The following is a 57,671-nucleotide window of genomic DNA, read 5'->3' as shown; positions in this document are numbered from 1 at the left end:
CAGACCGCGGTCCGATGCGAGAGTGACGATCGAGCGCTCGACGAAGCTGCGGTCGCCGAACCACTTCTGTGAGATCTCGCGGTCCAGGCCGTCGGCGCGCTCGGACCCCAGGATGAACAGCCGGACCATCTTCGGGGACAGCCGCCAGGAGAACGGCTTGGGGCTGTCGTCGATCGACTCCAGCCAGTCGAGCTCCTCCGCGTACTTGGTCTCGGCGGGGGCGCGCAACACGTCGGACATCAGAAGGCCTTTCTGAACGGGCGGGAGAGGGTGGGAGGACAAGCGGGAGAGGCGGCGGGCGGGAGATCGGCACCGCCCCGCAGGGCCTCAGGTCAGGAACGTCTTCAGCTCGTGCACGAGCTTGTTCACATGCCCGGAGACCACGGGCGTGCCCAAAGCCTTGAACCGCTCCCGGAACCAGGGATTGACCTCCTGCCGTCCGGAGCTGGTCACCGAGCCGACGGGGATGAACCTCACCCCGGAACGGTGGACGGCCTCGATGCCCTCGAACAGCGGCTGGGAGCGGTCGAACTCGTAGAAGTCCGAGATCCAGACCATGACGGTGTTCTTCGGCTCGGCTATCTTCGGGCGGGCCATCGCCATCGCGACGGGGCCGTCGTTCCCACCGCCGAGATTCGTGCGCAGCAGTACGTCGAACGGGTCGTGCACCCACGGCGTGAGGTCGATCGAGCGGGTGTCGTAGGCGATGAGGTGGACGTCCACCTTCGGCAGCCCGGCGAAGATGGAGGCGAGGACGGTGCAGTTCACCATCGAGTCGACCATGGAGCCGGACTGGTCCACCACGACGATCAGCCGCTGCGGCGTCGTCCTGCGGACGGTGTGCCGGTAGTAGAGGCGATCGACGTAGAGCCGCTCCTCCTCCGGGCTCCAGTTGGTTAGGTTCTTCCAGATCGTGCGGTCCAGGTCGAGATTGCGGAAGACACGCTTGGGCGGCACCGAACGGTCCAGCTCGCCGACGGAAGCCTTCTCCACCTGCGTACGCAGCACCTCGGCCACCTCGTCGACGTAACGGCGGATCAGGGACTTGGCGTTGGCGAGGGCCACACCCGAAAGATTGCCCTTGTCCCGCAGCAGCTGTTCGATCAGCGACATGCTGGGCGTCAGCCGCGCGGCCAGCGCGGGGTCGGCCAGCACCTCCCGCAGCCGCATGCGCCCCACGAGATCCGCCTCGATCGCCGCCAGCTCGGGCCCGAGGCCGCCGGCGTCCAGGCCCGCGCCCGCCGCCCGCCCGCCGCGAAGCCCACCGGGCGGGCTGCCCAGCGCACGCTCCAGCCAGCCCGCGTCGGACTGCCAGCGCGTCAGCTGCTCAGCGGTCACCGTGCTCGAACCGGTCGCGAAGACATTGAGCAGCACCTTCGAAACCAGTGCGGCACGCCGTACCTCCGCCGCCCGGTCGCGGTCGCCGGCCGCGTCGTCGTCCGGTGTCATCAGACCGTCGAACTCGGCGGCCAGCTCCGGATGGCGTTGTACGACGGAGTCGAGCGACGCCCCGGGATCCAGCAGCGCGGACGGCAGCCCGATGTCCTCGACCACTCCCAGGCTCGCCGACTCCAGGGCGGGCTGCTCCTCCCCGTCGAAAAGCCGGGCCAGGAGTCGCCAGTACAGCACCTGACGGCGGTTGTCGTGCGGGTCGGGACCGGCGGGGGACGGGTCGGGCGTGGCGGCGGCGGGCGGCTGCCCGGTGGGCTCCTCGGTCATTTCCGCAACAGCCTTCCCGCGCGCTCGCGCAGCACGGCGACGGCGTCGGTGGCGGCCTTCTCCGCCCGGACACCGGCCTTGTCGGTGGTACCGCCCGCCCACGCCCCGGCGTGGACGGCGACGGTCTTCTTCCGCACGGTCGCCTCGACCGCGAGCGGCTGGAGGAGGAACTCCCCGGCATCCCAGCGCAGCAGCCCGACACAGGAGTGGGAGGCCGCGACCGCCTCGGGTGTCAGTGGACCGGCGGCGGGCGCCCGGTCGGTGTCGACGGCCAGAGGCCACCCCGCCAGATCGAACACGAGCCGGTCCTCCTCGCTCCGGGCGGCGTACCCCTCCAGCAGCACCGGTACGGCGATCCGGACAGGATGCCGGTCCAGCGGGTCGACGCGGGCGGCGATCGCGGTGGACAGCACCACGCGCGCGGTGGCGAAGGCGTCGGCGGGCTCACCCGGGCGGGCGCGCTCGTCGTCCCAGAGCAGATCCCCCTCGGGGGTCACCGGCATGGCGTCCAGCTCCACCGAGCGGCCCTCGCTCACGGCGCCGAGCAAGGACATGCGGGGGCGCAACAGCTGCCACAGACCCGCCCCGACGACCGTGTCGGGCTTGGGCGCCGACACTCCGGCGCGCACCAGACGGGGCGCGCCTCCGTCCGCCGGTTCGAACACGGCGTGGACCTGGGCCTGTACGGCCGTCGCGTGCTCCTGCACATCGACACCGAGCGGCAACAGGCGACCGGACACCGGCGTGACAGAACGCTCCCCGGCGGAGCCGGGCACCGTCAACAGCAGGGCGCGTGACCACAGGTCGGCCCAGCGGCGCACCGGCACGCGCTCCAGGGTCGCCCCCGGGCAGGACGCCGCGAGCTCGGCGGCGAACCCGTCGAGCAGCGTCGCCCGACGACGCAGGCCCGGATCGGGCAGCATCGCGGAGACCACCGGCGCGACCCCGGCGACCAGCTCGTGGTCGATGCCCCGCCAGCCGCCGCGCGCGAGGTCGCACAGCCAACTACGGGCCGCCGCGAGGAGGTTCGTCCCGGTGTCCGCCGCGGCGGCCACCGGCCCGGATCCCTCCGCGCCGTCCTCGGCGCTGGGCCGGTCGACGGCCTCGTCGATCCGCTGCGTCAGGGCGTCGTGCACGGAGCCGAGCAGCGCGCAGCGGGCGGCGGCGAGCGCCACGAAGTGATCTTCGGCGGCCCCGGCCGCCGCCCGGCCGGCCGCCTCCGCGACCCGCGCGGCCAGCGGGGTCCCGGCGACGGCGTCGGCGAGCCCGGCAACCGCCGCGGCCTGGGCGGGGCCCGGCCGCAGCAGACCTGCCACCAGCGCCTCGTCGAAGGCGTCCACGGCGGCGAGCGCCTCGTCGAGCCCCTCGACCGGATCGGACAACAGGTCGCCACGCATCAGGCCACCGCCCGCGTCGGCGGGAACCACTGCATCTCGGGCAACGGCGCGGTGACCGCGTCCAGTTCGAGATAGGCCAGCTGTCGCAGGAACCGGCTGAACACCTGGGCGGCTGACGAGGAGTCGCCCTGCACCGGCCGGGCCGCGGTCATGGCGGCGGTGAGGGACCGCGCGTCGGGCTCCCCGTCCGGGGTCTCCACCGCGAGGTAGCGGGCGACGCGCTCCGCACCGTACTGCAGCACCGCCTCGCCGACGAGCGCCTGGATGTGCTTGCAGAACATGCCGCGCGCCCCGCCGCAGGGCCGGTTGTTGTTGGTGCTGCAGGCGAACGCGTACGTCCGGGCCGCCACGGACGACACGTACACCCGACCGATGTCCGACCCGCTGGAGACGACTCCCTGCAACCGCCCGTCGGCCAGTTCGACGAACGGCACCTTGGCCAGCTTCCGTGGGCGCGCGGGCGGCATCACCCGCGCCGTACTCGACTTCTCCCAGAGCGACAACGCGCCAACTCCCATGCATGCGAAAGGGGACGTCCACACCACCGCGGCGGGACATGAACGAACTTAATCCCGACCACTGACAACGCGTCCGACGGGCCGCGACGTCCTGCGTCCGACACCCGGCACGGGGAAAGGGTCATGAACTCCAAGGGCGTCGCGTGAACATCTCCGGGTCGACGGTGCGGGTGAGCAGGTGGAGGGGCGCGGCGTGGATGCCGGTCGCCTCCGCCGCTTCCCAGTAGGCCAGTCCGGTGGCCGCGTCGACCGGACCGTGGACGAGCGGCACGTCGGCACCCGAGGCGTGGAGCAGGGACTCCAGTCGGCAGGACGCGATGGTGTCCGGCACCATCGGCCGCGCGAGGTATCCGGCCACCGCGGCGGCCGGGAGGCCCTCGGCCACCTGCCGTTCCGCGGGGCCGGCGCTCAGCAGCCCGCCGCCCACGACCAGGACGTCCTTCGCCCGTTCCATGCGGCCGATGGCCCGGGACGTGTCGAAGCAGTGCGGGAACGAGTCGTCGACCACCGTCGTGCCCGGCGCCAGACGGTCGATGTCCAGGAGTGCGCCGCCCCCGCTGACCGCCGCGACGATCAGGCGGGCGTCGTACACGGCGTTGGGCAGACCGGCATCCGACTCGACCGCCTCGACGCACTCGACGAGACGGCGTTGAAGGAGGTTCTCGGCCAGCTCCTTCAGCCGTGGCCCGCTGCCCGGTACGTCACAGAGCAGCAGCCGGGCGGGCGGCTGCTGGGCCCGGGTGAGCAGCAACTCCAGCGAGGAGGAGCCGATCGAGCCGAGCCCCACGAACGCGACGGTGAGAGAGCCCAGTCGCTGCCCCGTCGCGTCGAGAGCCGCGTGCACGGTCCTGACGACGGACACGACGGTCGCCGCGTGACCGGTGGTGACGGCGGGGCCGGCGGCGTTGGTGGTGACGGCTCCGGTCGTGCCGACGGCCCTCAGCACGTCGAAGCCGTAACCCGTGAGCGAGGGGATCATGCCCGCCAGGGACACCGCCCGCGCACCGAGCGACGAGGCGAGCTCCACCCCTCGCCTGGTGTGCCCGAGCAGATCGTCGCCGGGGGCGAGTTCGTCGGCGAACAGCGGGACGCACACGAAGCCCGAACGGCCCAGCGGCGTCCTCAGCGTCTCCAGAAGCCGTGGCAGCCCGTCCGGAAACAGCAGGGCCCGCAGCTGCTCGCGCGCCAGCGCCGCCTGTGGCAGTCCCGCCAGTCGGGCGAGGCCGGCAGGGGACGGCAGATAGCCGATGAGCGCGGCATCCATCCGCGGGTCCCGGCCGGGGCCGCCCGGGGTGCCGAGGCGGCCGGCATCGCGCACGGTCGAGGCCGTCGCATGCGCCAGACCGTCGCGCACCGCGTCCGTGAACGCGGCCAGCGTCTCCGGGGTGAACGCCGTCGCCGCCGCCCGGACGGTGATCCGCAGCCGCCCCCCTTCCGGACCGGCCGCCAGGAACACGTCCGTACCGGCCGGCGGCGGTGTGAACACGCTGTCGCCGCCCTCCCGGGCGACCGTCAGCGTCCTGCCGCTCTCCGGACCCAGGGCGGAGAAGTCCAGATAGGTGAAGAAGAACTGCGAGGCCATGGGCAGGCCGTTGGACAGCGGCGGCACGGCCCCCTCGTATGCTCGCGCCTCGGCGGCCTCGGTGGCGACGCGCCGGAGATCGTCCTCGAAACCCGCGCTGTCGGACCGCCCCGACGCCGGACCCGCCGGTCGCAGGGGAACCGCCGTGGCGAAGGGACCGAACACCCGGTGTGCGTCGGGCAGGGAGCGGTCCCGGCCGCTCACCGCCATACCGAGCACCAGATCCGCCCGGCCCGTGACGGAGACGAGGGCCCGGTAGTAGGCGGTGAGCACCGGGGCGTGGAGGGTGGACCCGCTGCGCGCGGCGAGCCCGCGCAGCGCCTCCACCCGGCCGGCGTCGACCGTGAAGCCGCGGGTGTGGAAGAGCGGGCCGGCGGCGTTGCCCGCAGGCGTGCCGGTGGTGGTCGCACCGGCCGCGAGCAGAGGCGGCCGGTAGGGCGCGCTCAGCCGCTCCCACCGGTCCTCGCCGGTCGGGGCGTCCGGCCGAAGCGACGCGGCCCGGGTGGCGGAGTCTCTGTCGACGGTGGTATCGGGGGCCGTTGCCGGGGGTGTTGCTGGGGCGGCGTCCGTGCGCGCCGCGAGCTGGAGCGCGTGGTCGCGGAAGGTGCTGCGCGGCGGGGCCGGGGCCGCTTCTTCGCCGCTGGACAGTGCGTCGTACACGGCCGTCAGCTCCCGTACCAGGAGTGCGGCGCTGTAGCCGTCGCCGATGATGTGGTGGGCGTGGGCGACCAGGACGTGCTCGTCGGGAGCGAGCGTGAGCACCCGCAGGCGCAGCAGGGGCCAGGCCCAGGGTTCGAAACGGCGCGCCCGTTCGGCGGTGACCCGCTCCTCCACCTGATCCGGGTCGGTGAGGACCTCGAAGTCGACCGGCAGACGCAGTGAGGACGGAAGCTCCTGCTGGACGGCCGGGCGCGCCCCGGCGGGGAAGACGGTACGGAGCATGTGGTGGCGCCCGACGAGCGTGTCCACCGCGGCCTGGAAGCGAGCGGTGTCGAGGCGGCCGTGCAGACGCAGCCGTGTGAGCCAGGCCGATGTGGTGCCCGGGGCGAGGGCTTCGGCCAGCAGGAAGCCCCGCTGGGTGGGTGTCAGCGGGAAGGGCGGGGGAACGACGGCCGGATCGAGCGTCCCCGGACGGTCGCCCCGTGGATGGTGTTCCCGGACCGACGGGTCCGCCGAGGTGCCGACGGCCTCGACGGCCGGGTCGGTGGCGTCGGCAGGGACGCTCCCGGAGCCCGCCGCGGTATCGACGGTGAGGCCGATGGCGGGGTCCGCCGCGGCGTCCACTCCCGGCGCGACGGAGGTGTCCCGTGCGGCGTCCACCGCGGCGGCGAGGGACGCGAGTGTGCGGTTGCGGTAGATGACGGTCGGCCGGGGGAGCGGGCCGCCCTGCTTCTCCAGTCGGGCGAACACTTCCAGCACAAGCAGGGAGTCGCCGCCCAGGACGAAGAAGTCGTCCTCGCGGGACACGTTCTCGGCCTGGAGCAGAGCGGTCCAGACGGCGGCCAGCCGGACTTCGGTGGGAGTGCGGGGCGGCGTACGGACGTCGCCCGTACGCGCGCCGATGCCGGTGTCCGTGACCGCCCCGGGCGGTTCGGTCGCTTCTTTGAGTGCCGGAAGCCCACGCCGGTCGATCTTGCCCGTGCTGGTGAGCGGCATCCTGCCGACGCGGGTGATCCGGGACGGAAGCATGTACGCGGGCAGTGACTCCGCGAGATGGAGCCGCAGCGCCACGGCGTCCGCTCCGGCAGATCCGGGCCCCGGTGTCACGAAGGCGGTGAGGCGTCCGTCCTCGGCGAGGACGACGGCGTGGGTGACGTCCGGGTGGGTCTGGAGCATCGCCTCGATCTCGCCCGGCTCGACCCGGTTGCCACGGATCTTCACCTGGTCGTCCAGCCGCCCCAGAAATTCCAGGACGCCCTCCTCGGTCCACCGCACCCGGTCGCCACTGCGGTACCAGCGGCGACCGTGCCGGACCGTGAACGCGGCCTCGGTGAGGGCCGGTTCGCCGAGGTAGCCCGGGGTGAGGCCGACTCCGGAGATGAGGAGCTCACCGGCCTCGCCGCGCCGCGCGGGCTCCCCGTCCGGGCCGACGACCTCCACCTCCGTGCCCGAGACGGGGCGGCCGATGGGCAGCCGCCGCACCTGGTCGCCGGGCCGGGCCCGGATGATGTGGCAGCTCGTGTTGATCGTGGCCTCGGTCGGGCCGTACAGGTTGGCGATGCGCTGGCCGTCGCCGAAGAGGTCGAACCAGCGGCGTACATGGGCGGGTGACAGGGCCTCGCCGCCGACATGGATCCACCGGAGCGCGGACAGGTCCGGCGGCGGCGCGCCGTTGCGTACGCGTTCCTCGGCAGCGCTCAGGAGCTGTTCCCAGAGCGTGGGAACGGAGCTCCACACGGTGATGCGACCGCGTACGACGTGGGACAGCAGCCGGTCGGGATCGCGCAGCAGGTCCCAGGCCACCGTGACCACGGTGGCGCCGACGAGCAGTGGGGCGAGGAGCTGGCGGACGGACGCGTCGAAGCAGGGCGACGCGGTCTGGGCGAGCCGGTCGTGCTCGTCGTACCCGAAAGTGCCGATCGCCCAGTCGAGGTAGTTCTCCATCGACCGGTGGGTGATGGGCACGGCCTTGGGCTGGCCGGTGGATCCGGAAGTGAAGATCACGTAGGCGATGTCGTCGGCGTCGACCGGTCCGTCGGGGGTGGGGAGTCCGTCCGGGGACAGGAGGGGGTCTGCGGCGGGTCCGGGGACCGCCGAGCCCCGGTACGGCTGCGCCGAAGCGTCGACGTGCACCAGGGCGACGTCGCCGAGCGCTTCCCCCACCGCCCGGGTGGCGGCGTGGCAGAGCACCGTACGGGCGCCCGAGCGCGTGAGCTGGTCCGTCAGCCGCGCGGTCGGGTGGCCGGCGTCCAGCGGAACCCAGCCCGCCCCGGCGCGCAGGGCCGCGACGACCGAGACGACGGTGTCGGCGCCGGGTTCGGTGAGGAGCCCGACGAGGCTTCCGGGGGTGACGCCGCGGGCCAGGAGAGAGGCCGCGAGTGCGTGGGAGTCACGGTCGAGTTCGGCGTACGTCAGGGTGGCGGCGCCGGTGTCGACGGCGACCGCGTCCGGGGCGGCCCGGAACCGCTCGACCAGCCGACGCACGAGCGTGGCGGATCCGGATCCGGATCCGGTGCTCATGCCGGTGCCGGTGCCGTGGACCGGCATGGGCTCCGTGACCGCCGGGCGGCCGGGCCGAGGCTCGACGAGCGCGGCCAACTCGTCGTGGAAGTCCCGGTCCAGGCGTGCCACCGTCGCCGGGTCGAAGAGCCGGACGGGGAAGTTCCACGAGAAGCGCAGGACCGCCTCGTCCTGCCAGCACAGCAGGCTCAGGCGGGTCGCGGCGGTGGCGGTGCCGGCCGCCGTCGGCCGCACGCTCACCGGGCAACGCCCGTCGAGAGCGGCGGGGAAGCGCGAGAAACTGAAGCCGGCCGGGCTCACCGTCCGGGGGCCGGCCCCCGACGGGTCCGCCGGCAGCAGCCGTGCCAGGTCCAGGCCGGTGAGGCTCGCGTGCTGCTCGCTCTCCAGCCAGATCCCCGCCAGCCGCTCGGCCAGGGCCCCCACCGACTCGTCCGGGTCCGTCACGCACAGCAGGGGCAGGGTGTCGGCGAGAGGTCCCACGAGCCGGTCCAGGCCCGTCACGCGGTCGTCCCGCCGGGCGCGGGCGACGTTCACCGCGATCTCCCGCTGCCCGCTCCACCGGGCCAGACAGCGCGCGTGCACGGCGAGCAGCAGATGGAAGAGGCTCACCCCATGATCGGCTGCCCGCTGCTCCAACGCGGCGGTCGGCACCGGGGCGAGGGCGCTCTGGTGCGTGGTCATCGGCGCCGCCGGCAGGGCGCACGGATCACCGTCGTAGGGCAGTCGCAGGGGTTCGCCCCGGGAGGCAAGCCGCCCCGACCAGTACAGCCGGTCGGCGGTGAGGGCCCTCATGCCGTCCGTGGAGGACCGCCCATCGGCGGTGGCGGCCGCGTACCGCGCGAAGTCGGTGCCGAGCGGGGGCAGCGTCGGTGCGCGCCCGTCGGCGAGGGCGGTGTAGAGCGACCAGAGTTCTCCGGCGAGGACGTTGAGGCTGTACCCGTCGCCGGCCGCGTGGTGGATCACCAGCACCAGATGGGAGAGCTCAGAGCTTTCCCGGGCGAGGAGCGCACGCACGGGAGGCTCGGCCGAGAGGTCGAACGGCCGGTTGCACAACGCCGTTTCGAGATCCTCGATTCGGCCGGTCAGCTCGCGGACCTCGTACCAGGCGGACAGCGCGGCGGCCGGCGCGACGTACTGCCCCGGTGTCGTCGAGCCGATCCCGCCTCCGATCCCGTGATCGATGTTTTGGGTGCTTCCGGTGCTTCCGGTGCCTCCGGTGCTTTCGATCCGGATCCGGAGCATGGTGTGCCGGTCGGCGAGCGCGGCGAGTGCCCGGCCCAGGAGCCGGGTGTTCAGGGGCCCTCGGACGGTCTGGCGGACGTAACCGTGAGCCGGGACGTCCGGGTAAAGCCGACTGCTGGTGTGCAGGGCCAGTTGGACGGGAGTGAGCGGGAAGGTGACCCCGTCCGGCACGGGAGCAGGGGTGGACGAGGGGGAGAAGGCGCGGGAGGAGCCGGTCGGCGGTTCGGGGGAGGGCGCGGTGTCGAGGTGGGCGGCCAGTTCGGCGACCGTGCGGTACTCGAAGAAGAGCGTGGCGGGCAGCGGCCTGCCCAGCTCCCGTTCGAGCTGCCTGACGAGGTCGACGGCGGCGAGCGAGTCGAGGCCGAGGGCGAGGAACGGCTCGTCGTCAGGGACCCCGGCGGCAGGCAGACGCAGCGCCGAGGCAAGCAGCCGCCGGAGCAACGCCGCGGTATCGCTGCGGGTATCGGTAAGGGGCCTGGTTCCCGCCCGCGTACCGCTGTTCACACGGGTGCGGGGTGGCCGGGCCGAGGTGGGCGGTTCCGCCACGGATTCCGTGGAGGGGCCGGTTCCCGTGGCTGACGCCGAAGCGGTCGGGTCCACCCTGACCGCGGGTCCCGGGGACGGCGTCAGGTCGGCGAGCAGCAGCTGCGCCGCGTCGACGCCGCACGCCGTGCGGAGTGCCGCCAGCGCGGGCTGGAGGGCGAGGGGGCCGCCCCCGGCGCTCGGTACGGCGGCGGCCCCACCTCCTGCCCCGGTTCCGAGGGCCGCCGCCATGCCCGTACCGGCGAGTGCAGCGAGGTTCACCGACTGCCAGGGTCTGCCCGCGTGCCGTTCCGACGCGGCGAACGCGTCGAGGAAGGCGTTGGCGGCGGCGTAGTCGCCCAGCGCTCCCGCCAGTCCGGGCAGCACGGCGCTGACGGAGGAGAACGCGACACGGACCGCCGGGTCCAGCCCGTGCCGGCGCAGGGCCAGCGAGAGCAGCAGGCTGCCCCGGGTCTTGGCGGCCAGGGCCTCCGCCGTCTCTCCCGCACGCCGGTCACGCAGGGTGCCGGGTCGCACGGTCCCGGCGGCGTGGAAGAGCCCGTCGAGATGGGGGAGTCCGGCGAGGAGCGCGTCGACGTCCTGCTCCACCGAGACGTCCGCCACGCGGTAATGCACGGTGGCGCCCAGCGAGCGCAGTTCCTCGGCCAGCCCCACGGGCGGGCGGGGAGAGCGCCCGGCGAGCACGAGGGTGGGGCGACCCCGGCCGGCGAGGTCCCGGGCGAGCGCGGCGCCGATCCCGCCGCCGCCCCCGGTGATGAGGTAGGTGCCGTCGGGCGGCAGCGGTGACCGCGTCACCCCCGCGGGTGCGGCGGCGCCGCTCGGCAGCGGTGCCCAACCGCGGGTGAGCCTGCGCCCGGCGCGCCAGGCGACGGTGGCGACCCTGCCCGGGCGGCTGCCGTCCGCCGACGTCAGTTCGGCGAGTTCGGCCAGCACGGCGGCCAGCCGCTGGGACGGGGTGTCCAGCGAGCAGAGGTCGAGGGCGGTGGCCGAAGCGCCCGGAGTCTCCTGCGGCAGCGCCAGCAGCAGCCCGCCGAGGACGGCATGGGCAGGCCGCGGCCTTTCCCGTACGGCCCCCGTGGCGTGGACGTCCTCGGTCAGCACGAGCAGGCGGTCCGCGCCTGCCTCGTCGAACCGCGCGAGGGCCTCACCGAAGGCGGCCAGCGCGGTGTCCTGGGCCCGGCCGAGCGCGTCCGCGGTGTCCTGGCCGGGAGCGGGACCCGTCGCCAGGACCACGGCATCCGGCGGCCCGTCGCCCCTTTCGTGCATCCGGACGCCCTGGGCGGAGAGCTGCGAGGCGAGCCCGGCGACGTACGCGGAGTCGGGGCCTGTCAGCAGCACCGAACGCACGGCTGCCGCCGCCTGCCCGGGCAGCGCGGCGTCCTCCCACAGGACCCGGTGCAGCAGCGGGTTCGCGGGCGGACCGGCCCAGTACCGGCGGCGCTGGAAGGGATAGGTGGGCAGCGGAATTCCTCGGTGTTCCGCGTCGAGCGCCGTGCGGTCCAGCGGCACGCCGTGCGACCACAGGCGGCCGATGGTTCCCAGCAGGGCCCCGCGCCCGCCGTGCCGGTCATCGGCGAGCCGTTCCGCATCCGTGCCGCGGCCGTCGGAACGTCCCGGCAGGGCGCACATCACCGTCGTCGTACCACCGGAGGCGCCGGGGGCGTCACTGGTTTCGGATGTTCCGGATGATTCGAATGTTCCGAACGCTCCGGATGTTCCGGAAGCTTCGGGCCCTCCCGCGCCTGCCGCCCGGGCGTCGGCCGCGTACACCTCCGTCGCCGCGCGGACCGCGCCCGAAAGCGTCGCGCCGTGGCCGACCTCCAGGAACGTGTCGTACCCCTCCCGGGCCAGGCGTTCCACGGCCGCCCCGAACAGCACGGGACGCTCCGCGTGCTCACGCAGGTACCCGGGGTCCAGGACCGGCTGCCACTCGACGGTGACGGTGCTCATGAGGGGGACGGACGGGAGCTGCGGGGCCAACGCGCGGGCCGCGTCGGCGATCCGGTCCGCCACCGGCCGCATCAGCGGCGAGTGGAAGGCGCGGGAGACCCGCAGGCGACGGGTGGGGACACCCAGGGCTTCGAGGCCGGCGGCGGCGCGCTCCACCGCACGGACGCCCCCGGAGAGGACCTGGAGCCCGGGACCGTTGTACGCGGCCACGGCGAGCGCCCCGTCGGACTCCGCCACCGCCGCGGCGACGGCCTCCTCACCCCCGCGGACGGCGATCATGACCCCGGGATCGGTGAACGCGCCCATGAGACGGCCGCGTTCGGCCGCGAACCGCACCGCCTCCCGGAGGGTCAGCATCCCGCTGACGCAGGCGGCGGTGATCTCCCCGACACTGTGTCCGGCGACCGCGTCGGGCTCCACGCCCCAGGCCCGCAACTGGCGGGCGAGCGCCACCCCGGAGGCGACGAGGAGTGGCTGCGCCCGCTCCGTCGCGGCCTGGGCGGCGGGGTCCGTCTCCGGATCGAGCGCCCAGTCCAGCAGGGACCGCCCGCTCACGGGCCCGAGGAGAGCGGACGCCTCGTCGAACGTCTCCCGGAACACCTGCGCCGTCCGGTACAGCGCCCGGTCCTGGCCGGGGAACCGCGAGCCCTGCCCGGGGAACAGGAAGACCACACGCGGCCGGGAACGGACGAGGCTCCCGACCCGCCCGCCTGCTGGTCCCGTCGCGGCGGCGGCGATGGCGGCGAGCCGCTCCCGCAGATCACCGTCGGCGACGACGGCGAGCCGGTGGGGTCCCTCGTCCCGGGACGTGCTCGCGGTGCGGCAGACATCGCCCTCGCGTAGCCGCGGACGGCTTTCCAGATGGGTGGCGAGCCGGGTCACCGCGTCCCGCAGCGCGCCCGGACTGCGGGCCGACAGGGTCAGCAAGTGAGGCCCGTCGACCGCGACTTCCCGCGCGACACGAGGAAGAGGCGAGCCCGGGGCAGCCGGGGGCGGCGGGGGCGGGGCCTGCTCGAGAACGGCATGGGCGTTGGTGCCGCCGAAACCGAACGCGTTGATCCCCGCGACGAGGGGCCCGACGGACGACGTCCAGTCCCGGGCCTCGGTCACCACGGAGAAGCCCGCGGGGGCGAGGCCCGGCGAGGCCGGGGCATGGTGCAGCGACGGCGGCAGCCTACGGTGGCCCAGGGCCAGTACGACCTTCACCAGCGCGGGAAGTGCGGCGGCGTTCAGCAGATGCCCGATGTTGGTCTTCACCGAGCCGACCAACCGCGGTTCGCCGTCGGCGCGTTCGGGAAACGCGTGGGCCAGCGAACGCAGCTCGATCGGATCCCCCACGGCCGTGCCGGTGCCGTGGGCCTCCACGTAGGTCACCGAGGCGGGCTCGACCCCCGCCGCCTCGTACGCCCGGGTGATGACCTCGCGCTGCCGCAGCGGGTTGGGCGCCATGAGGCTCATCGACCGGCCGTCGTTGTTGACGGCCGTGCCCCGGACCACCGCGAGCACTTGATCGTCCGCGAGGCGGGCGGCGTCGAGCCGCGTCAGGACGATGGCCGCGCCTCCCTCGCCGGGCACGAAACCGTCGGCGTCGGTGCTGAAGGCGCGGCCGCGCCCGGTGGGGGACAGGGCCCCCGCTTCTTCCAGCAGCCTGTGCGGGGTCGAGGTCAGGTGGAGGTTGACCCCGCCGACGACGGCAAGGTCGCACTCGCCGTCCAGGAGGCTGCGCCGGGCCAGGTGCAGAGCCACCAGCCCCGACGAGCAGGCGGTGTCCACGGCGAGAGCGGGACCGTCGAGGTCGAGGCTCTGCGAGACCCGGGCGGCGACGAGGGCGGGCAGGTTCCCGGTGAGCGCGGCGGGCAGCGGGGAGCCGCCGGCCGTGGCCCGCTCCAGGACCTCCCGGTAGCCGCTGTCCCCGACCGCCGCGAACACACCGATCCTGCGACCGTTCCGTCGGGGCCCCGCGTAGCCGGCGCGTTCGAGTGCCTCGTGCGCGAGTTCCAGGAAGAGCCGGGCCTGCGGGTCGAGTGCGCGTGCCTCGTCCTCGCCGATGCCGAAGTAGCTGGCGTCGAACCCGGCCGGGTCCTCCAGCAGCGCGGCCCATCGCTTCCGGGGAGCTGCCGGAGCTGCCGAACCTGCCGGAGCCGCCGACGTCGTCGGCCGGCCCCCCGAGGGGTCCTCCCGGCCGTCGTCCCATCGTCCACGCGGTACGGGAGCGACGGCGTCGTGCCCGTCGACCAGCAGGTCCCAGAAGGCCTCGGGGGTGTCGGCGCCGGGGAACCGGCACGCCATCCCGATGACGGCCGCAGCGGTGGCGGCGGCGTCGGTGGCGTCGGTGAGGAGGGGGAGTGCCGGGGCCGGCCCGGCGGCTGATCCTCCGGTCCGCTGTGCGGCGCGCTCCGCGGCGTCCGCGGCGTCCGCACCGTCCGCGTCGGACGCGTCGGACGGCCCCGGACCGGGCGCCACCGTCAGAAGGTGACCGGCCAGCGCGTCCACCGTGCCGTGGTCGCGGATGACCACCGGCGGCAGCGTCACACCAAAGGCGTCCTCCAGCGCCACCAGCACCTCCATGGCCTTGAGCGACGTCCCTCCGAGGCTCCCGAACGGCTCGTGCGCCCCGATCGAATCGGCGGGCCGGCCCAGCACCCGGCCCCACGCCTGCCGCACGACCTGGACGGTCTCCGCGCGGGCGCGGGGCGCCTTCGCGTGGGGTGCGGCCGCAGGCCGGGGCTCTCCGGGCAGAACGCCACCAGCGCCGTCACCGGTCCCGAACGCGCCCTCCTCGAAACGCTCCCGCAGCCGCCGACGTTGCAGCTTGCCGCTCGTCGTCCGGGGGAACGCGCCCGGCGGCAGGGCCAGCACCCGCACATCGTCATGGAGCAGGGCCTCGCGCACCCGGGCCGCGACGCGTTCGAGTACGTCCGCCGCCTCGCGCGCGGGCCGTGCCCAGGGGACGAACACCACGACGCGCTCCGCACCGGTGACCGGGTCGGTCGACCCGACCACCGCCGGGGCGCCGGGAGGCAGCCCGGGAGTCGTGGCCGCGACCTCCTCCATGTCCGTGGCGTGGAACGTGCGGCCGTTGAGGAACAGCACGTCCTTGTGCCGGCCCGTGACGCACAGCCGGCCGTCCCGCAGGAACCCGAGATCACCGGTGCGGAGCCACCCCCCGGCGAACACCTCCGCGCTCGCGTCGGGAAGACCGTGGTAGCCACGGGCGAGCTGGGGACCGCTCACCATGATGTGCCCGGTCCGCCGGTCCCCGAGGACGGTGCCCGCGTCGTCGACGACGCGCACGGCGCAGCCCGACACCGGCAGCCCGACGTCCATCAACTCGACGGCCCCTTCGCCCGGTTCGGCGTCCACCGCCACTCCACGGCTCAACGACGCCCGGTCCAGGACCAGGGGCACGGCCACCTCCCCCGGCGGCGGGAAGGTCACCGCCAGCGTCGCCTCCGCCAGGCCGTAGACCGGCTGGGCCGCCGCCGGGTCCAGCCCCGACGGCCGGGTCCTGTCGGCGAAGGCACGCCACACCGCGGGCGCGATCGGCTCCGCCCCGACCAGGATCAGCCGCACGGCCGAGAGGTCCAGCCGGGCCAGGACCTCCTCGGGAACACGGCGTACGGCCAGCGCCAGGGCGAAGTTGGCGGCGGACAGCACCGTGGCCCGGTGCCGGGCCGCCACCTCGAACCACAGGCGGGGGCGTTTGGCGAACGACAGCGGACCGATCTTGACCTGGCGGGCCCGGGCGGCCAGCGGAGCGAGGTGGGTGCCGATGAGCCCCATGTCGTGGAAGTACGGCATCCAGCTGACCACCACGTCGTCGGGGCCCAGCGCCGAGGCGGCCCGTATCTGCTCCAGGTTGGCCAGCACCGCGCCATGTGTCACCTCGACCCCCTTGGGGGCGCCGGTGCTTCCCGAGGAGAACTGCACGAAAGCGACGTCGTCGAGCCCGGCGGTGGAGATCTCCCGCAGTACCGGTCCTTGCCGCAGGACATCGAGGGTCAGGGTGCGAACGGTGTCGGGGAGTTCACCGGACAGCGACGCGGTCGAGGCGTCCACGACGACGGGCGGCCGCCCCAGGTGCTCCCAGACCGGGAGCACCCGACGGGCGTCCGGCGCCAGCGGAACCGGAACGAGGCCGGCCGCCACCGCACCCCAGAACATCGGCTGGAAGTCCTCGCTGCGGTCGGCAAGCAACGGCACACAGGTCCCTGGCGCCACCCCCGCCTCCCGGAAGCCCCCCGCCACACGGAGGGATGCGTCCAGGAGTTCGCGCAGGCTGACCGTCAGCTCGCCACCGTCGCCGCGCACATGCACGACGACCTGCCCGGGAGCCTCGCGGACCGCGTCCAGTAGTACATCCAGCAGTGTCATGTCGTGTTCCACCGGTCCGTCGGTCCGTTCCTCGGAGAATGATCTTAAAAACGCTCAGGTCGCGGGGAATCAGCCGCCGGGAGGAGAGCGCATGCACCCTGGGAGTGACGTGACGGGAAGGGTCCGCTTCAGGACCCGGCAGCGGCTAGCGTGTCCACCGTGAACGTGGGGACCGAGGAGACCCGGCTGATCGTCCTGCGCGGCAACAGCGCCTCGGGGAAGTCGAGTGTGGCGGCCGGCCTCCGCGACAGCTTCGGCCGCGGACTGGCCCTGGTCGGCCAGGACAACCTCCGCCGTACCGTGCTGCGCGAGCGCGACCGGCCCGGGGCGGCGAACATCGGTCTGATCGACCTGACCGCCCGCTACGCCCTGGACGCCGGCTACCACGTGGTGGTCGAGGGCATCCTCTACGCCGACCACTACGGCGACATGCTCGCCCGGCTGCGCGCCGACCACCGGGGCCCGACCCACGGGTACTACCTGGACGTCCCCTTCGCCGAGACCGTGGCCCGGCACGCCACCAAGCCGATCGCCGACGACGTCGACGAGAACCGACTGCGGGACTGGTACCGCCCCCGCGACGTGCTGCCCGAGGGCGTCGAGACCGTGATCGGCCCCGACAGCGTCCTGGCCGGGACCGTCCACCGCATCATGCGTGACACCGGTTTGGCCCGGCTGCCGGCGGTCGACCGCTGACCTGCCCGGACCCGGCAAGAGGCAGAGACCTGCCCGGCCGGCCACGTGGGCCGGACCGGGCGCGGGTCACACAGCTGCGCCCGCTCGGCTACGCGCCGGTCGGGGAGGCCTGCTGCACGACCTCGAAGGACCACACCGTGGACCCGCTGGCCGCCGGCTTGGGGCGCTCGGCGCCGCCGGCATCGCCGCCCTGATGGGCCGCCTTCATCGGCCCCTCCATCCACGCCTGGAAGGCGGCCTCGTCACGCCAGCGGGTGTAGACGAGGTAGTCGTCCGTGCCCTCGACGGGCCGGAGCAGCTCGAACCACTCGAATCCGTCGGAGCCCTCCACGGCATGGGCCCGGGAAGCGAAGCGCTTCTCCAGCGTCTCGCGTTGTTCCTGGGGGACGGTCAGCACATTGATCTTGACTACGCTCATGGCTCCATCCTGCCGTACGCCGTCCGGACCCCGTCGCCGGGCGGGGCCGTCGCGGGGAGTTCCACCGTGATGCGCAGCCCGCCGTCCGGGCGCGGGGCAAGGGTGAGCGTTCCGTCGTGCGCGCGGGTGATGGTCTTGACGATGGCCAGGCCGAGCCCGATACCCGCGTGGTGGGTGCGCAACCGTTCGGCTCCGCGCCGGAAGGGTTCGGTGAGCGTCGCGGCCAGCCGCGGGGTGACCTTGGCACCGGTGTTCTCGACCGTGAGCACCACGGTCCCGCGGCGGACGCCGGTAGTGACCCGGACAGTGCCCCGGTCGGGCAGATTGTGGACGATCGCGTTGTGCACGAGGTTCGTCATCAGCTGCAGCAGGAGCGCCGGTGATCCGGTCGTGGGGGCGATCTCGCCGCGTGTCTCGACGGTGACGCCATGCTCTTCCGCGAGGGGGAGGAGGGTCTCGGTGGCCTCCTCCGCCAGCAGCGACAGGTCGACGGGTTCCCGGGGGAAGGAACGCCGGTCGGCGCGGCTGAGCACGAGCAGCGCCTCGGTGAGGTCGATCGCCCTGCCGTTGACGGCGTACAGGCGGTCGATGATCTCGTCGGTGTCGCGGTTCGGATCGGTGCGGGCCACCTCGAGAAGCGTCTTCGAGATCGCCAGCGGGGTGCGCAGCTCATGGGAGGCGTTGGCCGCGAACCTCTCCTGCTCGGCGACGTGTGCTTCGAGCCGGGCGAGCATCGTGTCGAACGCGTCGGCGAGTTCCCGGAACTCGTCCCTGCGGCCCGGCAGCCGGATCCGGTGGAGAGCGCCCCGTGCGTGGCCGCGCGGGTGGCTTCGGTGATCCGGGTCAGAGGGGCGAGCATACGGCCGGCGAGGATCCATCCTCCCAGGAGGCCGAAGACGAGGAGGACCGCCAGTACGGTGGCCGCCGCCGGGGCGAACGTGTATGCGAGGAGCTGGCGGTTGGGATTCTCGTGAAGCATCCGCTTGTCCCAGTCGTCGGGAACGTACTCCAGGAGGAACACCCACACCGCTGTGAGCAGCAGGACGCCGGCGACCATGAGGAATCCGGCGTAGCTGAGGGTGAGCTTGAGGCGGACGCTCAACCCGGGCCGCCTAGCCATGGTCCTCTCCCGCGCCGCGACCCGTGCCGGACGCCGTGCCGATGCGGTAGCCGACGCCCGGCACGGTGGCGATGATCCACGGTTCGCCGAGGCGCTTGCGCAGGGCCGAGACGGTGATGCGTACGGCGTTGGTGAACGGGTCGGCGTTCTCGTCCCACGCGCGTTCCAGGAGCTCTTCGGCGCTGACGACACCGCCGTCGGCGGCGACGAGGACGTCGAGTACCGCGAACTGCTTCCTGGTCAGTGCGACGTAGCGGCCGTCCCGGTAGACCTCCCTGCGGAAGGTGTCCAGCCGCAGACCCGCGATCTCCCGCACGGGCGGTCTGCTGTGGGCGCGTCTGCGGTCGAGCGCTCTGAGCCTGAGCACGAGCTCCCGCAGATCGAAGGGTTTCGTGAGGTAGTCGTCGGCGCCGAGCCCGAACCCGGAAGCCTTGTCGTCGAGTCGGTCGGCCGCCGTGAGCATGAGGATCGGCATGCCACTGCCGGAGGCGACGATGTGTTCGGCGATCTCGTCGCCGGACGGCCCGGGAACGTCGCGGTCCAGGACGGCGATGTCGTAGGTGTTGACGCTCAGCAGCTCCAGAGCGGTGTCCCCGTCCCCCGCGATGTCCGCCGCGATCGCTGCGAGACGCAGGCCGTCGCGGACGGCCTCCGCCAGATAGGGTTCGTCCTCGACGATCAGCACGCGCATGGGCCGATGCTACGAGCCGGCACTTATCGTCGGCGTATCGAGAACCGCATACGTGTCGGCAACACCGCGCTGCCTTGACTCCGTGTATGACTCGACCACCGCCGTCAGTGCGAACAACGCCCCGCCGGACACGCGGGCCCCTGGTCGTCGGCGCGGTAGCCGTCGTAGCAGCGATCGCGGCAGCCCTCGGCCACTTCCTGCTGAACCCGACGCACGCCCCGTCGACCTCGGCCTCACCGCGCTCCCCGTCCGTCGCCCCTTCCTCGGAGCCGGCACCCTCGCTTCCTCCCCTTCACCGTGGGCTCCGTGGAGCGCTGGGAGCGGCCGACGGGGCCGTCCCCGACGGCGTGACGGTCCTCGACGACGAGATCCCGGCCGTCGCCAACCTCGACGCGGATCTGCTCGCGGCCCTCCGCCGGGCGGCACGGGAGGCGGCACGGGACGGCGTCGAGTTCGCCGTCAACAGCGGCTGGCGATCACCGGAGTACCAGGATCAGCTGCTCCGCGAGGCGATCGCGCGGTACGGGTCCGAGGCCGAGGCCGCCCGATGGGTGGCCACCGCGAAGACGTCACCGCACGTGTCGGGGGACGCGGTCGACATCGGGCCGGCCGACGCGACGGAGTGGCTGACCGAGCACGGTGCCGCGTACGGACTGTGCCAGACCTACCGGAACGAACCCTGGCACTACGAGCTGCGCACGGAAGCGATCGACCGGAGTTGCCCGCGCATGTACGCCGACCCCACCCAGGACCCCAGGATGCGACAGTGACCGACGGCGAGCGAGGACAGACGATGACGCAGGTGGACACGGCCGGCACCGCACAGGGCGACGTGGACACGGCCGGCACCGCACGGGGCGACGTGGACACGGCCGGGACGGCGCAGGGCGGCGTGGGCACGGCCGGTTCCGGGCGGGGCGACGCCGACCTCGGGGGCGTCGGCCCCGGGGGCACCCGCCCCCGGCACACCGGCGCGAGGACCGGCCTCTGGAAGCGGGGCCGGGTGCTCGCGGCGGCGGCGCTGCTGCTGGGCCTGTTCCTGCTGCTGCACGCCAGCATCCCGAACCGGATCGGGAACCTCGGTAGCCTGGTGGAGACCTTCCTCCCGTGGTTCGGCCTGTTCATCCCGGTGCTGCTTGCCGGGGCGCTGCTGCGCCGCTCCGTCCCCGCACTCGTCGCGCTGCTGCTGCCGGCCGTCGTGTGGCTGAACCTCTTCGGCGGGCTGCTCACCGACAAGTCCCACCCGGGCGGCGGCCTCACGGTGGTCAGCCACAACGTCGGCGCCGACAACCCCGACGCGGCGGGCACCGCACGCGCCCTGGCAGCCTCCGGTGCGGACGTGCTGGCACTGGAGGAGCTGGACCCGGCGGCCCTGAGGACGTACGAGAAGGGGTTGGCGACGACGTACCCCCACCACACGGTGCTGGGCACGGTCGGCGTGTGGAGCAGACTGCCGCTGTCGGACACCCGCCCGGTCGACGTCGAGATGGACGCGGGACCGCTGGGGGACGCGAAGCCCGCCGACGTCAAGCTGGAGTACAACCGGGGGCTGCGCACCACGGTGGCCACGGACCACGGCCCCCTGGCGGTGTACGTGGCGCACCTCGGATCCGTACGGGTCAATCCCCGGGCGGGCCTCTCCTCGGGCCAACGGGACGCCGGTGCGCAGTCGCTCGGCCGGGCCGTCGCCGCCGAGCGGAACGAGCGGGTGGTGCTGCTCGGCGATCTGAACGGAACCCTGGACGACCGCGCGTACGCGGGCATCACCTCGCGGATGCGATCGGCGCAGGAGGCGGCGGGCGACGGGTTCGGCTTCAGCTGGCCCGCCGCCTTCCCGGTGGTGCGGATCGACCAGATCCTGGTCCGGGGCGTGGAGCCGGAGAGCTCGTGGCTGCTGCCCGCGACCGGCAGCGACCACCTCCCGGTGGCGGCCCGCATCAGCTGGTGAAACCTGTGGAGGCATCCGGACGTACCCGGGCCTCCCCGCCACCTCGGGGCGGGCGACAGAACCTTCCGCGTGCCGCGCGCCGTTCACCCTCCGCCGGGGGAGGGGGACCGCACGCGCTAGGCTGCGTTCCGCCACGGGGGAAGTCCGGTCGAAATCCGGCGCTGACCCGCAACGGTAGACGGAGCCCCCGGGTTCCGTGAGCCCGATCACCCGTGGCCGAGAAGGCTCCTGACGATTCGCCGTGGACTGCGAATGGGCGCTGCGCGGGGCGGCCGCCGTCCGGGGCCGCTCCTCATCGCGCGACGCACGGCCCGAGGCGAAAGCGACCGGCCTGTGGCCACGTCACTCGACCGCATACCCTCCAAGCCGTCGCGCCCCGCGCACATCGGCACCGGACCGGCTCCACCCCGGCGCGTACCCCTGCCGTTCCTCCTGGCCGGCCTGGGCGCGGCCCTGCCCCTCTCCCTCTTCTGCGGGGCGGCGATCGGGGCGTCGGGGCTCTCCTGGGCGGAGGTGACGCGCTACCTGTGGGCAGGGCTGACCGGCGGGGCCATCGGCCCCGACGAGGTCCCGGCCTACACCATCGTCTGGGAACTACGGCTGCCACGAGCCGTGCTGGCGGCCGTCGTCGGGGCCGGCCTGTCCGCCATCGGCGTCGCCGTCCAGGCCATGGTGCGCAACGCGCTGGCCGACCCGTTCGTCCTCGGTATCTCCTCGGGCGCGGCGGTCGGCGCCAACGCCGTACTCATCTTCGGGGCCTTGGGGGCGCTGGGCATCTGGGCGCTGTCCACGGCGGCGTTCCTCTCCGCACTCCTCGCCATGCTCCTCGTGTACGCCGTCGCCCGTACCGAACGCGGACTGACCCCGCTCCGGCTCGTCCTGACGGGGACCGCGATGTACTACGGGTTCTCCGCCGTCACCACGTTCATGGTGTTCGCGGCCGAGCGCGGGGAAGCGGCCCGTTCCGCGATGATGTGGCTGCTCGGCAGCCTGAGCGGGGCCAACTGGGCCGCCGTGCCGATCGCCGTCGGCGCGGTGCTCGCCGGTCTCGCGCACCTCGGCTGGTCGGCACGGCGCCTGAACGCCCTCGCCATGGGGGACGAGACCTCCGCCGCACTCGGGGTCGACCCCGCCAGACTGCGCAAGGAGCTCTTCCTCGTCTCCGCGGCCGTCACCGGGGCGGTCGTCGCGGTGAGCGGAGCGATCGGCTTCGTCGGCCTGATGGTCCCGCACGCCGCACGGATGCTGGTCGGCGCCGACCACCGCCGGCTCCTGGCCGTCGCCCCCCTGGCGGGAGCCGTCCTGCTGATCTGGGTGGACATCCTCTCGCGCGTGGTGCTGGCGCCGGCCGAGCTGCCGGTGGGCGTCCTCACCGCGGTCATCGGCGTTCCCTGCTTCATTCTCCTCATGCGTCGGCGCTCCTACTCCTTCGGAGGCATCTGATGCGGATCGACATCGACGCACTGACCGTCGAGATCGCCGGTGCACGGCTGGTGGACCAGGTCACCCTGGGCGCGGCCGACGGGCAGCTCGTCGGCCTGGTCGGTCCCAACGGCAGCGGGAAGTCGACCCTGTTGCGCTGTGCCTACCGGGCCCTGCGCCCCTCGGCCGGCGCCGTCAGGATCGGCGGTGAGGACCTTCACGCCCTGAGCACGCGGGAAGGCGCCCGACGGCTGGCCGCCCTTCCGCAGGACGCGGTCGCCGAATTCGACTTCACCGTCGCCGAGATCGTCGCCATGGGGCGGCTGCCGCACCAGGGGCCGGTGGCACGGGTATCCGAGGAGGACCGCCGACTCTGCGACGAGGCGCTGGCGGGGGTCGGCGCGGGACACCTGGCCGAACGCGGCTTCCTCACCCTCTCCGGCGGTGAGCGGCAGCGCGTCCTGATCGCCCGCGCCCTCGCCCAGCAGCCCCGGGTCCTGGTGCTCGACGAACCCACCAACCACCTCGACATCGCGCACCAGTTGGAGGTCCTCGCCCTGGTCCGCGGCAGCGGCCTGACCGTGCTCGCCGCCCTGCACGACCTGAATCTCGCCGCCCTGCACTGCGACCTGGTCCACGTCATCGACAGCGGCCGGATCGTCGCCTCCGGGGCCCCGTACGCGGTCCTGACCACCGAGCTGCTGGCCGACGTCTTCGGCGTACGGGCGCACCGGGTCGCGCATCCGGAGACCGGCGCGCTCCAACTGCTCTTCGACCTCCCCCCTGCCCGCCCCACCTCCTGAAGGAGTCTCGACCACCATGCCCAACCCCCTGCGTCCCGCGGCGCTCGTGCTCGCGACCGCCCTGGTCCTCACCGGCTGTGGAGCGGACGTCACCTCACAGGCCGACGGGAAGGACCGCGCGTCCGATGCCGACCGCCACTACCCGGTGACCGTCGAGAACTGCGGGGAGAAGAAGACGTACGACAAGGCCCCGCAACGCGTCGTCACCAACGACACCGGCATCACCGAGATCATGTTCGCCCTCGGGCTGGAGGACCACATGGCCGGGTACGTGATGCCCGACGACAAGGGCGACATGACGTCCGTCCCCTGGAAGGACGGCTACCGGAAGACCAAGTGGCTCTCCAAGGAGCGGATCAACAAGGAACTGGTCCTCGACGCACGCGCCGACCTGGTCTTCGCCGGCTGGAACTACGGATTCAACGAGGGTGAGGGCTTCACCCCCGCCGAACTGGAACGCGTGGGCATCGACTCGTACCTGCTCAGCGAGTCGTGCCGCAACGGGCAGGGCAAGGCCCGCGGAGTCATGCCCCCGCTCGAAGCCCTCTACACCGACCTGCGCAACCTCGGAAAGATCTTCGACGTCGAGGACCGGGCGGACACCCTCATCACGTCGTTCCGCGAGGAGGTCGCCGAAGCGCGGGCGAAGGCGGCCGAGGGCGGCGACCGCCTCCGGGTCTTCCTGTACGACGACGGGAAGGACAAGCCGTTGACCTCGGGCGCGTACGCAGGACCGCACGACATCATCACCAAGGCCGGCGGCGACCACATCATGAAGGACCTCAAGGACAGCTGGACGACGGTGGGCTGGGAGACCGTGGTCGACCGCGATCCCGAGGTCATCGTCATCAACGACTACGGCGACACCGGAGCGGACGAGAAGCGGAGGTTCCTGAAGTCCTACAAGCCGCTCGCCGGTGTATCCGCGATTCGGAACGACCGGATCGTCGTGCTCGACTACGTCGACCTGGTCGAGAGCCCGCGCAATCCCGCGGCGATCACCTCGCTGGCGGAGGACCTGAGGGAGTTCGCCCGGTAGGTACGCCCGCCGGGTGAGGCGGGGCGGGCCCGGCCCGGGGCACCTCCCGGGCCGAGCCCCGCTCGGTCGGCTCAGCCGTTGAACGTGTCCGGATTGGGCCCGGTGCGCTCGCCCCGGTCGAGGGCGGCGATCTCGCCGATGTCCCCCTCGGTGAGCTCGAAGTCGAAGAGCGCGAAGTTGTCCTGGATGCGCTTCAGCGTCACGGACTTGGGGAACACGATGTCCCCACGCTGCAGGTGCCAGCGCAGCACCACCTGTGCGGGGGTCCTGCCCAGCCGCTCGGCGATGCGCGTGACCGTCGGGTCCGCGAGCACCTTGCCCTGGGCGATGGGCGACCACGCCTCCGTGGCGATGCCGTGTTCCGCCCCGAAGGCGCGCAGAGCATCCTGCGTGAGGTACGGGTGCACCTCGATCTGGTTGACGGCGGGCACCACCGTGCTGTTGTCCAGCAGCCGCCGCAGATGGTTCTCCTGGAAGTTGGAGACCCCGATCGCCTTGACGCGTCCGGACCGGTAGATCTCCTCCAGGGCCTTCCACGTCTCCACGAAGTCCCCCGAACCCCCCGGCAGGGGCCAGTGGATGAGGAACAGGTCCAGGTGGCCGAGGTCCAGTTCCTCCATGGACCGGTCGAACGCCCGGAGCGCCTCGTCGGGGGCGTGCGCGCCGTTGTTCAGCTTGCTCGTCACGAAGACGTCGGCCCGGTCGAGTCCCGATGCGCGGACCGCCTGGCCGACCTCCTTCTCGTTGCCGTACATCTGCGCCGTGTCGATGTGCCGGTAGCCGGTCTCCAGGGCGGCCAGCGTGGTCTCACAGGTCTCGTCCGGCGGGATCTGGAAGGTCCCGAAGCCGAGTTGGGGGATCGTCACACCGTTGTTGAGCGTGATGGAGGGTACTGGGGGCACGGTTGCTCCTTGCTGTGTCGACGCCTCGGAAGGCGGTGTGAGAGGTACGGGGGCGGGGCCGCCGCTCAGCCGGCGATGCCGCGGAGTTCGGCGTCGGGCGGCAACACCCGGACGAGCTTGCGGTTGACGAACTCCCGCATACCGAGCTGCGACAGCTCCCGGCCGTAGCCGGACCTCTTGATCCCTCCGAACGGCAGATCGGGCTGGGTCGAGGTGGGGTGGTTGATCCAGATCATGCCGGTCTCCACCCGCTCGGCCACCCGACGGCCCCGCTCCACATCGGCGCAGAAGACGGACCCGCCCAGGCCGTACTGGCTGTCGTTGGCGAGCGCGACGGCTTCGTCCTCGTCCTCCACCCGGTAGATCACCGCGGCCGGGCCGAACAGTTCTTCCGCGTACGCGCGCATTCCCGGCTTGACGCCGGTGACGATCGTCGGCCGGACGAAGGCTCCGGGACGGTCGATCCGGTCGCCGCCGGTCAGTAGCTCGGCTCCCTGTTCCACTGTTTCGCGGATCTGCTCGACCAGGTCGGTGGCGGCCCGTTCGGACGAGAGTGGCCCCAGCGTCGTCGCCTCGTCGGCCGGGTCGCCGGGCTCCAGTGCCTCGAAGGCGCGTCGCATGCGCTCCACGAAGTCGTCGTAGACGTCCGCCAGCACGATGAAGCGCTTCGATGCCACGCAGCTCTGCCCGGTGTTGGCCATCCGGCCGGCTACCGCGGCGCCGACCGTACGCTCCAGCCCCTCACCGTCGAGGACGATGAAGACATCACTGCCACCCAGCTCCAGCAGGCTGGGCTTCATGTTCCGCCCGGCCCGCTCGGCGACCTGGGCCCCCGCCCGTTCGCTGCCGGTCAGCGACGCGCCCCTCACCACCGGACTGTCGATGATGCGGGAGACCTCCTCGTGGCTCACGAACAGGTTGGTGTAGACGCCCTCGGGCGCTCCCGCGTCACGGAAGAGCACCTCCAGGGCCAGGGCGGACTGCGGGCAGATCCCGGCGTGCTTGACCAGGACGGTGTTGCCCAGCACCAGGTTGGGTCCCGCGAAGCGCACCACCTGATAGAGCGGGAAGTTCCACGGCATGACGCCCAGCAGGACTCCGAGCGGCTCGTTGACGAGGTACGCCTCTCCTTCCTCGACGTCGAGGGGTTCGCGGGCCGCGAAACCGGGCCCGTGCTCCGCGTAGTACGCGAGGATGGAGGCGGCGAGATCCACTTCTCCCCGTGCCTCGGAGATGAGCTTTCCCATCTCCAGGGTGATGAGTTGCGCCAAGGTCTCCTTGCGCTCCCTCATCAGCCCGGCGACACGGCCGACCAGCGCGGCACGCTCCTCGACGGGCCGCTTCCGCCACGCCTCGAAGGCCCCGTCGGCGGTTTCCAGCACCGCGTCGACTTCCCGACCCTCGATGGCCGGGAACTCCGCGAGCGTTTTCCCGGTGTACGGATTGACGGTGGCGAACGAACTCTTGCGCTGCTCTGACATGGAATCTCCAGAACGACGATTTTGGTGCAGGGGGCGGAACGATGCGCTCCGCCTTACTGCGAGGTACCCGACTGGGCAGGCAGGAAACTGCCTATAAGCACCTATATCGGTAATGGCGCGCCTACGCAGAGTCGTGGAGCCGCAGGCTCGCGCTCGCCTGCCCCGCCCGGCCCCGCTCCAAGGTCTTACGGGAGGTCGACGGGGACGCCCAGTCGACCGGCCGCGGTGGTGAGGGCGTCGCCCAGCGGGAGAGCGATACGGGTCAGGGCGTGCCGGTCGCCCCGGGTCGGGTCCCTGTTGACGATCAGCACCGGAACCTCCGCCCGTTCGGCCTGGCGGACGAACCGGAGCCCGGACATCACCGTCAGCGAGGAGCCCAGGACCAGCAGGGCGCTCGCCCCGCGGACCAGCGCGCGGCAGTGCTCCACCCGCTGCGGGGGCACGGACTCGCCGAAGAACACCACGTCCGGTTTGAGAACGCCGCCGCAGACCGCGCAGGGCACCACGCGGAAGTCCCCGACCTGCTCGTCGGTGAGGTCGGCGTCGCCGTCCGGGTTCATCGAGGCGGCCACCGGCGCGAAGCCCTCGTTGGCCTCCTCCAGCCGCCGCGCCAGCTCGGGGCGTGGGCTGAAGGCGCCGCAGGACAGACAGACGACCCGGTCCAGACGGCCATGGAGGTCCACGACGTCCGCGCTGCCGGCGGCCTGGTGCAGGCCGTCGACGTTCTGGGTGATGACCCCCGACAGCAGCCCCTGCCGCCCGAACGCGGCCACGGCCCGGTGCCCGGCGTTGGGCCGGGCGCGGCCGAACGTACGCCAGCCGAGATGGCTGCGCGCCCAGTACCGGCGACGGGCCCCGGCGTCGGCGGTGAAGTCCTGGTAGGTCATCGGGGTGTGGCGGCTCAGGCTCCCGCTCTCGCCCCGGTAGTCGGGGATGCCCGACTCCGTGGAGATGCCCGCACCGCTCAGGATCAGCACACCGCCACCGCCCAACGCCTCGACGACCGGCTCCAGGTCCGTGGTGCCCGGCAGCGGTTCCTCGGTGGAGGTCCAGCTCAGGGTGGGTCGCATGCGCATGTCCTCAGGGTACGGAACATGACCCCGCTGGCGGTGATGCCGGGCGACGGGGCCGCGGGGGCGACCCGATGGGACGAAGGGGCCGGACCGAAGATGCCGGCAGGGTCCGTTTCCGGCCTCATTTCGTGTCAGGTGCATGATCAAGCTGCGATCGCGGCATAGGTTCTGCGGCCCCGGGAGGAACGGCAACCGGCCCTTGTGTCCCTACGGTTCGCGGTGACCGTCCTCCCCCTCCCTCGGCTCCGCGCGGAGCCGAGCCCCCCATGAGAGTGAAGGGACAGCAATGCTGGAATCCAGATGGCTCAAGGCCGTCGGTGTCACCGCGGCGATCACCCTGGCCACGGCTACGGCGGCGCAGGCCGCTCCCGCGCCGGACCCGGCGGCGGACGGCACGTCGGCGGTGGTGACGCTCCGGTACGACGACAGCCGGGCAGGCGGCTGGGAGGCGGCGATCGCGGCAGGGGTCGCCTCGTGGAACTCCAACGTCGACAACGTCAAGCTGGTCGAGGCCGCACCCGGCACGCGTGCCGAGATACAGATCGTGGCCACCAGCGGCTGGCCGCAGGCCACACTCGGCCCGGTCCGGCCCGGCGGCCAGGCCAGGGTGGAGCTGGGCAGCCAGGCGGTCGCCCAGGGCCACGACAAGACCCGTATCGCCGCTCACGAGATCGGCCACAGCCTGGGGCTGCCGGACACCAAGCCCGGCCCCTGCTCCCAGCTGATGTCGGGATCCAGCGCCGGCATCAGCTGCAAGAACGCCCTGCCGAACGCGGCCGAGCAGTCCCGCGTCGAGTCCGCCTACGCGGGCGGCCTCGCCCCGCGCGTGCCGGCCGACGGACGGGTCCTGGTGGACGCCTCGTAACCGGTCGTACGAGGACACGCGCGGCGCCGGCCCCGTCCTGAACCGGCGGCGGGCCGCCCCGTTCCCGGCCGGCCCGCCGCCGGAACCCGGGAACGGGGTGACACGCCGGATCCGCCCCGGTGTCAGCGGTTCTTCGGGGCGAACGGACCGTCGTGTCCGAAGGCGAGGCGGGCGAAGCGTTCGGCGATGCGCCGATGGGCGGCCGGGTCCGGGTGCAGGTCGTCGGGGAGCGGAAGCTCGGCGTGGTCGCTCTCGCCGTAGAGGTGGAGGCCGTCGAGGTAGTGCAGATGGGGATCGGTGGTGGCGCGGTCCGCGACGATCCGGGCGAGCTCGTCGCGGATGACCGTGAGGGTCAGCTTCCCGGTGGCGCTCTCCGCGGGGTCGCCCATGGCCACGAACCGGAGCCGCCCCTCGCCCGTCGCGCTGTAGTCCGGGGCGCAGGGGCCCGGAGTGATCTCGTGTATGGGGCAGCAGATCGGCGAGACCACCAGCAGCGGTGCGGTGGGGTGGCCCTCACGGATGGTGTCGAGGAAGCCGTGGACCGCCGGGCCGAACGCGCGCAACCGCATCAGGTCGGCGTTGACGAGGTTGATGCCGATCTTGACGCTGATCAGGTCGGCGGGGGTGTCGCGCATGGCGCGGGCGGTGAACGGGTCGAGCAGGGCGCTGCCGCTGAACCCCAGGTTGATCAGCTCGGCCCCGCCGAGGCTCGCGGCCAGAGCGGGCCAGGTGCCGGTCGGGGTGGTGGCGTTGGACCCGTGGCTGATGGAACTGCCGTGGTGCAGCCAGACCGGCCGGCCGCTCGGCCCGGGGCTCCGGAGCGGCGCGTCGGTGCGCAGGGCGACCAGGAGCGTGGTCTCGTCGTGGGGCAGCCAGATCTCGACGTCCTTCTCCTCGTCCGGCAGCCCGGTGAACCGGAGCGTTTCCATGGGACCCGGCCGGGTCCGCGAGGTCATCGATGCCAGGTCCACGGTGAGCGTGTCGCCGTCGAGGGCACTGGCCCGGGCGACGGGGCGGCCGTCCACGAGGAGCTCGTACACCCCGTCGGGGCGTGGCGGCGCACCGGGATAGATGCGCTTGGTGGCCACCACGTCCAGTTCGACGGCGGTGGCCCGGGTGCGGAACGCCAGCCGGACCCCGGAGGGCTGTGATTCGGCCATGGCCAGCTGGCCGTCGGAAATCTGCCGCCGTGCCCGCTCGGGCAGCCGGTGCGGCATCATGCCGCGTCCGGTCCGCTCCAGGTCGAGCGCGCCCCGCAGGATCTCGGTGCTGATGGGGGTCGTCGTCCAGTCGTGCCGGGGGGTCATGTTCTCGGTCTTCTCGTTCGTCGAGGGGGGGCGGGAAGCGGGGTCACGAGGGGGTGGGATCAGGAGGGGGTGGGATCAGGAGGGGGCGGGCCAGCTGCGCAGCAGGGAGTCGAGCGCGTCGAGAATCGCCGTCCAGCTCTCCTGGGAGTCGGGGGAGCTGTGGCGGAAACCGCCGGCCGTCTCCAGTCCCACGTAGCCGCTGAAGAAGCTGCCCAGGAGGCGCACCGCGTGGGTCTGCTGGAGCTCGGTCAGGTCGTAGTCGCGCAGGATCGCCCGCATCATCCGGGAGTGCCGGACGCCGGCGCTCGCGGCCGCCGCGTCCGCTTCGAGCCGGAACCCGGCCGCGGCGAAGCGCCCCGGGTGCTGGAGGGCGTAGTCGCGGTAGGCGTTGGCGAAGGCTCCGAGCGCGTCCCGGCCCGCCCGCCCCGCGAGTGCCGCCGACGCCTCGTCGGCGAGTTCCTCCAGGGCCAGCAGAGCGATCCTCGTCCTGAGGTCATGGGCGTTCCTGACGTGCGAGTACAGGCTCGCGGTCCTGATGCCCAGCTTCCTGGCGAGCTCCGACGGGGTCACCTGCTCGAAGCCGATCTCGTCCGCCAGTTCGGCCCCCGCCCGTACGACGCGTTCCGCGGCCAGTCCTGCTCGTGCCATGCGACCCTCCGAACGCTCACCTGCGATTGCCTAAGAAAATATATGTTTGCCTAATGAGATTAGGCAAATTAGCGTGAGTCCCATGAAGCCCCTGACCGAACAAGAGATCCGTACCGCCTTCGTGAACTGCACCAAGGGCGAGGCCAAGCGCCTGTCCATTCCCCGCGACCTCGCCGACCGGCCCTGGGGTGACCTGGACTTCCTGGGCTGGCGCGACCCGCAGGCCCCCGACCGGGCCTATCTGGTGCTCGCCTCGGGCGAGGGCCCCGTCGGCGTCCAGCTGCGCTCCTCCGACGCCGGGTCCTGGCAGACCCGCCGCAGCATGTGTTCGCTGTGCGTGACCGTCCACACCGGAGGCGTCTCCCTGCTGGTGGCCCCCAGGGCCGGGAAGGCGGGCCAGCAGGGCAATTCGGTCGGCGCCTACATGTGCAGCGATCTCGCCTGCTCGCTCTACGTACGCGGGAAGAAGGACGCGGGCGTCGGGTCGCGGCTCCGCGAGTCCCTCACCCTGGAGCAGCAGATCGAGCGAACCGTGGCGAACGTCCGGGCGTTCATCGCCAGAGTGACGGCGTGACCCGACCCGTCCGGCCGCGGTGTCGCCGGGCGGTACGGGAAGCACGCGTGCGCCTCCGCCGATCGTGGACGACATGGCCGACGGCAAGGTTCCGGACGCCGCGGTGAACGGTTCCGGCCGCGGAAGGGACGGTGCCCGCTCCGATGCCGCTCCGCCGCACCCGCTGGACCTGAGCGGATGCGAAACCGTTCGACCGTGTGCGAAAGACACCGGCCAGATCCGCGATCCCGCGATGTGGCCGGTCCGGACGTCGACCCAATAGGTGCCTGGGGCATCCAATTGCGGTGAGGGGCGGAGCGACCCGCTCCGCACCTATCACCGAGCACTGCGAGGCGACCGCTCCCATGACGGAATCCACGACGGAACCGGCCCGCCAGGACCCCGCTCTCACCGGCCCTTCGATCCAACCGGTCTCCGCGACACCGTTCCCGCAGGACCGCGAGTGCCCCTACCACCCGCCCACCGGGTACGAACCGCTGCGCGCGGACCGGCCGTTGAGCCGGGTCACCCTCTTCGACGGGCGTCCGGTCTGGGCGGTCACCGGCCATGCCCTGGCACGCCGGCTGCTCGCGGATCCGCGACTGTCCACCGATCGCTCCCATCCCGACTTCCCCGTTCCGGCCGAGCGGTTCGTGAACGTGCAGGGGCGGCGCGTGGTTCTGCTCGGCGTCGACGACCCCGAGCACAACGCCCAGCGCAGGATGCTCATCCCGAGCTTCTCCGTGAAGCGGATCGCCGCGCTGCGCCCCCGCATCCAGGAAACGGTGGACGGACTGCTGGACGCGATGGAGCGGCAGGGGCCGCCCTCCGAGCTGGTCGCCGACTTCGCGCTGCCGGTGCCGTCGATGGTGATCTGCGCGCTCCTCGGTGTGCCCTACGCCGACCACGAGTTCTTCGAGGGCTGCTCGCGGCGGCTCCTGCGGGGTCCGGGCGCGGCCGACGTGGTCAGGGCCCGGACGGAGCTGGAGGACTATCTGGGCGCGCTGATCGACCGCAAGCGGGCGGAGCCGGGGGAGGGGCTCCTGGACGAGCTGATCCACCGGGACCATCCCGACGGGCCCGTCGACCGCGACGACCTCGTCTCGTTCGCGGTGATCCTGCTCGTCGCGGGGCACGAGACGACGGCGAACATGATCTCGCTCGGCACGTTCACGCTGCTGAGGCACCCGGGGCAACTGGCGGCGCTGCGGTCCGGAGAGACGACGACGGCCGCGGTGGTCGAGGAGCTGCTGCGGTTCCTGTCCATCGCCGACGGTCTGCAGCGGCTCGCCACCGAGGACATCGAGGTGGCCGGGACGACGATCCGCGAGGGAGAGGGCGTGCTCTTCTCGACCTCGCTCATCAACCGCGACACCGAAGTGTACGAGAACCCGGAGACGCTCGACTGGGACCGCACATCCCGCCACCACCTCGCCTTCGGCTTCGGCGTCCACCAGTGCCTGGGCCAGAACCTGGCCCGTACCGAGCTCGAGATCGCGCTGCGTACGCTCTTCGAGAGGCTGCCGGCGCTCAGGCTCGCCGTGCCCGCGCACGAGATCCAGCACAAACCCGGGGACACGGTCCAGGGTCTCCTGGAACTGCCCGTGGCCTGGTGAGCGGCATGGGCGTCCAGGTCGACAAGGAACGCTGTGTGGGGGCCGGCATGTGCGCGCTGACCGCGCCGGACGTGTTCACGCAGGACGACGACGGATTCGGCGAGATGATTCCCGGCCGCACGGCGGATGCCCATCCGCTGGTGCGGGAGGCCGTACGGGCCTGTCCGGTCGGGGCGGTGTCCCTGACCGGCGACTGACGGGCCGGGCCCGGCGGGACGCGACACGGTCGCGCCCGCCGGGTTCCCGCCGCTACGGAAAGCGCGCCGGCCGGATCAGACGCACCGGCCGGACCAGACGCACCGTCGGGATCGGACGCATCGGCCGGATCAGAGGCCGAACTCCTGCGGGGACACCCCGAGCGCCATGCACGCTTCCCGCAGAACCTGCGCCTCCGCCGGGGCGATGTACCCGTCCGCACCGGCGATCACGAAACCGGTCTGGACGACCGCCTTGGCCTCCACCGGCTTCTTCGCCGCCTTGGCGATCTCCTGCATGGCCTCGGTCTTGCCCTGCTGGAAGTTGAACATCATCTGATCGACGTGCTTGTTGAACCTCTGCCGCAACTGCTCGGGAGGAAAGTTCTGCAGGACGTCGTTCTGCAGGATCAACGTCTCCACGTGGTGCCGCTCGGCGGGGTCGACAGAGCCGTCGGCGGCCGCGACCAGAGCGCACATCGCCATGCTGGCGTCCCGGTACGCCCCGCTCTTGAGCTCCGTCTTGAGCGAGCCGAGCTGCGACTTGAGCAGCCCCACCAACTTCTCCTTCGAGCCGCCCGCCGCTCCCGTACCCGCCTGCCGCTGGCCGGCGGGGCCCCTCGTGCCCTGCGACTGCTGCTGCTGCAGACCCTTGGCCTGGTCCTTGATGCGGTCCCACATAGCCATGCGTGCCACCTTGTCGATCGGATCGACGGTCCGCGCAGTGTGCGCGGCCGCTTGCAACCATTCTCCCTGGTCCGCCCGTTGGCGGCCCTCGCCCGGTGACCGGTGAGCCTCCCGGAGCAGGCCGCTCCGGGAGGCTCGGCGAACCGGTCACGCGCGGTGCTTCTGCCGATCACCTCGACGGGAACGCAGCCTGCGACCGACCGCCACGGCCAGCGCCACGACCACCACTACCAGAACAACCTTCGAGAGCACCCCGACGTAACTCTCCACGAGCTCCCACTGATCACCCAGCAGATATCCGGCCATGACGAGGATGAAGTTCCATATGAAGCTGCCCAGCGCGGTGAGGAGGACGAAGATCGGCAGAGGCATCCGCTCAACGCCGGCCGGGACGCTGATCAGGCTGCGGAAGATCGGAATCATCCGACCGAAGAAGATGGCCTTCATGCCGTGCTTGACGAACCACTCCTCGGTCTTCTTGAGGTCGGAGACCTTCACCAGCGGAAGCCGATCCCACAGGGCGTACATGCGGTCCCGGCCGAAGAGAGCGCCGATCTGATAGAGGGCGACAGCCCCCACCACGGACCCCAGCGTCGTCCAGAACAGAGCGGAGAACAGGCTGATCACTCCCTGTCCCGCGGCGAAACCCGTCAGCGGCAGAATGATTTCGCTCGGCAACGGCGGAAAGAGATTCTCCAAGGCGATCGCCAGCCCGGCCCCGGGGCCGCCCATGGTTTCGACAAGGCTGGTCGCCCACCCTGCGATGCCGCTCGCCGGTTCCGAGGCGAGGGGGAAATACTGCATGTGCGTCTGCTCCAGGACTGAGTAGGGGCCGAGGCCGGAGTGCCGGCCAACTCGGCGTCACATCTTTTCGGGGTCGGAAATCCCGCAGGGGCCGGTCGGATACCGAGAGAGGAATCCGAGGCCCATCACGAGTGGATCGCGGCGGAATTCCGTATGACGCGGGACGTGATGGCACGTATCCACGATCGGGAGATCAAGGCCTGGGGTCGGGGCCACCGGGGGCCTGCTCACAGCAGAGGTCGAGCATGGCGCGGTTCACCGGGCGAACGGCGAGCCGCCGCAGGGCCCCGGGCTGTGCGGGACCCGAGGGCTGCCGCACGACGATCGGAGGCTCCGCTCAGCAGAGAAGGATCTGGACACGGGCAGGGCTTCGCGATCCTGGGTGCGAAGCATGCTGCCGGACGACATCCGTCGCGCAGTCGTGGAGATGCGGCGAGGAGGAGGGAATACCTGCCTGCACGGGCGGTGGGGCCGTCGTGCTTCCCGCCTTGTGGTGGCGGTGCTGGAGCGTCACGTCACCGTCGACGCCCTCCAGCGGAGCGCTCGGCCCTGACCCGTCGAATACGGACACGGAGTGAGAATGAGCTGCCGTGTCGACGGTCTGCAGGGTCTGGGCGGAGGAGCCGAGAGCGAACGCGGAAATCATCAGGAGCACGGCGATACCGGCGCAGAAGGCCAGCATCTTCCTGCAGCGCATTCCTACGCTCCCTGTCCCGGTCGATTCGGCCCGTAGGGCGAAGTGTCAAAGCCGCTCGGCGAATTGCCGCCGCAGGACTGCACTCTAACAGCCCGAACTGAAGCGAACCTGAAGCGCATTTCTCCGTACGGCCCCCGCACTGCCGCGGTCGTACGTCCGCCGGCCCGGCCGGGCGGCGGGGGCGCGTCGGCCGCGGCGGCAGGCGGGTACGGGCGCACGCCTCCTCCGGCTTCCCGCCGAAGGGGCCCTGGAGCGGTCAGGCCGTGCCGGGGACGAGGCCCAGGAAATCGAGGATGAGTGCGGCGACCGCGTCACCGGCGCTTTCCAGCAGAAAGTGTCCGCCGTCCAGGAGGTGGATCTCGGCGTCCGGAACGTGCTCGGCGAAGGCGCGGGCGCCGTCGGGGCCGAAGACCGGGTCGTTCCTGCCCCATACCGCGAGGACCGGCGGTCGGTGCGCGCGAAGATGCGTGTGGGAAGCCGTGCAGCAGCACGACAGCGGGTGCATCGGCGTCGCCGGCCTCCCGGTAGAAGATCCGCTGTCCCTGTACGTCCCATGGAAGCTTGAAGGGTTAGGGGTGGAGAGTTCGCGAGGATGTGGGAACCCGTCCCTCCGCCAGGGGCGATGGCTAGGGTCTGAGGAATGGAGACCATGGGGAATCGACGGGCGAGACGTGTGACGGCGGCATTGGTCGGAGCCGCTGCCGCGGTGGTGTTCGGAGTCGGCGGTGCGCTGGCCGTGGGTACGTCGGACGAGGGGCCGACCGGCCCGGATCCGGTGCCCGTGGAGAGCGTGCCCCCGGGATCGAGCGGGGGCGGTGACGTCTCGGGCGGCTCTGACGGCGGCACGAGCGTGGGTGGCTCCGGCGGCGCCGACGGGGGGTCGGACGGTGGCGGGAGCGTCAGTGGTTCCGGAGGGTCGGACGGTGGCGGGAGCGTCAGTGGTTCCGGGTGGTCGGGGGGCGGCGACGCCGGATCCACCGGGGGGCCCGGGCCCAGCGCCCACCCGAGCGGTCCGGATCCCACGGGCGGACCCAGCCCCTCGCCGACGGCTCCGGTCGATCTCGCGGAGGTCGCCCAGCGGATCGACGACCTGGAGAAGAAGGTCGACGAGCTGCCCACGAAGAAGGATCTGGCCGATGCGCTGCGCGCGTTCGCGGACTCCTTGGAGCAGCAGGGCTGAGTCGTCGTCCGTCGCCGCCCGATCGTACGGAGGGCCTGTCCGGGGCCCGTACGCCTGAGCGCGACGAGTGCGCCGCGCTGCCGGCCGGCCTGCTCACGGTCTAGGAGCAGAAGCCTGGGGAACCCACGGGCCGCCGGCCGGAACTCATGCGGGCGCGCCGTGGTCGAGCGCCCGAAAGGATGAATCGACCGCCGAACCCGGCGTGCCCCGAGGACGGAGGCCGCACTCTGCCGAGAGGGACGGCCGGTGCCGCACCCACCGTGGGGTGCGCGGCGGCGGGCGAGGGGGAGTGGGCAGTGCAATCAGCCAAGGGCCGGCCGCGGGTGCCGTTGCGGGACTGGGCGCGCTATCGGTTCGACCGCACGCTGGCCCGTTCCACCGGCACCCTGATGGGCTGGCTGGTGATCACCTGCCTGGCCGTCGTCGTCCCGGTCAGCCTGCTGCTGGTGTGGACGGATCCCGGATCGCCCACGTCCCTCTCGGAGCGGCTGATCGCGACATGGCGGATCAGCGCCGAGACGCTGCGCCTGGGTGCGGCCACCGGCACGCCACTGCGCCTGGTGCTCTCCGCGGTGCTCGGGCTGGTCGCGCTGCTCTGCGTGTCGACCCTCGTCGGGGTGATCACGACCGGACTGGCCGAGCGGATGGCGGAGTTGAGCAGGGGGCGGTCCACGGTCCTGGAGCAGGGGCACGTTCTGGTGCTCGGCTGGTCCGACCAGGTGACCACCGTGGTGGGCGAGCTGGTCGCCGCCCGGGCCCCGCGGCGGCCGCGCGCCATCGTGCTGCTCGCCGACCGCGACAAGGCCGAGATGGAGGAGGTGCTGGCCGCGCGGGCTGCCCCGGCTTCCCGCGCCCGGATCATCTGCCGCAGTGGTCCCGCCAGTGATCCGGACGTTCTCGCACTTGTCAGCCCGCGGTCGGCGAGCACGGTGGTGGTGCTGCCGTCGGCGGAACCGACGGCCGACGCCGAGGTGCTGCGCATCCTGCTGGCCCTGCGGGCGGTCCTCGGCGAGGACACGGACGGGCCGCCGGTACTCGCCGCGGTCCGGGACGACCGGTACCGTGCCCCGGCCCGGCTGGCCGCGGGTCCCCGCGGCACGGTCCTGGAGACCGACACGGTCACGGCCCGGCTGATCGCGCAGTGCGTCGGACGCCCAGGCCTCTCCCTCGTACTGCGCGACCTCCTCGACTTCGCGGGCGACGAGTTCCATCTCGCCGACGCCACCGCGTTCCACCACGGCCCCTTCGGACCGACCCTGCTGAGCCACCCGGACTCCTGCGTGGTGGGGCTGCTCACACCCGAGGGCCGTACGCTGCTGAACCCGCCCGCCGACACCGTCGTCCGCCCCGGAAGCCGCCTGATCGTGCTCGCCCGCGATGACGACAGCACCCGCGTCGAGGACTGCCGGCACCTCGTCGACGCCTCGGCGATCGCCGCGGCGCGGGCCGAGCCGGCCGGCCCCTCCCGGCTGCTGCTGCTCGGCTGGAACCGCCGGGCCCCCCTGGTACTGGACCAGTTACGGCGCACGGCCCGCCCGGGCTCCGTCGTGGACGTGGTCGCCGACAGCGCCGTACCCGGGCCGAGAGAGCCGGAGGGCGGGGAGCCGACCGGGCCGGACGTGCGCTTCCGGTCGGCTCCGCTGTCGCGGCCCGAGACCGTGCTCGGCCTCGACCTCGATCCGTACGAGGCGGTGGTCGTCCTGGGCCCGGACCGGGGCGACGGCCCCGACCACCCGGACGACTGGACCCTGGTCACGCTGCTGGCCGTGCGACTGTTGGAGCAGCGAACCGGACGCGAGACGCGTGTCGTCACCGAGCTCGTCGATGACCGGAACCGCCCCCTGGCGCCCGTGAACAGCGGCTCCGACGTCATCGTCAGCGGGATGCTGATCGGACTTCTCATGGCTCAGATCGCCCAGAACCGGCATCTGGCCCCCGTCTTCGAGGAGTTGTTCTCCGCAGAGGGCAACAACGTCTGTCTGCGGCCGGCCGGCGCCTACATCCACCCGGGCGCCGAGGCCACCTTCGCCGGCGTCGTCGCCGCCGCGCGGGACCGGGGCGAATGCGCGATCGGCTACCGTCGGCACGACGTCGCCCGCACCGGACCCGGGGACCACGGCATCAGACTCAACCCGCCGAAGGGCGAGCGGCGCGTCTGGCACGCCGAGGACCAGGTGGTGGTCGTCGCGACGGACCGTCATCACCTGCCGACGGTCGCCGCCGGGGATTGCGGGACAGCCCTCAGCCCCAGGTGAGCGGGTCGAGATGGAGGTAGAAGCGCAGGCGCTCCTGATCCGGGGCGATGCCGTACCGCTCGGCGAACGCCGCGTCCGCGACCTGTGCCCGCTCCTCGTCCCCCCATGTCTCGCGCGCGTTGGCGAGCAGCAGCGCCAGGTCGGCGTGACGGTCGGCCGCTCCGAGACGACCCAGGTCGATGAAGCCCGACACCTCCAGGGTCTCCGGATCGAGGATGATGTTGGGCAGACACAGATCGCCGTGGCAGACGACCGAGTCGGCGGCCTCCTGATCCCGTCGCCGAGGGATCTCCCCGGTGAGGCGGGCCAGCAGCTCCGCGGGGGGCACGAGTTGCTGTTCGACCGGGAGGAACTCCGGATGCACGGCGCCCCGGGCCACGACGTCACGTGCGACGGCGAACACGGAGTCCAGCCCCCGGCGGAACGGACACGAGGCCACGGCCACCTCGTGCAGCCCACGGACCGCGTCCGCGATGTGCCCCCAGGAAGCGCGAAGATCCTCGGCGCTCACCTGATCAGCGGGTACGCCCGGGACGGCACGGGTGACCAGGCAGGCGCCCGCGTCACCGGCGTACCAGTCGAGCACCCGGGGGCCCGGTACGCCCTGACCGCTCAGCCAGGCGATCCGGTCGCGTTCCGCCTCAAGCCCGGCCGCATCCTTGGCGGGCACGCACTTGGCGTACCGGGTGGCGTCCACGGAGCGGAAGACGGAGGCACTCGATTCGCCGGCGGCGACAGGCAGCCAGTCGCCCCCCACGCCGAACAGCACCGGCGAGACGGCCCCGGGATCGCAGTGATCGCTCATGGCGGAGACTCTAGCCAGCCCGGCGTACCGGGCCGGCCCGGAGCCACCCGAACCTGACTCCGGGTGACAGGCTCGTTTATGCTCCCGCTGGGGGCTGACCGGAAGGCAAGCTGAACATGACTGGGCAACGCGACCGTTGGGCGGAACTGACCGGTGGACAGGCGGGGGAGGAGTACGCCCGGCGGTTCGCACGGCTCGCCGAGTCGGGGCACGACATCCACGGCGAGGCATCCTTCTGCGCCGCGTTGCTGAAACCGGCCGCCCGTGTGCTCGACGCGGGCTGCGGCACCGGCCGGATCGCGATCCGCCTCGCCGAACTGGGCCACCACTGCACCGGCGTGGACGTCGACGCCTCGATGCTCGCCGTCGCGCGCCGCGAAGCACCCGCACAGGACTGGCTCCTCGGCGATCTGGCCCATCTGGACGCCCTCGGCCTGGATCCCGACTTCGACCTGGTGCTCGCCGCCGGAAACGTCATCCCGTTGCTGGCCCCCGGCACCGGAGCGACCGTCGTCGGGCACCTGGCCGCCGCCCTGCGCCCCGGCGGTCTGCTGGTCACCGGCATGGGACTGGACGCGGCACACCTGCCGCTGGACGAAGCTCCGGTGACCATCACCGAGTTCGACCGGTGGTGTGCCCGGGCCGGACTGACCCTGCGGCAGCGGTACGCGACCTGGAGCGGCGACCCGTACGACGGTGGCGGCTACGCGGTCAGCGTGCACACCCGACCCGCCACGTGAACCCGCGGCCTCCCGGGGAGTCCGCTCCCCGCCGCGCGCTCACCGAAACCCCCCTTTCGCGATCCTTCCTGTCCCAGGACCTGGAGATACCGGCATGCCACGCGTCGTCCTCGTCGAAGATGATCCGTCCGTACGCGACGGCGTCGAGATGGGGCTGCGCCGCCGCGGGCACGAGGTCCTCGCCACCGCGACCGGTGAGGCCGGCCTGGAGGCGCTGGACGTCTTCCGCCCCGACCTCCTGCTGCTCGATCTGATGCTGCCCCTGATGGACGGTGTCGAGGTGTGCCGCCGCGTACGCGCGAAAAGCCAGCTGCCGATCATCATGCTCACCGCGCGCGGCGATGACGTGGACATCATCGTCGGTCTGGAGGCCGGTGCGGACGACTACGTCGTCAAGCCCGCCCGTACCGAGGTCATCGAAGCCCGCATCCGTGCTGTGCTGCGCCGCATCGACGCCCCGCCCGGCGCCCGGCCCGCCGTCGAACACCACGGCGACCTGGACATCGACCGGGCCGGTCACACCGTCCTGAAGTCGGGCCGACCGGTCCCGCTCGCACCTTCCGAGCTGAAGCTGTTGCTGTTCCTGTCCGCGGCTTCGGGAAGGGTCTTCAGCCGGCAGCGGCTTCTGGAAGAGGTCTGGGACCACAGCTACCACAGCGATGTGCGCCTGGTGGACGCCTGCGTGCGCCGACTCCGCATCAAGATCGAAGACCTGTCCGACAGCCCTCGGTACATTCAGACCGTGCGGGGATTCGGCTACCGCTTCGGCCCGCTGTGAAGATACCCGGAGCGGCCGCCGCCTTCGGGGTGCGCACCCGGCTGGTGCTCGCGTTCCTTCTGGTGGCCGCGGTCAGCGCGGCCACGACGGCCGCGTTGACCTACCGGGAGGCGCGCAGTGCGGTCCTCGAACGCGCACAGGACACGGCGGTCGCCTCCTTCCGCGAGGAGGTCGAGCGTTTCGTCCCCGGCCTGCCCCTGGACCCGGAATCGGTCCGGTGGGACCTGTACGACATCGCGGCCCGCTCCAAACCCCATCCGTGGATCGTGTTCGCCGAGTACGGCTCGGTGCACGTCTCCTCGGGAGACCGGCCCGTCTCCGGTGTGCTGACCGGGGAGCTGCGCCGTGCCGCGCGGACCGCGCCCCAGGGCAGCTTCCAGCGGGTCGTCAAGGACGGGAACGCCTATCTGACGATCGGGATGCCGGTGATGACACGGGTCGTCGCGGGCGGCGGTGCGGTGCCCAGCGGTCTGGTCCTCTTCGCCGTGATGCCCATGACGAACGAGGAGACGGACGTCGACGCACTGGTGACCGCCGCCCGCGACGGTGCGCTGCCGGGCCTGGTCGTGGCCCTGGTGCCCGCCCTGTTCGCGGCGCGCAGCGTGCTGCGCCCCGTCCGTGAACTGCGCCGTGCCGCGGACTCCATGGGCGGCGGGCAGCTCGACGCGCGGATCACCGTGCGCGGAAGGGACGAAATGGCGGACCTCGCCCGGACGTTCAACAGCTCGGCGGCCCGCCTCGAACACTCCGTACAGGAACTCCGGGACGCCGGGGCGCGGGCCCGGCGTTTCGCCTCGGACGTCTCGCACGAACTGCGCACCCCCCTCGCGGGGATGCTCGCCGTCACGGACGTGCTGGACGAGGAGGCCGGGACGCTCGACCCGGACACCGCCCGGGCGGTGCGCCTGATCAGCGCCGAGACCGGCAAACTGGCCGTGCTGGTGGAGGACCTGATGGAGATGTCCCGCTTCGACGCCCGCGCGGCCGGACTCAGCACCGACGAGGTGGACGCGGCGGAGGCCGTACGGAGAACCCTGTCCGGCAGGCAGTGGCAGGACCGGGTCCGTGCGGAGCTGCCCGAGGGCGTCCGCATCCGCCTCGACCCGCGACGCTTCGACGTCATCGTGGCCAACCTCGTCGGCAACGCCCTGCACCACGGGGCCGAACCCGTCACCGTCCGGCTGTCGGCCCGCGCGGGCGCGCTGATCACCGAGGTACGCGACAGCGGCCCCGGAATCGCCCCCGAAGCGCTGCCGAACGTCTTCGACCGCTTCTACAAGGCGGACGCCGCACGTTCCCGCTCGTCGGGCAGTGGCCTCGGACTCGCGATCACCCAGGAGAACGTGCGCCTCCACGGCGGAACGATCCGCGCTTCGAGCCCGCCCGGCGGCGGCGCGCTGTTCACCGTGGAACTGCCCTTCGACGGGCCCGTCGCCTCGGGCCACGGCGTGCCGGACGGTCGGGCTGCCGCACACGGCGAAGGGCCGGGGACCGGCTCCGACAACACGGAGGCGCACGCGTGAGGCAGCGGGCGTTCCGCGCGGTCGGGCTGACCACGCTGCTGGTGCTCGCCGGGGCGCCGCTCTCCGGCTGCGGTATCCAGGAGACGGGCGTGGTCGGGGCCGGGAGGCCGCCGGTCGGCGACCTGTTGCCCCCGCGTGACTCACGGGTGCTGTTGTTCTTCTTCTCTCCCGACGGCGAACTGCTGCCCGTGCCACGGATCGTCGACGTCCCCTGGCAGGGCCGCCCGGGGATCTCGGCCTCGGAGCGCGAGGAGGCGAGCAAGGCCCTGTCGCCCCTGACGGCCGTCACCGCCCTGCTCGACGGGCCGAACAAGGCCGAACGGCGGGCCGGGCTCCGCAACGCCCCTGCACTGCCCCGTGAGGCGTCCGCCGTGGACCGGGTCGTGACGGGTGACTCCACCGTCGAGGTCAGGCTGGACCTGCGGGTGAGGCGGCTGTCCGCCCCCGCCCGCGACCAACTCGTCTGCACGGCAGCCTTCGCCGCCCGGACGCAGGGGGCACTGCCCGTCACCCTGGTCGGCCGGGACGGTCGCCTCGCTCCGGCCGACTGCTCCCACCGTCCGGTCCCGGCCCCGGCACGCTGAGCGCCCGATCGGGGGTGCCGGAACGGGCGGAGGGAGCGGACCACCCCACCGCCGGCATGACAGCGGCCCGCCGGAACTTCCGTTCCGGCGGGCCGCTTCGCCCGGGATCACCCCGGGCGGTGTTCCGCCCGGGGGCGTCTCACCTGCCGAAGAAGGCGTTGTGGATCGTCACGGTCGACGTGTTGCCGCTCTTGTCGGTGACGACGGCCTTCAACGAGATCGCCTTGCCCTTCGCCGGGGCGCTCACGGTGACCTTGCCCGCGGTGACCTGGGCGGGCAGCCACTTCTCGTTGTCGTACGACACCGTCACCCGCAGCGACTTCAGGCCGGCTCCGGCCGCCGCGCCCTGCACCACGACGGGGAACGTCTGCTGGGAGCCTGCCGGAACGGTGGAGTCCAGCGCGAGCTGAGGCTGGAAGCGGACCGTGGAGACCGGCAGCGTCGCCGGAGCCTCGGTGCGAGCCGAGGTGAAGGTCCACGAGGCGTCGATCCGGTTCCCGGCGCGGTACACCGCCGGGTTCCGGTTGACGGTGGTCGCCACCTTGTACGTGGCGGACTCCGCAGGCAGCGCGAAGAACCGCTCGTCGATGGCCGCGTCCTCCTTCGCGTACAGCACGCCGTCACGGTGGATGGTGGTGGTCGCACCGGCGTACCGGGCGAACCCGGGATGGCCCGGCCCGTCACTGACCAGTGCCAGCGAGCCGTAGAGGTTGTCGCCGTCCCGCACGAGGCCGTCGCCGGCCTTGATCTGCGGCCCCATCACACCGGCGTGGAAGGTCTCGGTGTGCGTCGTCCCCGGCTCGAAGCGTCGTGACTGCGGGAAGGAGTAGGCCCCTTCGACCTGCCGGTTGCCGGCCGCGTCCTTCTCGCCCAGCACACCGGCCGCGATGTTCCAGAGGGCGTCGTCGTCCGTGGACAGGTACACCTTCCGGGTCCCCGGCAGGGGGTGCGCCGAGTAGAGCGGGGCGATCCCCCCGTTGGCCAGTTCACCGTCCGCCCTGACGATGCCGTCGAGGCCCGGCACGGACGATCCGATCCGCACCTTCACCAGGGCCATGTTCTTGGTCGTGTACGTCTTGCTGTAGCCGGTGGCCAGCTCCGGGACCAGACTGCCGGCGAGCGCGTTGTACTCGGTCGCCCCCTGCTTCCAGTGGGCGGACCACTGCTGGTAGAGGGAGGAGTCGCCGGTCACCGGGGAACCCTGGTACGCGGTGCGGACGTTGTCGAAACTCGTGAAGTCGCTCCACAGGGTGATGCCCGTCTCGGGCGTGCTGAGGGAGTACATCATCCCCGCGCGCGTCGGAGTGGCCGTCGCGTCCGGCACCTTGAACGTCACCGGCTGGGTGGTCCGGGCGTCGAGGTCGACCGTGGTCGGGCCGGTCACCGAGAACCGGGGGTTGTTGATCAGGTCGGCGCCCTTGCCCGGAGCCGCGGGGTCGACCAGCATGTCGGCCGACAGGTTGTAGGTGCCGCGCGGCAGCCGCACGGTGGCCGAACCGGACGACAGGTCAGGGAAGAACCGCAGGCCCGAGGCATGACCGACGTACCCCTTCAGGTCCGCCTGCCAGCCCGTGCTGGGCGCGCCGTCCCGTCCCCTGGCGTTGAAGGTGACCTCGTACGACTCGGCCTCACGCTCCACCGCTGCCGCCGTGCGCACGCTCTGCCCGCCCCCGGACGCCACGACCGTGGCGGAGTAGGAGCCGTCGACCGTACCGCCGAGGCGGGTGTCGGCCGTCAGGTCCACGGCGGCGGTCCCGCCCGCCGGGACCGTGACCCGCTGGGCTCCGAGGGTGAAGAAGCCGGCCGGGGCGGGCTTTCCGTCCCCGCCGGTCGGCGCGGACAGCGACAGGTCCAGCGTCACGTCGGCGCTGCCGCTGTTGCGGTACGTCACCCGCTCCGTGACGGGGGCGTCGTCGCTGTGGGGCCACGTCTGGGTGCCCAGGTTCACGGAGACCGGCTCGGCGACGACCGTCTGGTCGATCGCCCTGTCGACGGTGAGCCGGCCCGCGCCCTGCTGGAAGACCGAGTGGGCGCCGTCCTTGGCCGAGCCCGTCAGGGCGGCCTTGAGCTGGGCGCCGGTCCAGGCGGGGTTCTTCTGCTTGAGGATCGCCGCGGCCCCCGCGACGTGCGGAGTCGCCATGGACGTGCCGTTCAGGCTGCGGTAGCCGGGCGGGTTCTGCCCCGCCACGCCCTCCGCGGCGGCCGCCGTGATCGAGACGCCCGGTGCGGTGATGTCGGGCTTGACGGCCTTGTCACCGGTACGGGGACCGACGCTGGAGAAGTCGGCCATCAGGTCGTTGTCGTCGACGGCGCCGACGGTCAGGGCCGCGTCGGCGCTGCCCGGCGACGCGACCGTGCCCTGGTCCGGCCCGTTGTTGCCCGCGGCTATCGCGAACAGGACGCCCTTCTCCGCGGAGACCTTGTTGACCTGGGCTTCCAGCGGGTCGATTCCGGGGGTGTCGAGGCCGCCCAGGCTCATGTTGACGACGTCGGCGCCCTGGGCGACGGCCCAGTCGACCCCCGCGATGATGCTGGAGTCGTCACCGAAGCCCCGGTCGTCCAGCACCTTCGCGTTGATCAGCCTCGCTCCGGGGGCCACACCCTTGAACCGGGCGTCCTTCGCCCCGGTGCCGGCCGCCGTGGAGGCCACGTGTGTGCCGTGCCCGTCACGGTCCCGGGCGTCCGGGGAGCCGCTGAAGTTGCGCTCCGCGGCCACCCGGCCCGCCAGGTCCGGATGGGTGGCGTCGATGCCCGTGTCCACGACGGCGATCTTCACACCGGTGCCGTCGAACGACCGGGCCCAGGCCGCCGGGGCACCGATCTGACCGGTGCTGCGGTCGAGCGAGGTCTTGCGCACACCGTCGAGCCAGATCCGCGCGATGCCGGACGCGGTGGCCGCCGAACCGTCCTCCCGCTGACGCGTCAGGGCGTCCCACAGGGCGCCCTCGCTGTCGGTGGCCGCGGCGCTGGTGACGGCGTCGGCGTCGAGAGCCGACAGGGTCCGGCGGACGGTGGTGCCTTCCGCGGACCGCACCTCGGCACGGGCGGACCCGGCCGCCGCTCCCCGGTAGCCGACGATCACCTTGAGCCCGTCCCGGTGGGCCTTGAGGCTCTCCGGCTCGGCCAGTGCGGTGATGTCGAACAGCCGCCGGTCCAGTCTGCCGTCGGCGATCAGCTGCCGGGCGTCACGCGGCACGACGTGGGTGCGGCCGTCGTGGATCTCGGTGAAGAAGGGGATGTCCTCGCGGCCCTTGGCCCGCTCGATGCCCCCGACCCGGCCCTTGGCGTCCACGAGGACCCGGTCGCCGGTGATCAGGGTGACGGTGCCGACGGTCCGGCCGTCTGCCTTTAAGGCCTGGGCGGTGGATGGGTTTGCCGGTGCCGGGCCGCCGGTCTTCCCCGACGCCGGGCCGGTCATGCCCGCGGTGAGGGCGACCGAGGCCGCGGCGACGAGCGCGTACGCCCTCGTTGATCTTTTTCGCAAGATTGCCCCTGCTCAGGAGTGGTTCGGGCGGGCGAAGGCCCGGCCGCACGGGGCGCGTTGGGATAAGCGTTCGGCCCCGGATTCCTGAAGTATGCAGAGGCCGTTCGGGCGCACTCAATGATCGTTGTGTAACAGCGGAGCGCCGTGATCCGCCCTGCCCGCGAGGGCGTGCGGCACCTTGATCAACCGGACGGAGTGACCGGACTCCACACGCCGAACCACTGCTCGGCGCCGTACTCCTCGAACCGCGCCACCTCGGTGAACCCCAGCTTCCGCGCGAGGCGCATCGAGCGGGTGTTGGCGATCTGTGTGCACAGGACGACCGGTTCGCCCGGCCGCGCGGCGGCGAACCAGCCGAGTGCTGCGGCGCACGCCTCGGCGGCGTATCCGGACCCCCACGCCCGGGGCAGGAACATGTACCCGAGCTCGGCGCGGTCGCCGTCCGGACCGAGGCCGCCCGGACGCTCGGCGGCCCGGCGTTCGAGCGTGACCGTGCCGACCATCGCTCCGCCCAGGTCCACGACGAAGAGACCCCGGCGCTGTCCCGGCACCTCGGGAACGGCCTGTTCGAGTTCATCACGCGGACGGGGGCCGCCGAGGTGGACGCCCACTTCCGGCGATGCGAACAGCTCGATGAACGCCCCACGGTCCCGGGCCGCGGACTCACGGAGCACGAGCCGCGCCGTGTCGATCGGGGCAGGTGGCCAGGCGACGCATCCGAGTTCCGTCATGGCGGGCAAACTACCGCGCCCGCCCGCAGCAGCGCATCAGGCGCCCTGCGCGATGAGTCGGCGCACGGACGTCAGCGGGCGCGCCGTATCCGGATCCGGATCGGGCCCCGGGCCTCGTCCGGTGCGACGGGGCGGCCTCCCTGGGTGATCTCGACCCGACCGGCTCCGACCAGCCGCCGGGCCGCCTGGCGGGCGGGCTCCATCAGGGAACGCCAGCCGTCGTCGTCGCCTCGGTACACGGCGCGCGCGGCGTCGGAGGGGCAGATGGTGGCGTTCGGGCCACGCCGCTTCAGCAGGTCGATGATCGCCTGCTCCAGGCGTCTGCCGTTCCGTTGCTCGTCCTCGGGCACCTCTCCATGGTGTCACCGGTACGCCGGCGGCGCGCGGAGCCGCGGAATCGCCTCGGCGGGTCCGGCAGGCGACCACGGTGTGCACGGGGTGGCGCGGCCGACCCGGTGTTCACGGGGACGACGAATCCGTACCGGTCCTACGATCCTCACGCGAGCGTGGGGTTCGCGCCGGGGACGTCATGGTGGGCGACGGAGCTGCCGAGCGCGTACAGAAGGGTGTCGTAGGCGAGTTCACCGGCGCCGTCCTCGCCGGCCACGGCGACGGTCCTGTGCTCGGGGTCGATACCGGTGACACGCGCCAGACGCAGCCGCACCCCGGTGCCCGCGAACACGTCGGCGAGCCTGCGGGACGCGAGCTCCTGGCCACTGGCGAGCTGGCGGAGGCGCATCCGCTCGACGAAGTCGGGCGCGGCGTTGACGACGGTGATCTCGGTGTCGGCGGGGGAGAGCCTGCAGGCCAGGTTGCCGGCGGCGAAAGCCCCGGCGTAGCCGGCGCCGAGTACGACGATGCGGTGCTTCATGTCATGGCTCCTGTCTCGTTCGCGTACCCCTTGAACGGGACAGCGCTCCGATTGCTGACAGGGGCCAGGTGTGAGGCGGGTCACCCGACGGACCCATACCTTCGGTGCCCGGCTCCGAATCACTGGTGAGGGCGGGCCCGGAGTTCTTCCGAAGGAGCAGGTGGGATCGATGACCACCACACGATCACTTCTCACCCCTGATCTTCCGCCCCGTTTCGAGACGCCGGACCTCCCGGGGGCGCGAACCGGGGACGCCGTTCGGTCACCTTCGCGTCCCACCCGACACCAGGGCGGACCTGGCGAGGCACCGCCAACGGAACCTTCCGGCCGGCCCGCTCCCGCGTGCTCACCCGGGTAGTCACCCGACCGAATTTTGTACGTTTTGCCCGTATGTAGTGGGTCGTAACCACAAAAAGGGACTTTTTGCCGTGCGTAGGAATTTGCCACGCCGCGAAGAGAAGAGCTATAAGAGGCATGTGGTTCAGGCGCCGCCGGGAATTCCGGGGAGGCCGCCATGGAGGTTTCCCATGTTTCTGACTCCGTCCGACACGGAGAAATTGCTACTGAGTGTTGCCGGAATGATCGCCCGCGACCGGCGTGCCCGCGGCGTCCGCCTCAACTACCCGGAGACCGTCGCCCTGCTCGCGTGCTGGGCGATGGAGCGGGCCCGTGAGGGAGCCCCCGTCAGCGAGCTGATGACCGCGGGAAGGGCCGTGCTCACCCGCGCTGAAGTGCTGGAAGGCGTCCCCGAGATGCTGCACGACGTCCAGGTCGAGGCGACCTTCCCGGACGGGCGCAAGCTCGTCACGATCACCTCGCCGATCCCGTGATCCCGGGCGAGATCCGGACCGGCTCCGGAGTGCTGCACATCAATGCCGAAAGCACGGTATTGCCTATCACCGTGGTGAACGACGGCGACCGGCCCATTCAGGTCGGATCCCATCTGCATTTCTCCGACGCGAATCCCGCACTTTCTTTTGACCGGGCCGCCGCCCGGGGATTTCGGCTCGATATTCCGTCGGGCACGTCGCTGCGCTTCGAGCCGGGGGTAGGCGTCGACGTCAGCCTCGTCGAACTCCGCGGCCGCCGCCGCGTTCCCGGCATCGTGCTGCCCGAGGCCCGGACACCCGCCCCCGCCCCCTCACCTCGAACGGAGGACCTTGTGACATGGCCCAGCTGACCCGCGCCGCCTACGCCTCGCTCTACGGCCCCACCACCGGGGACCGGATCCGCCTCGCCGACACCGATCTGTGGATCGAGGTCGAGGAGGACCGGTGCTTCGGCGGCGACGAGGCCGTCTTCGGGGGCGGCAAGTCCATCCGCGAGTCGATGGCCCAGGCCACCGCGTCCCGGGCCGAGGGCGCACCCGATCTGGTCATCACCAACGCGGTCGTCCTGGACCACTGGGGCGTCGTCAAGACCGACATCGGCGTCCGCGACGGGCGGATCGTCGCCCTCGGCCGCTCCGGCAACCCCGACATCAGCGACGGCGTCCATCCGGATCTGGTGATCGGCCCGGGCACCGACGTGATCTCCGGCGAGGGCCGCATCCTCACGGCCGGAGCCGTCGACACCCATGTCCACTTCCTGATGCCGGAAACCCTCCACGAGGCGCTCGCCACCGGCACCACCACCGTCATCGGGGGCGGCACCGGCGCCACCGAGGGCTCCAAGGCCACCACCGTCACCCCCGGCGCCTGGAACCTCGCCATGATGCACCGGTCCCTGGACCGCGTCCCGCTCAACGTCATGCTGTTCGGCAAGGGCTCCACCGTCGGCGAGGAGGCCCTGCGCGAGGCGGCCCTCAGCGGCGCCGGCGGCTACAAGGTCCACGAGGACTGGGGCGCCACCCCGGCCGCGATCGACGCCGCGCTGCGGGCGGCCGACGCGTACGGACTCCAGGTGGCGCTGCACGCGGACAGCCTCAACGAGGTCGGCTACGTCGAAGGCACCCTCGACGCCATCGCCGGACGCGGTATCCACGTCTTCCACGCGGAGGGCGCGGGCGGCGGCCACGCTCCCGACATCATCACCGTGGCCTCCCACCCGAACATCCTCCCGGCATCCACCAACCCGACGCTCCCGCACACCGTCAACACCGTCGCCGAGCATCTCGACATGCTGATGGTGTGCCACCACCTCAACCCCCGGGTGCCCGAGGACCTCGCCTTCGCCGAGTCCCGGATCCGGGCCACCACCATCGCCGCCGAGGACGTGCTGCACGACATCGGCGCACTCTCCATCACCTCCTCCGACGCCCAGGCGATGGGCCGCATCGGCGAGGTCGTCTGCCGCACCTGGCAGGTCGCCCACGTCATGAAGCAGCGCTTCGGCGACCGCGGCAGCGAACTGCCCGCCGACAACGAGCGAGCGCGCCGCTACGTCGCCAAGTACACGATCTGCCCGGCCGTCGCCCACGGCATCGACCACGTCGTCGGCTCCGTGGAGCCCGGGAAACTCGCCGACCTGGTGCTCTGGGACCCCGCCTTCTTCGGGATCCGGCCCGCCGCCGTCATCAAGGGCGGCATGGCCGTGTACGCGCCGCTCGGCGACGCGGGCGCGGCGATCCCCACCACCCAGCCGGTCCTCCTGCGCGCCACCGCCGCCGCCGAGGCCGCGCCGCACCTGTCCGTCAGCTTCGTCTCCCCGTTGGCACTGGCCGACGGGCTGGCCGAACGTCTCGGTCTGGTCCGGGAGTTGGTCGCCGTACGGCCCACCCGCCACCTCACCAAGGCGGACCTGCCGAACAACACGGCGCTCCCGGCCATCGACGTGGACCCGGAGACCTTCGCCATCCGCATCGACGGGGAACTCGTCGAGCCCGCCCCCGCCGCCGAACTGCCGCTGGCCCAGCGGTACAGCATGTTCTGATGGCGCTCCTCGCCCCCTACCTCCTCGCCGACGGGCGGCTCCCGGTCGGCGCCCACACCTACAGCGCGGGCCTCGAACCCGCCGTCGCGGCGGGCCTCACCCGCGCGCAGATCCCCGCCCTGCTGAGGGCCCGCCTGCACACCACCGTCGTCACCGAGGCCGCCGCCGCCGTACTCGCCCTGCGGGCGGCCCAGCGCGATCCGGTCGACTACACGCCCGTGCAGGAGGCGCTCGCCGCCCGGACGCCGACGGCACCGCTGCGCGAGGCCTCCGCCGCACTGGGCCGAGGCGTGCACCGCCTCGCCCGCCGGCTGGCCCCCGACCATCCCGCGGTCACCGCGCTGACCCGGCTCCTCCCGCGCCCCCTGCGACCGGTCACCCTCGGGGCGCTCGGGGCCGCCCTGGGGGTGGGGGAGGAGGCGCTGGCCCACGGCGTCGTCTACGACGAACTGCAGACCATCGCCTCCGCCGCGCTCAAGCTGCTGCCCGGCGACCCCCTCGACTCGGTCGCGTGGATCGTCGCCGCCGAGGCGGACGCCGCGAGAGCCGTCACCGAAGCACTGGCCGTGCGCACCCCCGCCGAACTCCCCGCCCGTACACCACCGCTCACCGAGCAGTGGGCACTCGAACACGACCGACGCGAACGGAGACTCTTCCTTGCCTGACAACGCTTCCACCCAGCAGCCCGGACAACCCGCCCAGGGCCCCAACGAGCACTATCACCAGCCGCTCAACCAGCCGCGCGCCCTGCGCATCGGCGTCGCCGGCCCCGTCGGCACCGGCAAGAGCTCCATCCTCGCCACCCTCTGCCGCGAACTGGCCGGCGAGCTCTCCATGGCCGTCGTCACCAACGACATCTACACCGACGAGGACGCCCGCTTCCTCCGCTCGGCCGGCGTCCTGCCCACCGAGCGCATCCGCGCCGTCGAGACAGGAGCCTGCCCGCACACCGCGATCCGCGACGACGTCAGCGCCAACCTCGACGCGGTGGAGGACCTGGAGGAGGCCTACGGGCCGTTGGACCTGGTGCTCATCGAGAGCGGGGGAGACAACCTCACCGCCACGTTCAGCCCCGCCCTCGCCGACGCCCAGCTCTTCAGCATCGACGTCGCGGGCGGCGGGGACGTCGCCCGCAAGGGCGGCCCGGGCATCACCGGCGCGGACCTCCTGGTCATCAACAAGACCGACCTGGCCCCCCATGTGGAGGTCGACGTGGCCGCGATGGTCGCCGACGCCGAACGGGCCCGCGACGGTCTGCCCGTCCTCGCGCTGTCCAAGCACGACCCGGAGTCGATCGCCCACCTGGCCGACTGGGTGCGGGCCGTGCTGGTACGCCACCGCTCCGGCACCCATGTGCCGACCGACCCCGGCCCGATGGCGCCCCACAGCCACAGCCACGACGGCTCGTGACCGGCCCGCCCGCGCCCGCCGCCCGCCCGGCCGAGCCCGACGACCCCACGGTCGTCGCCGTCGAGCGTGACTCCTCCGGCCGGCACCTCGCCCGCGAGTTGTCTCCCGGGGCGTTCCTCGCCCCCCGCCCCCTGCTGCCGTGTGCGGACCGTCTGCGGATCGCCCTCGTCGGCACCCGGGCGGGGCTGCTGGCCGGCGACGATCTCCGGCTGCACGTCTCGGTCGGCCCGGGGGCACGCCTGGAGCTGGTCGAACCCTCCGGTCTGGTGGCGTACGACCACCGGGGAGGCGGATCGGCGTGGCGGGCCAGGATCGACATCGCGGCAGGAGGCCGACTGGACTGGGACGGGAAGCCGTTCGTCGTCGCGCACGGGGCGTGGGTCGACCGCACGATGGAGGTGACGCTCGCACCCGGCGCCCGGATGCTGTGGCGCGACACCCTCGTCCTGGGCCGCTCCGGGGAACGCGGTGGCAGCGTCCGGGCCAGGACCCGGGCCGTTCACGAGGACCGGGAACTGCTGGTCGAGGACCTCGACCTGACCGACCCGGACCTACGCGAACTGCCCGGCGTCCTCGGCCCGAACCGGATCATCGGCTCCGTCACCGCCCTCGGCGCCCGCCCGCCAGGGCCGCCCCACCCCTACCGGACGGACTTCGCGGGACCCGGGGCCCAGGTCCGGCTGCTGGACACCGAGGCACCGTCGATGGAAGCGGAGCTGGCGGAACTGTGGGACCACTGGCGGACCGAGAACGAACGCGAACAACGCTCGTCAGGGGCGGATCCAGCACCGTGAAGGGTCGGGCACCGCCTCCGTCCAGCGGTGCAGCCACGCGCGGCCGGTCTGTGGCGTGCTGCCTCCGGAATCGGCCGTACCCGCCTCGGCCACGTAGAAGCGGCCGTCGTCGATCGTGACCGGACTCCGGTCGCGTGGTCACGGGATCTGCGGCGCCCACCGGATACGGGCGGTGCCTCAGGCCCTGCCGTGGGAGACCCGCGAACGCCGGGCCACGGCATCCAACGACACTGCCAGCAGCAGCACCCCGCCGGTCACCATGAAGCGGTACGCGGAGTCGAGATTCAGCAACGTGAGCCCGCTGGAGATGGACTGGATCACGAGAACCCCGAGCAGCGCGGCGAACGCGGTGCCCCGGCCGCCGAACAGACTGGTGCCGCCGATGACGGCCGCCGCGATGGCGTTGAGGTTGACGTCACCGCCGCCGCTGCTCTGGTTGGCCGCCGCGAGCCGTGAGGCGGAGAGGACGCCGCCGACGCACGCGAGCGTCGCGCACAGCACGAACGCGGTGGTGAGGACGGCCCTCACGTTCACGCCCGCACGCCGGGCGGCCTCCATGTTGCCGCCGACCGCGTACATCGACTTGCCGAACGAGGTGCGGGACAGGACGTAGTGCAGCGCCAGCACCAGGGCGAGGAAGAACACGAACATCCAGCCCACCCCCCGGTCCCGGTTGAGATACCAGACCGCCGCGCCGAGGCCGGCCAGCAGCGCCAGACTCCGTCCGGCGAGCAGGCGCCGAGAAGCGGCGGTGAGCCCCGCCCTGCGGCGCTCCGACGCACGGGCGGCACCGGTCGCGTACAGCACCGCCGCACCCGCGACGACCAGCGCGTACGCCAACCAGGGCGGCAGGAAGTGGAGTTGGGCGAAGGCCACCAGTCCCGAGTCGAAGGGGAGGTTGATCGACCCCTTGGGCCCGAGTATCCACAGCTGCACGCCGAGGAAGCCGAGGAGGCCGCCGAGGGTGATGACGAAGCTGGGCACCCCGACCCGGTTGTGGACCTGGGCGTAGAACCAGCCGATCAGACCCGCGAAGGCCAGCGGGACGGCGACGGCGAGCCAGACCGGAAGCCCCCGGTCCACGAAGAGGACCGCCAGCACGGCAGCGCCGAGGCCGCTGACCGAGCCGACCGACAGATCGATCTGGCCGACGAGGAGGACACAGACGACTCCCAGCGCGATGATGCCGACCGGCACGCTCTCGAGGGCGAGGTTCGTGAGATTCGCGCTCGACAGGAAGATGGGGTTGAGGACCTGCATCACGACCCAGATCACGACCAGCCCGGCGAGGACGGGCAGGAGACCGAGGTCGCCGCCGCGCAGCCGGACGAGAACCGCTCGCAGACGACCGCGCGCACCGGCGGACCGGGGCATCGGCTCGGGGCGCCCGCCGGGGGAGAGCTCCGGGCTCGTGACAGCGGCCGGTTCCGTCATGATGCTTCCCCCTGGTGCGCCGCGCCGGTCCGGTACGCCGGCTCCGTTCCGTCGGCCGTGGCCCGGTCGCGGCCGGCGCGGCGGCTGACCACGTTGTCGGTGGCTCCGGTGATGGCCGCCACCAGCTCCGACGCCGTCGTCCCGGCCGCGGCGAAGACTCCGTTGTTGCGGCCGAGCCGCAGGACGGCCACGGTGTCGGCGACGGCCCGCACGTCGGCCATGTTGTGGCTGACCATGATGACGCCCAGCCCACGCTCCCTCAGACGCTCGATCAGATTGAGGACTTCCGCCGTCTGCGCCACGCCCAGGGCGGCCGTCGGCTCGTCCAGGATGATCACCTTGGGGTCGCCCAGGAGCGTCCGCGCGATGGCCACCGTCTGCCGCTGACCGCCGGACAGGGCCGCGACCGGGACGCGTACCGAGGGGATCTTCGCCGACAGCTCCCCGAGCAGAGCACGGGAGCGGACCTCCATGCCCACCTCGTCCAGGCGCAGCCCGCGCGACTCGCGCCCGAGGAAGAGGTTCTCCACGACGTTGAGGTTCTCGCACAGGGCGAGGTCCTGGAAGACGGTCGCGATGCCGAGCCGCTGTGCGGTGGCCGGGGAGGTGATCGCCACGGTCCCGGCGCCGAAGCCGATGGTTCCGCCGTCCGGCCGGTGCACCCCGGAGAGGACCTTGACCAGGGTGGACTTCCCCGCGCCGTTGTCGCCCACCAGAGCCACGACCTGCCCCGTGGCGACGTCGAGGTCGACATCGGTGAGTGCGGCGACGGCGCCGAAGGATTTGCTGATGCCGCGCAGGGAGAGCAGCGAGCCGCCCGGCGCCTCGTGAGGGGAGGGCAAGGAGTCAGCGGACATGGACCGGCCTTCCGGGGGCGGGTGGGCGGGGGAGTGGCGGCCCGGGCGGGCGCCCCACCCCTTCGCGGACGGTCGTGGGCGCCGCGCGGCCGGGCCGGTGGGCCCTACGTGAGGCCCACCTCGGCACAGGCGGCGGCGTACGTCGTCGTGCACACCTCGGCGGTCTTCAGCGGCTTCCCGTCGCCCACCAGAACCTCCGCGATGTTCTCCCGGGTGACCACGGTGGGGGTGAAGAGTTCCGAGGGGGTGCCGAAGAGCGTGGTGTCGCCGCGGGGCTTCTCTCCCCGGGCGAAGGCGAACGCCGCGGTGGCGGCGGCTTCCGCGACGGTCTTGATGGGCTTGGAGATGGTGTTGTACTGGTCACCCTGGACGATTCGCTGGGCGGCGGCGAGTTCCGCGTCGTTCCCGGTCACCGGCGGCACGGTCGCTCCGGCCGCTCTGAACGCGGCGATGGAGCCGCCGCCCGTGCCGTCGTTGGCGGCGACCACTCCGGCGATCCTTCCCGGGAACTTGGCTATCTGGCCGCTGACCCAGCTCTGCGCCTTCCCCGGTTCCCAGGCAGGGGTGTCGTACTCGGCGAGGAGCTCGAAGCCGCTGGAGTCGACCGCGCTGTGCATGCCCTTCTTGATCAGGCCCGCCGCCGCGTCGGTCGGTGATCCGTTGACCTGGAGGAGCCCGCCCTCGGCCGAGGTGGCCTTGAGGTGCTCCACCAGGGACGCGCCGATCATGGAGCCGATCTTCTCGTTGTCGAAGGAGACGTAGTAGTCGGCCTCGACCGCCGGGATCGGGCGGTCGTACGCGATGACGGGGACCCCTCGGCCCTGTGCCGTACGGACGGTGCCGGCCGCCGCGGCGGAGTCGACCGGATCGATCACGATGACGTCGGCGCCCTGCGCGAGAGCGGAGTCGGCCTGCTGCTGTTGCTTCGCGGCGTCGCCGCCCGCGTTCTGGTACAGGACCTCGCAACCACCGCAGAGATCCTTCACCTTGGCCCTGAAGAGGGGAGCGTCGTACAACTCGTACCGGGTGGAGGCGATATCGGGCATCAGGAACGCGATCTTCGCGTCCTCCGGTGACCTGCCGTCCGTGCCGTCCGGCGTTTTCGTCGTACAGGCGGCGGCGGAGACGATCACCGCCATCGCGGACAGGGCAGCGGCGAACGATCTGACAGAGCGTTGCTTCACTGGAATCTCCTGGTCTTCAGGCGGAGAGCCCTCCTTCGCGTCAAATTAACAGCGCACGTGTTAGTAGTGTCAATGGGCATGTCATAAATAACAGGGCGGCCGACTGTTCAGAGACGTCCGGGCAACTGTGCGCGAGCCCCCCACTCCGCCCGGGCCGTCCCCAACTCCGCCCGGTACCGCTCGTATCCGTCCTCGTACAGCGCCCGTACGTCCTCGCGCGGATCGACGACCCGGTGGCGTCCCGGAGGGGCCTCGTACCCGGGGGACAGGGAGGCGCGGGCGACGGACACCACGCCGAGCGCCCCGACCTGCTCCTCCAGCGGAACGCGGATGGGTCGGCCGAGGACGTCGGCGATCAGCCGGGCCCACATCACCGACCGGGTGCCGCCGCCGCACAGGGCGAGGGTGCCGCTCAGCCCCGCCGTGTCCAGACAGTGCCTGGCGGCGTAGCCGATGGCCTCGCAGACGGCCCGCACGGCGTCCTCCCGGCCCGTCGCCAGGCTGAGCCCGTCGAGTCTGCCCTGGGCCGACGGCTCGACGAACGGGGCCCGTTCGCCCGCTTCGGAGAGGAAGGGGAAGGCGTGGACGCCCCGGGCTCCGGGCGGGCTGTCGGTGAGCAGGGCGTCCACGTCGGCCGTGGTCGCGCCGACGAGGGCGAGCACCCACTCCAGGGCCGCCGTTCCCACCATGGCGGGCATGGC

44 protein-coding genes and 3 pseudogenes (2 of these 47 cut by a window edge) are annotated in these 57,671 nt (G+C 72.4%); 22 read left to right on the top strand and 25 right to left on the bottom strand.

Annotation, left to right across the window (positions count from 1 at the left end; genetic code table 11):
• The 5 genes from AC3CH1_RS00485 to AC3CH1_RS00465 form a co-directional block, all read right to left on the bottom strand.
• Nucleotides 1–240, bottom strand: the beginning of a protein-coding gene (locus AC3CH1_RS00485; protein ID WP_488461000.1) for an ATP-binding protein. Its footprint begins 891 nt before the window's first position; the window shows 240 of its 1,131 coding nt (coding positions 1–240); its start codon is at nucleotides 238–240; its stop codon lies off the left edge, out of view.
• Nucleotides 241–327: 87 nt separating this feature from the next.
• A complete protein-coding gene (locus AC3CH1_RS00480) occupies nucleotides 328–1,719 on the bottom strand; it encodes a VWA domain-containing protein (RefSeq protein WP_488460999.1) in 1,392 nt (463 codons plus the stop codon).
• Nucleotides 1,716–3,116: a hypothetical protein gene (locus tag AC3CH1_RS00475; protein WP_488460998.1), complete on the bottom strand. Its 1,401-nt coding sequence runs from the start codon at nucleotides 3,114–3,116 to the stop codon at nucleotides 1,716–1,718. Before AC3CH1_RS00475 ends, AC3CH1_RS00480 begins: the two co-directional genes overlap by 4 nt.
• Nucleotides 3,116–3,619, bottom strand: coding sequence for a hypothetical protein (locus tag AC3CH1_RS00470; RefSeq protein WP_488460997.1), 504 nt, complete (start codon nucleotides 3,617–3,619; stop codon nucleotides 3,116–3,118). The genes AC3CH1_RS00475 and AC3CH1_RS00470 overlap by 1 nt, the downstream gene beginning before the upstream one ends.
• A 136-nt stretch (nucleotides 3,620–3,755) precedes the next feature.
• A complete protein-coding gene (locus AC3CH1_RS00465; RefSeq protein ID WP_488460996.1) occupies nucleotides 3,756–16,517 on the bottom strand; it encodes an amino acid adenylation domain-containing protein in 12,762 nt (4,253 codons plus the stop codon).
• A gap of 138 nt (nucleotides 16,518–16,655) precedes the next feature.
• Here AC3CH1_RS00465 and AC3CH1_RS00460 point away from each other — a divergent pair, with 138 nt between their 5' ends.
• Nucleotides 16,656–17,201, top strand: a complete 546-nt coding sequence (locus AC3CH1_RS00460; RefSeq protein ID WP_488460995.1) for an AAA family ATPase — start codon at nucleotides 16,656–16,658, stop codon at nucleotides 17,199–17,201.
• An 88-nt stretch (nucleotides 17,202–17,289) separates the two neighbouring features.
• Here AC3CH1_RS00460 and AC3CH1_RS00455 read toward each other — a convergent pair whose 3' ends face one another.
• The 3 genes and pseudogenes from AC3CH1_RS00455 to AC3CH1_RS00445 form a co-directional block, all read right to left on the bottom strand.
• Nucleotides 17,290–17,619 carry an antibiotic biosynthesis monooxygenase family protein gene (locus AC3CH1_RS00455; RefSeq protein WP_488460994.1) on the bottom strand — a complete coding sequence of 110 codons (330 nt, stop codon included), beginning with the start codon at nucleotides 17,617–17,619 and terminating at the stop codon, nucleotides 17,290–17,292.
• A pseudogene (locus AC3CH1_RS00450) lies at nucleotides 17,616–18,739 on the bottom strand (sensor histidine kinase). Before AC3CH1_RS00450 ends, AC3CH1_RS00455 begins: the two are co-directional and overlap by 4 nt.
• The gene (locus AC3CH1_RS00445) at nucleotides 18,732–19,430 is read right to left on the bottom strand and encodes a response regulator transcription factor (protein ID WP_488460993.1); all 699 of its coding nucleotides are present in this window, start codon (nucleotides 19,428–19,430) and stop codon (nucleotides 18,732–18,734) included. The pseudogene AC3CH1_RS00450 and the gene AC3CH1_RS00445 overlap by 8 nt, the downstream one beginning before the upstream one ends.
• Before the next feature lie 86 nt (nucleotides 19,431–19,516).
• On the opposite strand from AC3CH1_RS00445, the gene AC3CH1_RS00440 reads away from it, so the two are divergent.
• From AC3CH1_RS00440 to AC3CH1_RS00420, 5 genes are all read left to right on the top strand, one after another.
• The gene (locus AC3CH1_RS00440) at nucleotides 19,517–20,200 is read left to right on the top strand and encodes a M15 family metallopeptidase (protein WP_488460992.1); all 684 of its coding nucleotides are present in this window, start codon (nucleotides 19,517–19,519) and stop codon (nucleotides 20,198–20,200) included.
• A gap of 23 nt (nucleotides 20,201–20,223) precedes the next feature.
• Nucleotides 20,224–21,378 carry an endonuclease/exonuclease/phosphatase family protein gene (locus AC3CH1_RS00435; protein WP_488460991.1) on the top strand — a complete coding sequence of 385 codons (1,155 nt, stop codon included), beginning with the start codon at nucleotides 20,224–20,226 and terminating at the stop codon, nucleotides 21,376–21,378.
• A 333-nt stretch (nucleotides 21,379–21,711) separates the two neighbouring features.
• Nucleotides 21,712–22,821, top strand: a complete 1,110-nt coding sequence (locus AC3CH1_RS00430) for a FecCD family ABC transporter permease (RefSeq protein WP_488460990.1) — start codon at nucleotides 21,712–21,714, stop codon at nucleotides 22,819–22,821.
• The gene (locus AC3CH1_RS00425) at nucleotides 22,821–23,603 is read left to right on the top strand and encodes an ABC transporter ATP-binding protein (RefSeq protein ID WP_488460989.1); all 783 of its coding nucleotides are present in this window, start codon (nucleotides 22,821–22,823) and stop codon (nucleotides 23,601–23,603) included. Before AC3CH1_RS00430 ends, AC3CH1_RS00425 begins: the two co-directional genes overlap by 1 nt.
• Before the next feature lie 16 nt (nucleotides 23,604–23,619).
• On the top strand, nucleotides 23,620–24,642 hold the full coding sequence (locus AC3CH1_RS00420) for an ABC transporter substrate-binding protein (RefSeq protein ID WP_488460988.1): 1,023 nt from the start codon (nucleotides 23,620–23,622) through the stop codon (nucleotides 24,640–24,642).
• Between the two features lie 71 nt (nucleotides 24,643–24,713).
• Here AC3CH1_RS00420 and AC3CH1_RS00415 read toward each other — a convergent pair whose 3' ends face one another.
• The 3 genes from AC3CH1_RS00415 to AC3CH1_RS00405 form a co-directional block, all read right to left on the bottom strand.
• Complete coding sequence (locus tag AC3CH1_RS00415; RefSeq protein WP_488460987.1) at nucleotides 24,714–25,544, bottom strand: aldo/keto reductase; 831 nt, start codon at nucleotides 25,542–25,544, stop codon at nucleotides 24,714–24,716.
• A gap of 65 nt (nucleotides 25,545–25,609) precedes the next feature.
• Complete coding sequence (locus tag AC3CH1_RS00410; protein ID WP_488460986.1) at nucleotides 25,610–27,025, bottom strand: NAD-dependent succinate-semialdehyde dehydrogenase; 1,416 nt, start codon at nucleotides 27,023–27,025, stop codon at nucleotides 25,610–25,612.
• A 185-nt stretch (nucleotides 27,026–27,210) separates the two neighbouring features.
• Nucleotides 27,211–28,101: an NAD-dependent protein deacetylase gene (locus AC3CH1_RS00405; RefSeq protein ID WP_488460985.1), complete on the bottom strand. Its 891-nt coding sequence runs from the start codon at nucleotides 28,099–28,101 to the stop codon at nucleotides 27,211–27,213.
• Between the two features lie 283 nt (nucleotides 28,102–28,384).
• Between AC3CH1_RS00405 and AC3CH1_RS00400 the strand changes: the two genes are divergently transcribed.
• Complete coding sequence (locus tag AC3CH1_RS00400; RefSeq protein WP_488460984.1) at nucleotides 28,385–28,963, top strand: snapalysin family zinc-dependent metalloprotease; 579 nt, start codon at nucleotides 28,385–28,387, stop codon at nucleotides 28,961–28,963.
• Between the two features lie 122 nt (nucleotides 28,964–29,085).
• On the opposite strand, the gene AC3CH1_RS00395 is transcribed toward AC3CH1_RS00400, so the two are convergent.
• Together AC3CH1_RS00395 and AC3CH1_RS00390 are read right to left on the bottom strand one after the other, a co-directional pair.
• Nucleotides 29,086–30,270 (bottom strand): GDSL-type esterase/lipase family protein, encoded by a 1,185-nt coding sequence (locus AC3CH1_RS00395; protein WP_488460983.1) that lies wholly within the window; start codon nucleotides 30,268–30,270, stop codon nucleotides 29,086–29,088.
• 75 nt (nucleotides 30,271–30,345) lie between these two features.
• The gene (locus tag AC3CH1_RS00390) at nucleotides 30,346–30,918 is read right to left on the bottom strand and encodes a TetR/AcrR family transcriptional regulator (protein ID WP_488460982.1); all 573 of its coding nucleotides are present in this window, start codon (nucleotides 30,916–30,918) and stop codon (nucleotides 30,346–30,348) included.
• 82 nt (nucleotides 30,919–31,000) lie between these two features.
• On the opposite strand from AC3CH1_RS00390, the gene AC3CH1_RS00385 reads away from it, so the two are divergent.
• The 3 genes from AC3CH1_RS00385 to AC3CH1_RS00375 all read left to right on the top strand — a co-directional run bounded on the left by AC3CH1_RS00385 (nucleotide 31,001) and on the right by AC3CH1_RS00375 (nucleotide 33,284).
• Nucleotides 31,001–31,492 (top strand): FBP domain-containing protein, encoded by a 492-nt coding sequence (locus AC3CH1_RS00385; protein ID WP_488460981.1) that lies wholly within the window; start codon nucleotides 31,001–31,003, stop codon nucleotides 31,490–31,492.
• Between the two features lie 344 nt (nucleotides 31,493–31,836).
• The gene (locus AC3CH1_RS00380) at nucleotides 31,837–33,087 is read left to right on the top strand and encodes a cytochrome P450 (RefSeq protein ID WP_488460980.1); all 1,251 of its coding nucleotides are present in this window, start codon (nucleotides 31,837–31,839) and stop codon (nucleotides 33,085–33,087) included.
• 5 nt (nucleotides 33,088–33,092) lie between these two features.
• The gene (locus AC3CH1_RS00375) at nucleotides 33,093–33,284 is read left to right on the top strand and encodes a ferredoxin (protein ID WP_488460979.1); all 192 of its coding nucleotides are present in this window, start codon (nucleotides 33,093–33,095) and stop codon (nucleotides 33,282–33,284) included.
• A gap of 129 nt (nucleotides 33,285–33,413) precedes the next feature.
• On the opposite strand, the gene AC3CH1_RS00370 is transcribed toward AC3CH1_RS00375, so the two are convergent.
• From AC3CH1_RS00370 to AC3CH1_RS00360, 3 genes and pseudogenes are all read right to left on the bottom strand, one after another.
• Nucleotides 33,414–33,968, bottom strand: coding sequence for a tellurite resistance TerB family protein (locus AC3CH1_RS00370; protein WP_265597505.1), 555 nt, complete (start codon nucleotides 33,966–33,968; stop codon nucleotides 33,414–33,416).
• 147 nt (nucleotides 33,969–34,115) lie between these two features.
• Nucleotides 34,116–34,772, bottom strand: coding sequence for a DedA family protein (locus tag AC3CH1_RS00365; protein ID WP_488460978.1), 657 nt, complete (start codon nucleotides 34,770–34,772; stop codon nucleotides 34,116–34,118).
• Nucleotides 34,773–35,725: 953 nt separating this feature from the next.
• A pseudogene (locus tag AC3CH1_RS00360) lies at nucleotides 35,726–35,977 on the bottom strand (alpha/beta fold hydrolase); the annotation flags it as partial.
• Nucleotides 35,978–36,142: 165 nt separating this feature from the next.
• Here AC3CH1_RS00360 and AC3CH1_RS00355 point away from each other — a divergent pair.
• Nucleotides 36,143–36,649, top strand: coding sequence for a hypothetical protein (locus tag AC3CH1_RS00355; RefSeq protein WP_488460977.1), 507 nt, complete (start codon nucleotides 36,143–36,145; stop codon nucleotides 36,647–36,649).
• A gap of 296 nt (nucleotides 36,650–36,945) precedes the next feature.
• Nucleotides 36,946–38,904 carry a CASTOR/POLLUX-related putative ion channel gene (locus AC3CH1_RS00350; RefSeq protein WP_488460976.1) on the top strand — a complete coding sequence of 653 codons (1,959 nt, stop codon included), beginning with the start codon at nucleotides 36,946–36,948 and terminating at the stop codon, nucleotides 38,902–38,904.
• Here AC3CH1_RS00350 and AC3CH1_RS00345 read toward each other — a convergent pair.
• On the bottom strand, nucleotides 38,891–39,709 hold the full coding sequence (locus AC3CH1_RS00345) for an APH(3'') family aminoglycoside O-phosphotransferase (RefSeq protein WP_488460975.1): 819 nt from the start codon (nucleotides 39,707–39,709) through the stop codon (nucleotides 38,891–38,893). The two genes, AC3CH1_RS00350 and AC3CH1_RS00345, sit on opposite strands and share 14 nt — an antisense overlap.
• Before the next feature lie 116 nt (nucleotides 39,710–39,825).
• On the opposite strand from AC3CH1_RS00345, the gene AC3CH1_RS00340 reads away from it, so the two are divergent.
• From AC3CH1_RS00340 to AC3CH1_RS00325, 4 genes are all read left to right on the top strand, one after another.
• Complete coding sequence (locus AC3CH1_RS00340; RefSeq protein WP_488460974.1) at nucleotides 39,826–40,449, top strand: class I SAM-dependent methyltransferase; 624 nt, start codon at nucleotides 39,826–39,828, stop codon at nucleotides 40,447–40,449.
• Between the two features lie 94 nt (nucleotides 40,450–40,543).
• A complete protein-coding gene (locus AC3CH1_RS00335) occupies nucleotides 40,544–41,227 on the top strand; it encodes a response regulator (RefSeq protein WP_488460973.1) in 684 nt (227 codons plus the stop codon).
• Nucleotides 41,224–42,750, top strand: a complete 1,527-nt coding sequence (locus AC3CH1_RS00330) for an ATP-binding protein (protein ID WP_488460972.1) — start codon at nucleotides 41,224–41,226, stop codon at nucleotides 42,748–42,750. The genes AC3CH1_RS00335 and AC3CH1_RS00330 overlap by 4 nt, the downstream gene beginning before the upstream one ends.
• Nucleotides 42,747–43,334, top strand: coding sequence for a hypothetical protein (locus AC3CH1_RS00325; protein ID WP_488460971.1), 588 nt, complete (start codon nucleotides 42,747–42,749; stop codon nucleotides 43,332–43,334). Before AC3CH1_RS00330 ends, AC3CH1_RS00325 begins: the two co-directional genes overlap by 4 nt.
• A gap of 139 nt (nucleotides 43,335–43,473) precedes the next feature.
• On the opposite strand, the gene AC3CH1_RS00320 is transcribed toward AC3CH1_RS00325, so the two are convergent.
• The 4 genes and pseudogenes from AC3CH1_RS00320 to AC3CH1_RS00305 form a co-directional block, all read right to left on the bottom strand.
• On the bottom strand, nucleotides 43,474–46,818 hold the full coding sequence (locus AC3CH1_RS00320; RefSeq protein ID WP_488460970.1) for a S8 family peptidase: 3,345 nt from the start codon (nucleotides 46,816–46,818) through the stop codon (nucleotides 43,474–43,476).
• Nucleotides 46,819–47,000: 182 nt separating this feature from the next.
• Nucleotides 47,001–47,549 (bottom strand): GNAT family N-acetyltransferase, encoded by a 549-nt coding sequence (locus AC3CH1_RS00315; protein ID WP_488460969.1) that lies wholly within the window; start codon nucleotides 47,547–47,549, stop codon nucleotides 47,001–47,003.
• Between the two features lie 71 nt (nucleotides 47,550–47,620).
• Nucleotides 47,621–47,899, bottom strand: coding sequence for a DUF3253 domain-containing protein (locus AC3CH1_RS00310; protein WP_488460968.1), 279 nt, complete (start codon nucleotides 47,897–47,899; stop codon nucleotides 47,621–47,623).
• Nucleotides 47,900–48,066: 167 nt separating this feature from the next.
• Nucleotides 48,067–48,420, bottom strand: a pseudogene (locus AC3CH1_RS00305) (FAD-dependent oxidoreductase); the annotation flags it as partial.
• A gap of 527 nt (nucleotides 48,421–48,947) precedes the next feature.
• Here AC3CH1_RS00305 and AC3CH1_RS00300 point away from each other — a divergent pair.
• Genes AC3CH1_RS00300 through AC3CH1_RS00275 form a run of 6 tightly spaced genes read left to right on the top strand, consistent with a single transcriptional unit; the run spans nucleotide 48,948 to nucleotide 53,495 of the window.
• Nucleotides 48,948–49,250: an urease subunit gamma gene (locus AC3CH1_RS00300; RefSeq protein ID WP_050363096.1), complete on the top strand. Its 303-nt coding sequence runs from the start codon at nucleotides 48,948–48,950 to the stop codon at nucleotides 49,248–49,250.
• A complete protein-coding gene (ureB, locus tag AC3CH1_RS00295; protein WP_488460967.1) occupies nucleotides 49,247–49,600 on the top strand; it encodes an urease subunit beta in 354 nt (117 codons plus the stop codon). Before AC3CH1_RS00300 ends, ureB begins: the two co-directional genes overlap by 4 nt.
• Nucleotides 49,588–51,291: an urease subunit alpha gene (locus tag AC3CH1_RS00290; protein ID WP_265597490.1), complete on the top strand. Its 1,704-nt coding sequence runs from the start codon at nucleotides 49,588–49,590 to the stop codon at nucleotides 51,289–51,291. Before ureB ends, AC3CH1_RS00290 begins: the two co-directional genes overlap by 13 nt.
• Nucleotides 51,291–51,956, top strand: coding sequence for an urease accessory protein UreF (locus AC3CH1_RS00285; protein ID WP_488460966.1), 666 nt, complete (start codon nucleotides 51,291–51,293; stop codon nucleotides 51,954–51,956). Before AC3CH1_RS00290 ends, AC3CH1_RS00285 begins: the two co-directional genes overlap by 1 nt.
• Entirely contained in the window at nucleotides 51,949–52,701 is a 753-nt protein-coding gene (ureG, locus tag AC3CH1_RS00280) for an urease accessory protein UreG (RefSeq protein ID WP_488460965.1), read from the top strand. Before AC3CH1_RS00285 ends, ureG begins: the two co-directional genes overlap by 8 nt.
• The gene (locus AC3CH1_RS00275; protein WP_488460964.1) at nucleotides 52,698–53,495 is read left to right on the top strand and encodes an urease accessory protein UreD; all 798 of its coding nucleotides are present in this window, start codon (nucleotides 52,698–52,700) and stop codon (nucleotides 53,493–53,495) included. Before ureG ends, AC3CH1_RS00275 begins: the two co-directional genes overlap by 4 nt.
• Nucleotides 53,496–53,672: 177 nt before the next feature.
• On the opposite strand, the gene AC3CH1_RS00270 is transcribed toward AC3CH1_RS00275, so the two are convergent.
• The 4 genes from AC3CH1_RS00270 to AC3CH1_RS00255 all read right to left on the bottom strand — a co-directional run.
• Entirely contained in the window at nucleotides 53,673–54,929 is a 1,257-nt protein-coding gene (locus AC3CH1_RS00270) for a sugar ABC transporter permease (RefSeq protein WP_488460963.1), read from the bottom strand.
• Entirely contained in the window at nucleotides 54,926–55,786 is an 861-nt protein-coding gene (locus AC3CH1_RS00265; protein WP_488460962.1) for an ATP-binding cassette domain-containing protein, read from the bottom strand. The genes AC3CH1_RS00270 and AC3CH1_RS00265 overlap by 4 nt, the downstream gene beginning before the upstream one ends.
• A 104-nt stretch (nucleotides 55,787–55,890) precedes the next feature.
• Entirely contained in the window at nucleotides 55,891–56,970 is a 1,080-nt protein-coding gene (locus tag AC3CH1_RS00260) for a substrate-binding domain-containing protein (RefSeq protein WP_488460961.1), read from the bottom strand.
• A 107-nt stretch (nucleotides 56,971–57,077) separates the two neighbouring features.
• A protein-coding gene (locus tag AC3CH1_RS00255) for an FGGY family carbohydrate kinase (RefSeq protein ID WP_488460960.1) crosses the window boundary here: on the bottom strand, nucleotides 57,078–57,671 show its final stretch. Its footprint extends 879 nt past the window's final position; only the last 594 of its 1,473 coding nucleotides appear in the window; its start codon lies off the right edge, out of view; its stop codon occupies nucleotides 57,078–57,080.

The organism is Streptomyces sp. MGP-P1 (genome assembly GCF_057766565.1).
Note: the sequence above shows the minus strand (reverse complement) of the source record. Positions and strands in the feature narration are given on the sequence as shown.

Coding starts and splice junctions, on each gene's coding strand:
- AC3CH1_RS00385 (WP_488460981.1), top strand. CDS start 31,001: ATGAAGCCCCTGACCGAACAAGAGATCCGTACCGCCTTCGTGAACTGC.
- AC3CH1_RS00440 (WP_488460992.1), top strand. CDS start 19,517: ATGACTCGACCACCGCCGTCAGTGCGAACAACGCCCCGCCGGACACGC.
- AC3CH1_RS00375 (WP_488460979.1), top strand. CDS start 33,093: ATGGGCGTCCAGGTCGACAAGGAACGCTGTGTGGGGGCCGGCATGTGC.
- AC3CH1_RS00455 (WP_488460994.1), bottom strand. CDS start 17,619: ATGAGCGTAGTCAAGATCAATGTGCTGACCGTCCCCCAGGAACAACGC.
- AC3CH1_RS00400 (WP_488460984.1), top strand. CDS start 28,385: ATGCTGGAATCCAGATGGCTCAAGGCCGTCGGTGTCACCGCGGCGATC.
- AC3CH1_RS00315 (WP_488460969.1), bottom strand. CDS start 47,549: ATGACGGAACTCGGATGCGTCGCCTGGCCACCTGCCCCGATCGACACG.
- AC3CH1_RS00380 (WP_488460980.1), top strand. CDS start 31,837: ATGACGGAATCCACGACGGAACCGGCCCGCCAGGACCCCGCTCTCACC.
- AC3CH1_RS00475 (WP_488460998.1), bottom strand. CDS start 3,116: ATGCGTGGCGACCTGTTGTCCGATCCGGTCGAGGGGCTCGACGAGGCG.
- AC3CH1_RS00345 (WP_488460975.1), bottom strand. CDS start 39,709: ATGAGCGATCACTGCGATCCCGGGGCCGTCTCGCCGGTGCTGTTCGGC.
- AC3CH1_RS00365 (WP_488460978.1), bottom strand. CDS start 34,772: ATGCAGTATTTCCCCCTCGCCTCGGAACCGGCGAGCGGCATCGCAGGG.
- AC3CH1_RS00390 (WP_488460982.1), bottom strand. CDS start 30,918: ATGGCACGAGCAGGACTGGCCGCGGAACGCGTCGTACGGGCGGGGGCC.
- AC3CH1_RS00285 (WP_488460966.1), top strand. CDS start 51,291: ATGGCGCTCCTCGCCCCCTACCTCCTCGCCGACGGGCGGCTCCCGGTC.
- AC3CH1_RS00300 (WP_050363096.1), top strand. CDS start 48,948: ATGTTTCTGACTCCGTCCGACACGGAGAAATTGCTACTGAGTGTTGCC.
- AC3CH1_RS00435 (WP_488460991.1), top strand. CDS start 20,224: ATGACGCAGGTGGACACGGCCGGCACCGCACAGGGCGACGTGGACACG.
- AC3CH1_RS00265 (WP_488460962.1), bottom strand. CDS start 55,786: ATGTCCGCTGACTCCTTGCCCTCCCCTCACGAGGCGCCGGGCGGCTCG.
- AC3CH1_RS00420 (WP_488460988.1), top strand. CDS start 23,620: ATGCCCAACCCCCTGCGTCCCGCGGCGCTCGTGCTCGCGACCGCCCTG.
- AC3CH1_RS00425 (WP_488460989.1), top strand. CDS start 22,821: ATGCGGATCGACATCGACGCACTGACCGTCGAGATCGCCGGTGCACGG.
- AC3CH1_RS00290 (WP_265597490.1), top strand. CDS start 49,588: ATGGCCCAGCTGACCCGCGCCGCCTACGCCTCGCTCTACGGCCCCACC.
- AC3CH1_RS00395 (WP_488460983.1), bottom strand. CDS start 30,270: ATGACCCCCCGGCACGACTGGACGACGACCCCCATCAGCACCGAGATC.
- AC3CH1_RS00405 (WP_488460985.1), bottom strand. CDS start 28,101: ATGCGCATGCGACCCACCCTGAGCTGGACCTCCACCGAGGAACCGCTG.
- AC3CH1_RS00270 (WP_488460963.1), bottom strand. CDS start 54,929: ATGACGGAACCGGCCGCTGTCACGAGCCCGGAGCTCTCCCCCGGCGGG.
- AC3CH1_RS00480 (WP_488460999.1), bottom strand. CDS start 1,719: ATGACCGAGGAGCCCACCGGGCAGCCGCCCGCCGCCGCCACGCCCGAC.
- AC3CH1_RS00410 (WP_488460986.1), bottom strand. CDS start 27,025: ATGTCAGAGCAGCGCAAGAGTTCGTTCGCCACCGTCAATCCGTACACC.
- AC3CH1_RS00335 (WP_488460973.1), top strand. CDS start 40,544: ATGCCACGCGTCGTCCTCGTCGAAGATGATCCGTCCGTACGCGACGGC.
- AC3CH1_RS00370 (WP_265597505.1), bottom strand. CDS start 33,968: ATGGCTATGTGGGACCGCATCAAGGACCAGGCCAAGGGTCTGCAGCAG.
- AC3CH1_RS00340 (WP_488460974.1), top strand. CDS start 39,826: ATGACTGGGCAACGCGACCGTTGGGCGGAACTGACCGGTGGACAGGCG.
- AC3CH1_RS00445 (WP_488460993.1), bottom strand. CDS start 19,430: ATGCGCGTGCTGATCGTCGAGGACGAACCCTATCTGGCGGAGGCCGTC.